Genomic DNA, 49,477 nt, shown 5'->3' with positions numbered 1-49,477 from the left:
CCCTTATTTTGCATTTTCTTTTCGTTCGCGCTTTTTTTCATCAAAACGGTGATAAATCAACTAAAACAACGGTAGAATTGATTATTTCAGCAGCAATTATCCCCCAACTCACGTAATATAATTGCTCAAGGTTATGTATTGGGACTAATTATGGAATTTAGTGAGCAGCAAACTGCTTCGCAAAAAAACATTTCTTATCTTATTGCCGAACAGCTAGGCCAAGAGATTTTGAAAGGCACTTATTTACCAAGCTCTATTCTTCCCAGTGAAATAGAGTTATCTGATAAATTCCAAGCCAGCCGCACAGCGATTAGAGAAGCGGTTAAGATGTTAGCAGCAAAAGGGATGTTACTTGCGCGTCCTCGCATTGGCACAAGAGTTATGCCTTCATCCCACTGGAATTTTTTGGATCAAGATCTGCTTAAATGGTGGATAAGCAGTGATGAACAAACGGTCGTTATTAGGCATTTTCATGTTGTAAGACTCGCGATTGAACCGCAAGCTTGCTACCTTGCCGCAAAACATGCCACAGACAAGCAAAATAATTTACTCAAAGCACTCGCCAATGAAATGCAATTATTAGAAAAGCAATTTGATAGGCAGCGTTGGATAGATGTTGATCACCGTTTTCATCTAACGATTTATGAAGCTTGTGCCAATCCATTTTTGATCTCCTTTGCCAATTTATTCCGTTCTGTCTATCAATTCTATTTTGATGCGATTACAGAAAATGACGTTATTGAAGTAGACATTCATCAGCAACTGGCAAATGCCATAATAAAAGGTAATAGCGCCAAAGCGTTTGATCTCTGCTATAAGTTATTAACTATTACTGGAAAACAGACCTAACACGATAACTTTCCATGTTTGCTTTAACTTTTTATTTAATAGGTTACCGATGTTAAAAACAGCTAAAAGCATGTCAGGCCTTCCATGGATAGCCGCAATGGCATTTTTCATGCAAGCCCTTGATGCAACCATTTTGAACACGGCGCTACCTGATATCGCCAAAAGCCTCCACCATTCACCACTCGCCATGCAATCTGCGATTGTCAGTTATACATTAACAGTTGCATTATTAATTCCTGTGAGTGGATGGTTTGCAGATAGGTTCGGCACTCGTCGCATTTTTATTATCGCTGTTTCACTGTTTTCCTTTGGTTCCCTTCTTTGTGCGCTATCACCGTCATTGACATTCTTAGTCACATCCCGCGTTATCCAAGGTATTGGTGGGGCAATGATGATGCCTGTTGCGCGCCTTGCATTGATCCGTGCCTATCCACGCAGTGAATTACTCCCAATATTAAACTTTGTTACTATCCCTGGATTAGTAGGTCCTATCTTAGGCCCTTTACTAGGCGGTGTATTAGTGACTTATGCCACATGGCATTGGATCTTTATTATCAATATTCCGATTGGTATTTTAGGGATCTTGTACGCCTTAAAATCAATGCCTGATTTTAAAATGCCAAAACGTAAGTTTGATGTTCTTGGGTTTATTCTCTTTGGCTTTGGTCTTGTCATGTTATCAGTCAGTCTGGATCTCTTTGGCGACAAGTCCTTGCCCGGTTACATTCCAGCATCCATCGTACTCGGTGGTTTTGTATGCCTATTTCTTTATGTTTTTCATGCTCGACGTATAAAACATGCCATCATTCCACTAAATTTATTTAAAACCCGTACTTTTAGTATTGGTATTAGCGGTAATATTGCCACTCGATTAGGGACAGGAAGTATTCCATTTTTGATGCCATTAATGTTGCAGGTTGGTTTTGGCTACGAAGCGGTTATCGCCGGTATGATGATGGCTCCAATGGCTATAGGGTCAATTATCGCAAAATCAGCAGTAACTCGGATACTGACTCGCTTTGGTTATCGAAAAACACTGTTTACCGTGACGGTCATTATTAGTTTTATGATAGCTCAGTTTTCTCTCCAGACCCCGACTATGTCTATCTATTTACTGGTGATACCTCTATTTGTGCTTGGTATGGTTATGTCAACGCAATTTACTGCGATGAATACGATTTGCTTAGCTGATTTAACAGATAATAATGCCAGTGCGGGGAATAGTATGTTAGCGGTGACCCAACAGCTATCGATCAGTTTTGGTATTGCAGTCAGTGCGGCAATATTGAGCTTCTATGAAGGCTTACCACATGGGAATACTGTAGATAATTTCCATTACACCTTTATAACTATCGGTGCCATTACATTACTTTCTGCATTTGTCTTCTTGTTGTTGAAGAAAAGTGATGGTCAAAACTTAATAAAAAATAAGTCTAAACCATCAGATAAGAACTAATTTCGTTTAACGGATTGGCGCTCAACCAGTTTGGGCGTCAACACCAAAACGTTAGCGTCGGCTTCAGGGTTATCCATCCGAAAAATAAGCTGGTCGACAGCCAATTTACCTAATTCATCTTTTGGTTGATGAATCGTCGTTAATGGCGGGATCATATAAGGTGATAAGTCGATATCATCGTAGCCAATGATTGAGATATCATCAGGTACTTTCAGTCCTTTACGAAATATCGCCTGATAAGCGCCAACGGCCATGGCATCATTCCCGGCAAAAATAGCTTTAGGTGGGTTAGCAAGCGCCAACAGTTTATTCATTGAATTAAAGCCACCAGCAAATTCAAAATCACTAAAAATAATATATTCATCAGGAATATTCAGCGATGCTTGCTTCATCGCCTGCATGAAACCTTGGAAACGCGCACGTGCTGGTGATTTGTCTTGGGGGCCTGCGATGCAAGCAATTTGGGTGAACCCCGCATCAATTAAATAACGTGCGGCAATCTCCCCGCCAAGAAAAGAGTTATCTTGAATAATATCGCCATCAGACTCAAAGGGAGACCAATCCATCATCACGGTAGGCACTGCGGGATAACGGGAAAGAACCTCTTTTGATGGCCCCTGAACTTCTGTACACATCATCAGTAAACCATCAACGCGTTTCTGTAATAGTGTTTCTAAACTATGATTCATCCGCTGAAGGTCGCCTTCAGTATTACAGAGGATCAAACTATAACCACGTTCATAACAACTGCGCTCAACCCCACGAACCACTTCTGCATAAAAAGGGTTATTACTGGTTGTCAGTAACATACCTATCGTATTAGTACGATTCATTTTTAAGCTACGAGCTAACGCCGATGGAGCATAATTTAGCTGCTCAATCGCATTTTTGACTCGTAATGTCACACTTTCGCTGACATAGCGATTTTGGTTGATGACATGAGAAACGGTGGATGTCGACACGCCAGCAAGGCGCGCAACATCTTTCATTGTTGCCACAAGCTATTCCTGTTGAGTTAAAAATGCATCGATTTCATTGCGCCATGGTACAGAGGGTTGTGCACCGGGTCGAGTTACCGCAATTGCAGCCGCTGCATGAGCGAAAACAATAGCCTCAGCATCACTTTTCCCTTCAAGTAAAGCGGTAACATAAGCGCCATTAAAGGTATCCCCTGCCGCAATTGTATCGACGGCTTTCACTTTAAATCCAGCGATAATTTTACCTGTTGAACCTTTTTCACTATACCAAACGCCTCTCGCCCCTAACGTAATCATGACTTTACTGATACCTTTATCATGCAATACTTGAGCTGCCGCTTGTGCGCTCTGATCATCTTTGACGGTAATTCCAGTCAAATGCTCCGCTTCTGTTTCATTTGGCGTAATAATATCGACTAAAGCAAGTAACGAGTCAGGAAGAGCTTGGGCAGGTGCAGGGTTTAAGATGACTTTTGTACTGTTTTTTTGTGCAATTTCCGCTGCTAACTGAACCGCTTCAATAGGGGATTCTAATTGCATCAGTACGGCATCTGCATCAATGATTTTTTGCTGATAGTGGTTCACTCTTTCTTTAGTTAAATGCGCATTGGCTCCAGCATGGATACCAATTACGTTTTCACCTTGTTGGTTTACAAAAATCAGTGCAACACCCGTTGTTTCATTATCAACGACATCAATACATTCAACATCAATATGATCATTTTTGAGCTGCGTTTTGATGCTTTGCCCAATGCTATCGTTACCGACGCAAGCAATAAATGTTATGTCAGCACCACTTCGTCCAGCAGCAACCGCCTGATTCGCACCTTTACCACCAAAAGCAACCTGATAGTGATTCCCTCTAACCGTTTCTCCCGGTTGCGGAAATTGCCCGATGTTTAGAATATGATCAGCATTGATACTACCTAAAACCACAAGTTTAGCTGCGCCCATAACATTTATTTCCTTTTGCCTTTTTTATTTTATTCGCAAATAGAGCAAACCGCCGTTAAGGGTAACGGCGGTTAATCTTTATTACTTTTTAACAACCAGTTCTAGTTCTACAGGTACTGTTGGCTCGACCTTTTCACCTTTCAAAACTTTATCGGCGATTTGTACACCTACAATGCCAATTTGATCAGGGCGCTGTGCAATTGTTGCGCCTAGTTTGCCCCCTTCAACCGCTTTAATACCATCATTGGTTCCATCGAACCCGACAACTAATACATCATCACGTCCTGCGGTTTGTAACGCTCTTAGCGCCCCTAATGCCATTTCATCATTTTGAGCAAATACCGCTTGCACAGTAGGATGCGCTGTCAGTAGGTTTTGCATCACGTTTAAGCCTTTTGTTCTATCGAAATCAGCAGGCTGGCTGGCTAATACATTAAATTTATGCTCTTTTGCACCGGTATTAAAACCTTCACCGCGTTCACGAGCAGCGGAAGTTCCTGTGATCCCTTCGAGTTGGATCACTTTGGCGTCGTTACCTGTTTTTTCAGCGATAAAATCTGCCGCCATCTTACCGCCCATTCGGTTATCAGAAGCGACATGACTGACTACATCACCTTTGTTAGCTGCGCGGTCTAGGGTGATAACAGGAATTTTTGCTTTATTGGCCATGATAATGGCATTCCCAACCGCATCTGAATCGGTCGGGTTAATCAACATGAGTTTAGTGCCACGAACAGTTAAATCTTGAACGTTAGCTAGCTCTTTAGCAGGGTTATCTTGAGAGTCGAGTACTATTAGTTCGTAACCTAATTTATCGGCTTCTTTTTGAGCACTATCTTTCATTGTCACAAAGAACGGGTTGTTCAGTGTGGAAATAACCAGAGCGATACTTTCTTTCGCCATCGCATTAACACTCACAGTAGCACTTAAAGCGACGGCTGATAGCAAGGTTGCGAGTTTTTTCATTTTCATAATCGTATTCCTGTAGGGTATAAGTTACTTTTTATTATCAACGAGTACGGCAAGTAAGATGACAACCGCTTTTACAATCATTTGATAGTTTGATGATATACCTAGTAAGTTTAAGCCATTATTGAGAAAACCTAAGATAAGAGCACCAATCAAAGTTCCAACAATGCGTCCTTTACCACCAGCCAGACTTGTACCGCCAAGAACAACAGCGGCAATTGCGTCAAGCTCATAACCATTACCAGCCATTGGTTGTGCTGACGACAGTCGAGCAACTTCAATAACACTCGCCAATGCCGCTAACAATCCACACAGGGCATAGACAATAATTTTAATTCTGTCGACATTAATGCCGGATAAGCGCGTCGCGGCTTCATTTCCACCCAATGCGTAGATATATCGACCCAAACGGGTGTGGTGTAATAGATACCATGCCGCGGCAAACACAATGATCATCAACCAAACAGGGGTCGGGATCCCGAAGGGACGACCAATACCAAACCAGCCGAAAAGATCCGCATTATCACTGAAACCTGTATTGATCGGGCTACCATCGGTATACACACGTGTCACCCCCCGCAATAACAACATCATGACTAATGTCGCAATAAAGGCTTGAACTTTACCTTTGGCGACAATCACCCCCGTACAAGCACCAATAGCAGCCCCAAGGGCTAATGCTCCCGCAACGGCGACGAAGGCATTCACATCAGCCCCCACCATCGATGCCGCAACAGCCCCTGTTAAAGCCAGTAATGAACCAACAGATAGGTCAATACCGGAGGTTAAGATCACCAACGTCATCCCCACAGCCATGATGGCGTTAACCGATGTCTGTTGCAGGATATTAAACAGGTTATTAAGGGTGAAAAAATTCGGGCTAAGGGATGAAACAATGGCAATTAACACTAATAATGCAATCAGTGATTTTTGCTCCATTAGCCATGCTTTACTGAACCAACGTTTTGAGGTTGTGGTATTCGATGTCATTCTGATAACTCCTGAACTGAGCCGTAGCTTTTGCCAACAGCGGCAGCCATTAAGACTTCTTGAGTGGCCTGTTTAGCTGAAAACTCACCGCTAATATGCCCTTCATGCATAACGAGAATGCGGTCACTCATCCCAATCACTTCTGGCATTTCAGAAGAAACTAAGATGATGCTCAGCCCTTCTTTTTTAAATTGGTTAATTAATTGATAGATCTCTTTTTTAGCCCCAACATCCACACCTCGAGTTGGTTCATCTAAAATCAGGACTTTAGGCCTTGTCATCAAACCACGCGCAATCGCGACTTTTTGCTGATTTCCTCCCGATAGGTTGCCAATAATCTGATCCATGGAAGGGGTTTTGATATTAAATAAGCGAATAAAGTCACCGACCGTCTGTTGTTCTTCTTTATGTTTAAGATTGCCGCCAGCACGACTAAAGTAACGAAGTGCTGTCAACGACATGTTCTCTTTGACGGACATGCCTAGTACTAAACCGTCACGTTTACGATCTTCCGAGATATAGACAATGCCGTTATTTAAACCATCTTGTGGCGTTTTTAATGAAATACTTTTGCCATCAAGGCGTACTTCACCTGATTTTTTTGTCGCAGCGCCGTAAATGATCTTCATTAATTCAGTACGCCCTGCTCCCATCAAACCAGAAACGCCTAGAATTTCACCGCTTCTCAATGAAAAGCTGGCATTATCGACACCAGGGCCTGATACATTTTCAACCTGTAAGCGAACCTCTCCCACCGGAACATGAATACGTGGGTATTGGTCTTCTAATTTACGGCCCACCATCATTTCAATCAGGGTTTCTTCTTCTAATTCTTTGACGGGTTTTTCACCGATAAATTGTCCATCACGAAACACGGTTACATCATCACAGATTTCAAAAATCTCTTTTAAGCGATGAGAGATATAAACAATTCCACGCCCTTGCGCTTTAAGCTCTTCAATAACTCGAAAGAGTGATGCTGTTTCCGTATCTGTGAGGGCATCCGTTGGTTCGTCCATGATGATGACTTGCGATTCAAAACTTAACACTTTCGCTATCTCAACCATTTGCTGTTCGCCAATAGAAAGCTCAGCGATCAATTGATGGCTGTCATAATCCAAGTTCAGGCGTTTTAGTAGCTTATCGGATTCACTGAACATGGTTTTCCAGTCGATTTTGCCGAATTTATTAACAAATTCGCGACCAAGGAAAATATTTTCAGCAATTGTCAGTTCAGGGATCAAATTAAGCTCTTGATGAATAATACCAATCCCTGCTTCTTGTGAATTTTTAGGGCCATGAAAGACCACTTCTTTCCCTAAATAACGGATAGCGCCAGCATCTTTACTATAGATACCTGTAAGCACTTTCATCATGGTGGATTTACCCGCACCATTTTCACCGACTAGCGCCATCACTTTTCCTGGGTAAACTTTAAGTGCAGCACCGTTTAGTGCTTTTACTCCGGGAAAAGACTTTTCAATGCCAATAAGCTCTAATAAAGGCTGCATACACACCTCAAAACGTCACACCAGAACAAAGGATCACATTAGCAAAAGGTGAACACTCCCCTGTTCTAATCACCGCTTTGCTGTCATGAGTCATTTTTTTAAAGCTTTCATGACTACAATATTCCACTGTTATTGGTTTTCCTTGGGTAAGCTCTAATGCCTGCAAATGTGCCAATATCGCATGTTCCATTTCAGGATTAACGGTCGTGATCTCGCCAGCCAAAATTGCCTTTTCAATCTGCATCTCTTGAGTAATGACACTCAATACCGACATCAAATCGGGCAAACCTTGTGTAATAGCTAAATCAATACGTTCAACCTGCTGTGGTATAGGTAACCCAGCATCAGCAATTGTGATATGGTCGGTATGACCTAACTTTGCTATCACGGATGTAATATTGGAATTAAGCAAAATACCTTTTTTCATTGTTCCCGCCGTTTCCTTATGAGCGAAACGTTTCGCTAAATCTAATCATAGATAAGAAAATGAACAACACAATGTTGTTGGCTAAGATTTGTGATCACCATCGAAACGTTTCGTTAACGCCCAAAAGAGAAGAAAAGATGAAAGTATTGAATTAGTTATAGCTGAATCGTTTTTGTTGATAGTGAGTCTAAATCAAAGAAAAATGACAAAATTCGTTGCAAAATTGGCACCTCGATGGATAACCTAGCAATAAATGACATAAATAATAAAAGGAACGAATATGCAGTTAGCGGAAAGAATCGCCCAACTTAGCAATTACCTTGAAAGTGGTTTGTATGAACGCCAGCAAGCAATTCGTTTATGTTTATTGGCCACATTAAGTGGTGAAAGTGTCTTTCTTTTAGGGCCTCCAGGTATCGCTAAAAGCTTAATTGCACGCCGCATGAAGTATGCGTTTCGCCACGCGAATGCGTTCGAATATTTAATGACCCGTTTTTCCACACCAGAGGAAATTTTTGGGCCATTATCCATCCAAGCTTTAAAAGATGAAGGGCGCTATCAACGACTAACAAAAGGCTATTTACCTGATGCTGAGGTGGTTTTTCTTGATGAAATTTGGAAAGCTGGCCCCGCTATCTTAAATACCCTACTCACCGCTATCAATGAACGGAAATTCCGTAATGGAGATGGTGAAAGTGCTATTCCTATGCGTTTATTAGTCACCGCATCTAACGAGCTTCCTGATGCTGACAATAGCTTGGAAGCGCTATTTGACCGAATGCTTATCCGTATTTGGCTCGATAAAGTACAAGAAAAACAAAACTTCCGAGCGTTGCTGACAGGTAAATCCCCCCAAGATGAGTCACTGGTTCCTGAACACTTAAAAATCAGTGATGATGAATATAAAGAGTGGCAACAGCAAATCCCTAAAATTACGCTTCCCGATCACTGTTTTGAACTTATTTATCAACTCCGCCAGCAACTGGATGCCACCGATAAACACCTTTATGTCTCGGATAGACGCTGGAAAAAAGCGGTCTATTTATTACAAGCCAGTGCGTTTTTTAATGGGCGAAATACCATTTCCCCCCTTGATATCATCCTATTAAAAGATTGTTTATGGCATGACATGCAATCGATGAATGCCTTACCTCAATTACTCAAGTCCATATTAGAAGAAGATGGCTGGCAACAGAGAAAACTCTCTCGTGAAATAGAAATGCTCTACCAAGAGTGGACCTCATCAACCCAAGATCAAAACAATCAAAATGCTTTTAAGGTCAATAAAAATACGCCAATGTTTGCTCGTAAGCCAACGTACACTCTTCCAGAAAATATCAAAGAGGGGCGTTTAACACTATTTTTGCATAAGCCACTACAGTTACATGATATAAAAGTAACGTTTATTACCACGGATAAAAAGTTACTGACTCATTTTCTAACGAAAGGTACTACTCTATCAGCTCACCTCAATGGTATTGGTTTTGCACAAGAAATTGCTGCTGAAATTAATAACTTAAATCAGATTCAGCTATTAGATGTGAGTCACCAAGCTTCCACTCTTTATTTACAAGAATCCACCACCACCGTCGATAAAACGGATAACACACAATGGTTAGAAAAGCTTGATAAGATCCAACAAGATATTCAATCGGCGCGTTATCAATTTGAACAACAACAGCCCAATTTATTTATTGAATCAAGCTGGCTGGCAGGAATCGAAGGAAGCTTTATGAAGTTAACTGAAAAGCTCACTCAGTTACGTAATCAAATAACAGGAAAAATGGCGGATTAACTATGCTGAGTTTAGCCACGCTAGACTTATTGCTTTCCGTTAATGAAAGCCAGCTTATAGAAGAGATTATTATCTCTCTTCTTGCCACACCTCAACTCGCCGTTTTCTTTGAAAAACACCCTCGACTTAAAAAAGCCCTGTTAAAAGATTTATCGGAATGGAAAAAAGATCTTAAACAAAAGCTGCAAGATGCCTTAGTGCCTGCTCAACTCGCTGAGGAGTTTCAACTTTATCAACAGTCTCTTGGTCAAGCGACTGAGTTATTTTTTAATCAATTACCCGAGATTATTGAAACACTAAAAGCCATAGACTCTCCTTTTTATGCCGAAGCCTGCAAATTAAGTTCAGGTAAAATAGAGAATAAAAGCGCTAGGCAAAGTTTATTTATCCAACGCTGGCGGATCAGTTTGATATTGCAGGTGACAACTTTACATAAAGAGTTATTAGAGCAAGAAAAAGAGCAGTTACTCGCTGAACTACAACAACGGCTCGCGTTAAGCGGTAATCTCGAAGAGATTTTAGGTGAAAATGAGCGGGCTGCTGGCCGATTATGGGATTTAAGTAAAGGGCTAAATACAGCATCAGCCTATAATGATAAGTTATTGAATCAATATAGTGATTTTTTACGTCAACAACCTGAATTGGAAAAGATAGCTCAATTATTAGGCCGCAGCCAATCTGCTCGCACCCTGCCTGAAGATAGCGTGCTGCTAGAGCCAATGACTATCTTCGAGAAAGTCCCTGAAACAATACCAGAGCAAGTTGATGGATTAAGCCAAAGTGATGACGTATTACGACTATTACCTACCGAATTAGCGATGTTAGGGCTTGAAGAAATTGAGTTTGAGTTCTATCGAAAACTGCTTGAAAAGCAGTTAATCACTTATCGTCTCCAAGGAGAAAGTTGGCAAGAAAGACGAGTATTGCGCCCCGTAACTCACCATCATCATGAAGAACAACCTAGAGGGCCTTTTATTGTCTGTATTGACACTTCAGGCTCTATGGGGGGAATAAATGAGCGATGTGCAAAAGCATTTTGCCTCGCATTATTAAAAATTGCGCTGGCGGATAACCGTTCATGTCACATCATGTTATTTTCTACTGAACTCGTCCATTATGATTTACTCTCCGTGGATGGTTTAGAGCAGTGTATTCGTTTTTTACACCAAACATTTCGTGGAGGAACAGATTTAGCTAACTGTTTGCAAGAAACGGTCAAAAAACTCGAAACCCCGACATGGTCAGATGCTGACGCGGTGGTGATTTCCGATTTTGTTTCTCAACGTTTGCCTGACGAATTAATCAAAAAGATAAGATCCCTTCAGCAGGTAGGGAAATACCGCTTCCATGCGGTATCTGTTTCAAATTATGGGAAACCCGGCATCATGAAGATATTTGATCATATCTGGCGCTTTGATACCGGATTAAAAAGCAGGTTATTGCGCCGCTTTAGTCGCTAACTACAGCATACCCGCAACAGATTCACGAGTTTCTGGAGACCAAACACCACATTGAACTTGGCCAATGTGCTGACGTTGGAGCAGTAACATCACTAAACGTGACTGACCAATACCGCCGCCGATAGTCTGTGGCATTTTGCCTTCGACTAATGCTTGGTGCCATTCTAGCTCCATGCGCTTTTCATCGCCTGTTAAGCTTAGCTGACGAGTCAGGCACTCAGGGCTAACACGGATCCCCATTGACGAAATTTCAAATGCGTCTTGCAGCACTGGGTTCCACACAATGATGTCACCGTTTAAGCCTTTAAAGCCATCTTCGTTTTCAGTTGTCCAGTCATCGTAGTCTGGTGCACGCACATCATGCGCTTCACCGTTTGATAGCTTCCCACCGATACCGATAAGGAAAACAGCGCCTAATTCTTTAGCAATCGCACGTTCACGGCCTTTTGCATCTAAATCAGGATAGCGCTGTAGCAGTTCTTCACTGTGGATAAAGTGAATTTGGTCTGGCAGGAACGGTGCCAGCCCAAATTCGCTGCTAATTGCGGCTTCTGTTTGTTTTATTGCCTGATAGATTTTACCCACTGTCTGCTTCAGATAAGGAAGTGTACGCTCCTCATCTGCCATCACTTTTTCCCAATCCCACTGATCAACGTAAACAGAGTGGATTGGTGTTAAGCGATCTTCGTCCGGACGTAACGCTTTCATATGAGTATAAAGGCCTTGGCCTTGTTTAAAATCGAAACGGCCTAATGTCTTACGTTTCCATTTAGCCAAGGAGTGAACCACTTCAAAGGTTGCCTCAGGAATTGATTTTACTTTTACTTGAACCGCTTTTTCATGGCCTGACAAGTTATCCTGAGTTCCATCACCTAAACGGCTTAAGATAGGACCTTGAACTTCAATTAAGCCAAGCTCTTTTTCAAGTAAACGTGAAAAATAAGATTTAACAAAGCTGATTTGCTGCTGTTGTTCGATGAATGATTTGTCCATTTTATTTACCCATAATTTGTTAGCTGCGTTAGCCGATGTGTAGATTAAGCAACAAAACAGGGGTGGAATTCAATATACTTCATTAAAAAAACACTTTCTCATTTATTTTATCTAAAAAAATGGGTATAAAAATGAGAATTCGTTAAATTAAGGAGGTAATAATGCCTGAAAATTATCAAATCGATAATCTCGATCGTGACATACTTCACGAATTAATGCGCAATGCACGTACAGCTTATGCTGAACTTGCTAAAAAATTCTCCGTTAGCCCAGGTACTATTCACGTCCGTGTAGAAAAAATGAAGCAGGCAGGGATCATTACAGGAACACGTATTGATATCAGCCCGAAACAACTCGGTTTTGATGTGTGCTGCTTTATTGGCATTATTTTGAAAAGTGCTAAAGATTATCACACCGCCCTCAAAAAATTAGACGCCCTAGAAGAAGTAGTTGAGGTCTACTATACGACTGGGCAGTACAGTATTTTTATTAAGGTGATGTGCCGATCTATTGATGCCCTCCAAGACGTACTTATCAACAAAATTCAAACTATCGATGAAATTCAATCGACAGAAACGCTGATCTCGCTACAGAACCCGATCATGAGAACAATCACCCCATAGAAAAAAATTTATATAACCACATTATCCACAGGTAGATCCCAGCTCATTCACAGCGTACAATAACGCCCTAATATTGCTATCGGGAATCACCATGACAAAAGTAACCCTAATTAGTGGCAGCACAATGGGCAGTGCTGAGTATGTTGCAGAACATATGGCTGAGATCTTAGAAGAACTTGGTTATGAAACAGAAGTGCAGCATGGGCCTGATCTTGACTCACTTCCACGTGAAGGTTTATGGCTGGTGGTGAGTTCCACTCATGGGGCAGGCGATCTTCCTGAAAATATTCAACCTCTAGCTGAACAAATTGAAAGCCAATCCCCTGATCTTAGTCAGGTGCTGTTTGGTAGTGTAGGTATCGGTAGTTCTGAATATGACACTTTCTGTGGTGCGATCCATAAATTAAGTCGCCTATTAGTCGATCATGGGGCGAAAAGGATCGGTGAGCCACTAGAAATCGATGTACAGCAACACGAAATACCGGAAGATCCGGCAGGGGAATGGGTTAAAATTTGGGCAAACGAACTCTAGTTTGTTCAAAATAACAACGATCAGATGTGGATAACTCTGGTAAGATCGCGGTATTAACCCGTAGTTATCCATAGTATAAGTTTTAAAGGGTCGGGTGCCTGTGCATAACCCCCCTTTTAGATCCCAGCTTATACGCAAAAGGATCACGGATCATTCACAGTATATGATCCTTTACACTTTTATGATCTTTAAAGTGAAAAGTCAGTTATCCACAGATATCGATGATCCTAATAAAAGATCTAATAAAGAGATCTTTAAATAAAAAGATCTTTATATAATAAGGCTCGGATCAACTTAGCTTGGTCTATCCTTAAAACTTGAGTAGAATTCTCTCCTCGAATGCAACACTCAGCATTTTTCTAACGTTAAGGTTCACACATGTTTTATCCAGAGCAATTTGACGTCATCGTAATTGGTGGTGGTCATGCCGGTACTGAAGCAGCAATGGCAGCTGCACGTATGGGGCGTCAAACCCTATTACTGACTCACAATATTGATACATTGGGCCAGATGTCTTGCAACCCAGCCATCGGTGGGATCGGTAAGGGGCATCTGGTAAAAGAAATTGATGCCCTTGGTGGCCTAATGGCTATCGCGACAGACAAAGCGGGTATTCAATTTAGAACCCTCAATGCCAGTAAAGGGCCAGCTGTTCGTGCAACTCGAGCACAAGCAGACCGCGTCCTTTATCGCCAAGCGGTAAGAACAGCTTTAGAAAATCAACCAAATCTCATGATCTTCCAACAACCCGTGGAAGACTTAATTGTGGAAAATAACACGGTTACTGGTGCGGTAACCCGTATGGGGCTGAAATTTAAAGCCAAAGCAGTTGTGTTGACAGTCGGTACTTTCCTTGATGGAAAAATCCACATTGGTTTAGAAAATTACAGTGGTGGACGAGCAGGGGATCCCCCATCTGTTTCACTGTCACAGCGCCTAAGAGAATTACCTTTACGTGTTAATCGTTTAAAAACGGGTACACCACCAAGAATTGATGCTAGAACAATAGATTTTAGCCAATTAGCTCAACAGCTTGGTGATGATCCAATGCCTGTATTCTCCTTTTTAGGATCACAGGATCAACATCCACAACAGATGCCTTGCTATATCACTCATACGAATGAAAAAACCCATGATGTGATTAGAAATAACCTTGATCGTAGCCCAATGTATGCTGGGATCATTGAAGGGATCGGTCCTCGTTATTGCCCATCGATCGAAGATAAAGTCATGCGCTTTGCCGATCGTGACGCTCACCAGATCTTTTTAGAACCTGAAGGGTTAACGAGCAATGAAATATACCCTAATGGGATCTCCACCAGCCTACCATTTGATGTACAGATGCAAATTGTCCACTCAATGAAAGGGATGGAAAATGCAAGGATCGTACGTCCGGGTTACGCCATTGAGTATGATTTCTTTGACCCTAGAGACCTAAAACAAACACTTGAAAGTAAGTTTATTAATGGTTTGTTCTTTGCTGGTCAAATTAACGGAACTACAGGTTATGAAGAAGCTGGTGCGCAAGGGTTGCTAGCTGGCTTAAATGCGGCTCAATATGCTTTTGATTTAGAAGGTTGGTTCCCTCGTCGTGACCAAGCTTACATGGGAGTGCTGGTGGATGACCTTTGCACCCTAGGAACAAAAGAGCCTTACCGTATGTTTACTTCTCGTGCAGAATATCGATTAATGTTACGTGAGGACAATGCTGACTTGCGCTTAACAGAAAAAGGCCGTGAGTTAGGATTAGTCGATGATGTCCGTTGGGCTCACTTTAACAACAAAGTTGAGTTGATTGAGAAAGAGCGTCAACGCCTAAAAGATATTTGGGTTCATCCAAAATCTGAAGGTCATGATGAAATCAATCAGATACTGTCAGTTCCGCTTTCTAAAGAAGCGAACGGGGAAGACTTATTACGTCGCCCTGAAATGGATTACCAAACATTAATTTCACTAAGCCGTTTTGCACCGGGGATCACCGATCCTCAAGCTGCGGATCAAGTTGAAATTCAAGTGAAATATGAAGGTTATATCGCTCGTCAGCAAGAAGAGATTGAGCGCCAACTACGCAATGAAAACACCTTATTGCCTGTTGATCTTGATTATAAGCAAGTCAAAGGGTTATCAAATGAAGTGATGGCTAAGCTAAATGATCATAAGCCAACTTCAATTGGTCAAGCTTCGCGTATTTCGGGAATTACTCCAGCAGCAATTTCCATCTTGCTTGTTTGGTTAAAAAAGCAAGGCATGTTGCGTAGGAGCGCTTAATAATGAGTTTATTAGCACAACTAACGCGCTTATCGGCTCTCGCGAACATTGAATTAACCGATCAACAAAAGCAGCAGCTAGTGGGATATGTCGAACTACTGGCGAAATGGAATAAGGCTTATAACCTGACCTCTGTTCGTGACCCTCAACAAATGTTAATCCGTCATATTATGGATAGCATAGTGGTGAACGGTCAGCTTAAGGGCACATCATTTATTGATGTTGGAACGGGGCCGGGGTTGCCTGGAGTACCGTTAGCGATTGTTCGACCTGATTCGCATTTTGTTTTGCTTGATAGTTTAGGGAAGCGAATTCGCTTCCTCAAACAAGTCCAACATGAGCTAGGGTTAAATAATATTGAGCCGATTCAATCACGTGTTGAAGAGTATCAGCCTGAAGCAGGGTTTGATGGCGTAATTAGCCGCGCATTTGCTTCCTTAAGTGATATGTTGAGCTGGTGCCATCATCTGCCAAATGCTTCTGGGAAGTTCTATGCATTGAAGGGAGCGGTGCGTGAAGAGGAACTGACTGACTTACCTGATAATTTTTCAATTGATACCATCGTTGAATTGAACGTGCCTGAACTTGATGAACAACGTCATTTAGTGATTTTATCTTTAAAATAAAGTTGCTTTTCATCAATAAATTTTTATCTTTTAGAGCTTTAGCAGTAGCATTTACAATGTTACTGCTATTTTTATTTTTACCTTATTCTCTCAATTCGGGTTTTACGTGATATTTACACGGTAATAACGAATAACTAGCAAAAATGAACATTAGAGATTAAAAAATATCTCTAAATGGATATTTTAGATAAATCCAGTTTGTGTCTTAGTTAATTAATAATGAAATATTTGATTTATTATGGCTTTTTTTTGTTTAAAAAATATCGCTTTTAATTATTTGATTTATGGCTCAAATCTTTTTTTTCTTAGTGAGAACGCGGGAGTCCGCTAATAATCTGAACAGTAAATATTGTGATACTCATCACAGAAAAATGTTTTTAGTTGTCGAGTCATTAACTATTTATTAATTATTATTGCCACATTTCTGCGCTATCTCGAAAAAATTAAATATTTATTCACCTTTTCGCTACTTACTGATTGAATTCATTTCGCCTGCCCGTATAATTTGCTCGTTTTTGTCTCTTGACACATTTAAGCAAAGACAGTTTTATACAACACTTAGCGTTTCTGAGGCTGAGAATAGCTGGGAGTACAAAAAGTTATGTCTGTATCCCTTTACGACAACAAATATGCTGTAAAGCAGTTGTCTTTTCAGTTAATAACTTTTGTGATCCTCAGTGGGGCTTTCTGTGCAAATAGTATAGAATGGGGGGCCTCTGCTCTTGCGGGTGGTTTAGCATGCTGGTTACCAAATATCGTATTTATGCTGCTAGTCCACTTTCAGAAAGCAAAAGAAGAGGATGAACCTGTCCGCATTGCCTGGTTCTTTGCATTAGGAGCAGGGCTAAAGGTTGTTACAACTATTATCGTACTAGTTGTTGCTTTTGGTGTGTTTAAAGCGTCATTAACACCACTGGGTTTGGCCTATTTAGCTGTGCTAATTGTTCAGATTGTTGCACCAGCCGTTTTTAAACGGTAAGTAATTTTAAACTACAAAAGGGTAAGAGGCATCATGTCTGCATCAGGAGAAGTGATGACTACAAATGAGTACATAGGTCACCATCTGAAAAACCTTCAGTTGGATCTACGTACCTTTGAGTTGGTCGATCCCCACGCTAGTCCAACATTTTGGACGTTGAACATTGACTCGCTTTTTTTCTCGATAGTTCTCGGGGCTCTGTTCCTGTGGCTATTTAGAAAAGTTGCAGTTAAAGCGACTAGTGGCGTACCCGGTAAGTTACAGACTGCAATAGAACTGATCATTGGTTTTGTTAATAATACCGTTCGTGATATGTATCACGGCAAGAGCAAAGTTATTGCTCCTTTGGCATTAACTGTGTTCGTCTGGGTATTTTTGATGAACCTTCTGGATTTACTCCCTATCGACTTTATTCCATACATTGGTGAGCACTATTTAGGTTTACCTGCTCTGCGTATTGTTCCAACAGCAGATGTCAGTATCACTATGTCTATGGCGATTGGCGTGTTTATCCTAATCCTCTTCTACAGCATTAAGATGAAAGGAATTGGTGGATTTACTAAAGAGTTAACTCTTCAGCCATTTAATCATCCAGTTTTTATTCCTATCAACTTAATTCTTGAAGGGGTAAGCCTGCTATCAAAACCTATATCACTCGGTCTGCGACTGTTTGGTAATATGTATGCGGGTGAATTGATCTTTATTCTTATCGCGGCTCTGCTTCCGTGGTGGTCACAGTGGTTGTTAAGCCTACCTTGGGCTATCTTCCACATACTGATTATTACGTTACAAGCCTTTATTTTTATGGTTCTAACGATTGTCTATCTGTCGATGGCATCTGAAGAGCATTAATTTAACTATCAATTATTGATTAAACTGAAACAAACTGGAGACTATCATGGAACTTGGTATCTTGGCTGCCGCTGTAATGATGGGATTAGCGGCAATCGGTGCTGCTATCGGTATCGGCATCCTAGGTGGTAAATTTTTAGAAGGAGCTGCTCGTCAGCCAGATTTAATCCCTCTGCTGCGTACTCAGTTCTTTATCGTAATGGGTCTAGTCGACGCTATTCCGATGATTGCAGTTGGTCTGGGCCTATATGTGATGTTTGCTAGTTAGCCCTAAACCGCTAACTATTTTGAATATCAAGTGATAATTGAATAAGAGGTATTGTCTGTGAATCTAAATGCAACAATCCTCGGCCAGGCTATCGCGTTTGTCCTGTTTGTTTGGTTCTGTATGAAGTATGTATGGCCACCGATTATGGCGGCCATTGAAAAACGTCAAAAAGAAATTGCTGACGGTTTATCTTCCGCAGAACGTGCTAAAAAGAACCTGGAACTGGCGCAAACCGACGCAACCGACCGACTGAAAAAAGCGAAAGCTGAAGCTCAGGTCATCATCGAACAAGCGAATAAACAACGCAATCAGATGATTGAAGAAGCAAAAGCAGAAGCTGAAGCAGAACGTACAAAAATCGTCGCACAAGCCCAAGCAGAAATTGATGCTGAGCGTAAACGTGCACGTGAAGAGCTACGTAAACAGGTTGCGATGCTTGCTGTCGCAGGTGCCGAGAAGATCATCGAACGTTCCGTGGATGAAGCTGCTAACAGCGACATCGTTGATAAACTAGTCGCTGAACTGTAAGGAGGGAGGGGCATGTCTGAAATCGCTACTGTAGCTCGCCCCTACGCCAAAGCAGCTTTTGACTTTGCTGTGGAAAATCAATCTGTTGAAAAATGGCAAAATATGCTGGCCTTCACCTCTGAGGTGACGCGCAATGAACAGGTTGGTGAGCTACTTTCTGGGTCTATTGCCCCTGATAGGTTAGCAAAAACGTTTATCTCTGTTTGTGGAGATGAAATTGACGAGCATGTTCAAAATCTGATTCGTATTATGGCTGAAAACGGGCGTTTGAGTACGCTACCAGAAGTGTTAGCTCAATTTATCCAATTGCGCGATACCCTGGAATCAACGATTGAAGTTGATGTTATCTCTGCTAACGAATTGAATGAACAGCAGTTAGCCAAAATTTCTGCAGCGATGGAAAAACGTCTGTCACGCAAAGTTAAGCTGAATTGCAAAATTGATAAGTCTGTTATTGCCGGAGTGATTATTCGTGCTGGAGACCTCGTTATTGACGGGAGTGTCCGCGGTCGCTTAGAGCGTTTAACTGACGTCTTGCAGTCTTAAGGGGACTGGAGCATATGCAACTGAATTCCACCGAAATCAGCGAACTGATCAAACAGCGTATTGCTCAGTTCGATGTTGTGAGTGAAGCTCACAATGAAGGTACGATTGTATCCGTTAGTGACGGTATCATTCGTATTCACGGTTTAGCCGAAGTCATGCAGGGTGAAATGATCGCTCTGCCTGGTAACCGTTACGCAATCGCATTGAACTTGGAGCGCGACTCCGTTGGTGCGGTTGTTATGGGTCCTTATGCTGACTTAGCTGAGGGCATGAAAGTTAAATGTACTGGTCGTATTCTTGAAGTTCCAGTGGGCCGTGGCCTGCTAGGACGTGTTGTGAATACACTGGGTGAACCTATTGATGGTAAAGGTCCTGTTGAGCACGATGGCTTCTCACCAGTAGAAGTGATTGCTCCAGGTGTTATCGACCGTCAATCTGTTGATCAACCTGTACAAACTGGTTATAAATCAGTCGATGCGATGATTCCAATCGGTCGTGGTCAGCGTGAGCTTATCATCGGTGACCGTCAAACAGGTAAAACTGCTTTGGCAATCGATGCAATCATCAACCAACGTGATTCTGGCATCAAATGTGTTTACGTTGCTATCGGTCAGAAAGCATCAACGATTTCTAACGTTGTTCGTAAACTGGAAGAACACGGCGCATTAGCTAACACCATCGTTGTCGTTGCAACTGCATCTGAATCAGCTGCACTGCAATACTTAGCACCATACTCTGGTTGTGCGATGGGTGAGTATTTCCGTGACCGTGGTGAAGATGCACTGATCGTTTACGATGACCTGTCTAAGCAGGCTGTCGCGTATCGTCAGATTTCACTATTGCTACGTCGTCCACCTGGACGTGAAGCTTACCCTGGTGACGTTTTCTATCTGCATTCACGTTTGCTGGAGCGTGCTGCTCGCGTTAACGCTGAATACGTTGAAAACTTCACAAAAGGTGAAGTTAAAGGTAAAACAGGTTCATTGACAGCATTGCCTATCATTGAAACTCAGGCTGGTGACGTTTCTGCATTCGTTCCGACTAACGTAATTTCGATTACAGATGGTCAGATCTTCCTAGAATCTAACCTGTTTAACTCTGGTATTCGTCCAGCGGTTAACCCGGGTATTTCTGTATCGCGTGTTGGTGGTGCTGCTCAGACGAAAATCATCAAGAAACTCTCTGGTGGTATCCGTACAGCACTTGCTCAGTATCGTGAACTGGCAGCATTCTCTCAGTTTGCTTCAGACCTTGATGATGCAACGCGTAAGCAGTTGAATCATGGTCAGAAAGTAACTGAACTGCTGAAACAGAAACAATATGCACCGATGTCAGTTGCAGAGCAGGCACTGTCTCTGTTTGCTGCAGAACGTGGATATCTGGAAGATGTTGAGTTAGCGAAAATTGGTGCGTTTGAAGCTGCATTAGTTTCTTATGCATTGCGCGAGCATGCTGACCTTATGAATGAAATCGGCCAGGCGGGTAACTATAACGATGATATCGAAGGCAAGTTGAAAAAACTGCTCGAATCATTTAAAGCAACTCAGTCCTGGTAATACTATTCGGCCCGTAAATTTAAATGGGCCGTCTGGTTAAAAGGAGAAGCAGAAATGGCCGGCGCAAAAGAGATACGTTCCAAGATCGCCAGCGTGCAAAACACGCAGAAGATCACTAAAGCGATGGAAATGGTCGCTGCGTCCAAAATGCGTAAATCGCAGGAACGCATGGCGGCCAGCCGTCCTTATGCAGAGACTATGCGCAGTGTGATTGGTCACCTTGCGTTAGGGAATCTGGAATATAAACATCCATACCTTGAAGAGCGTGAAGTTAAGCGTGTTGGGTATCTGGTTGTTTCTACAGACCGTGGTTTGTGCGGTGGCTTGAACATTAACCTGTTCAAAAAGCTGTTGTCAGACATGAAGACGTGGTCTGAAAAAGGCGTTCAAGTTGACTTGGCTTTGATCGGTTCTAAAGCAGTATCATTCTTTGGCTCTGTTGGTGGCAATGTTGTCACACAGGTGACAGGAATGGGGGATAACCCAACGCTTTCAGACTTGATTGGCCCAGTTAACACTATGCTACAAGCCTATGATGAAGGGCGTTTGGATAAACTGTATGTGGTGACCAATAAGTTCATCAATACAATGTCTCAGGAGCCAACTATTCTTCAACTTCTGCCATTACCTGAAAGTAATGACGAGTCATTGAAGAAAAAATCTTGGGATTATTTATATGAACCCGATCCTAAGGCGTTGCTGGATACCCTGCTGCGTCGTTATATCGAGTCGCAGGTTTATCAGGGCGTCGTTGAAAACCTGGCTAGTGAGCAGGCCGCACGAATGGTAGCAATGAAAGCTGCTACCGATAATGGTGGAAACCTGATCAAAGAGTTGCAGTTGGTTTACAACAAAGCTCGTCAGGCCAGCATTACTCAGGAGCTTACCGAAATTGTTTCGGGTGCTGCCGCGGTTTAACAGCTAGGTTTACGAATTACGTAGAGGATTCAAGATGGCTACTGGAAAGATTATCCAGGTAATCGGCGCCGTTGTGGACGTCGAGTTCCCTCAAGATGCAGTACCAAAAGTGTACGATGCGCTTGAGGTTGTTAACGGTAAAGAAAAACTGGTGCTGGAAGTTCAGCAACAGTTAGGCGGTGGTGTTGTCCGTTGTATCGCAATGGGTACATCAGATGGCCTAAGCCGTGGTTTAGAAGTTAAAAATTTAGAACACCCAATTGAAGTACCAGTAGGTAAAGCAACACTAGGACGTATCATGAACGTTCTGGGTGACCCTATTGATATGAAAGGTGATATCGGCGAAGAAGAGCGTTGGTCTATTCACCGCGCTGCACCAAGCTACGAAGAGCTATCGAGCTCAACTGAACTGCTAGAGACAGGTATCAAAGTCATGGACTTGATCTGTCCATTCGCGAAAGGTGGTAAAGTTGGTCTGTTCGGTGGTGCGGGTGTTGGTAAAACGGTAAACATGATGGAACTTATCCGTAACATCGCGATTGAGCACTCAGGTTACTCAGTATTCGCAGGTGTTGGTGAGCGTACCCGTGAAGGTAACGACTTCTATCATGAAATGACAGATTCAAACGTTCTTGACAAAGTATCACTGGTTTATGGTCAGATGAATGAGCCACCAGGAAACCGTCTACGCGTAGCATTGACTGGTTTGACTATGGCTGAGAAATTCCGTGACGAAGGCCGTGATGTTCTGTTGTTCGTGGATAACATCTATCGTTATACACTGGCAGGTACAGAAGTATCGGCTCTGTTAGGTCGTATGCCATCAGCAGTAGGTTATCAGCCAACATTGGCAGAAGAGATGGGTGTTCTTCAAGAACGTATCACTTCTACTAAGACAGGTTCTATCACCTCTGTACAGGCTGTTTACGTACCTGCGGATGACTTGACTGACCCATCACCAGCAACAACCTTTGCTCACTTGGACGCAACAGTGGTTCTGAGCCGTCAAATCGCTTCTCTGGGTATTTACCCTGCGGTTGACCCTCTGGATTCAACTAGCCGTCAGCTTGACCCACTCATCGTTGGTCAAGAGCACTATGATGTTGCACGTGGCGTTCAGTCTATCCTTCAGCGTTACCAAGAACTGAAAGATATCATTGCAATTCTGGGTATGGATGAATTGTCTGAAGAAGACAAACTGGTTGTTGCTCGTGCTCGTAAGATCCAGCGCTTCCTGTCTCAACCATTCTTCGTTGCAGAAGTCTTTACTGGTTCACCAGGTAAGTTCGTTTCCCTGAAAGACACTATCCGTGGCTTCAAAGGCATTCTGAACGGCGATTACGACCACCTGCCAGAACAAGCGTTCTACATGGTTGGTACCATTGAAGAAGCTGTGGAAAAAGCTAAGAAGCTTTAATCTGGCTGACGGGAGGTTGATATGGTAGCTGCAATGACATACCACCTGACTGTTGTCAGCGCTGAAAAACAGATGTTTGAAGGGCTGGTACAAAAAATTCAGGTGACAGGTAGTGAAGGTGAACTGGGAATTTATCCACAGCACACCCCACTGCTGACTGCCATAAAACCGGGCATGGTACGTATTACTAAGCAATTTGGTGAAGAAGAGCTAATTTACCTCTCTGGCGGTATTTTAGAAGTGCAACCAAATGGCGTTATCGTACTGGCTGATACAGCTATCCGTGGTAAAGATTTAGATGAAGCGCGTGCGCTGGAATCTAAACGCAGAGCGGAAGAACATGTCCGTAAAGCTCACGGTGATGTTGATTATGCTCAGGCATCGGCAGAACTTGCGAAAGCAATAGCGAAACTTCGAGTTATCGAGTTAACTAAAAAGCTGATGTAATGAAGGCAGTATAAAGAAAAGCCAGTCGGTTAATACCTGACTGGCTTTTTTATTTGTGCGAAATATGTAGTAATTTATGTAGGAAATAGGTTTACTTTTATCCCAAAGTTGGAGTTTCAGGAAATTATGACTGTGCAAAGAAAAAGTGTCGTCATTCTTGCTGCTGGAAAGGGCACTCGAATGTATTCAGAACTGCCTAAAGTCCTGCATTTATTAGCAGGTAAACCAATGGTTCAGCATGTTATTGATACAGCTAAATCTGTTGGGGCATCAGACATTCACCTTGTTTATGGACATGGTGGCGATTTACTGAAAGAAAAATTGGGTGAACAAAACCTCAATTGGGTATTACAAGCAGAGCAACTCGGTACAGGGCACGCAATGCAACAAGCTGCCCCACACTTTCAAGATGATGAAGATATCATCATGCTTTATGGTGATGTGCCATTAATTGCGAAAGATACGCTGCAACGCTTAATTGAAGCCAAGCCTGAAGGTGGTATCGGTTTATTAACGGTAATTTTAGATAACCCAACTGGTTATGGCCGTATCATCCGTGAAAACGGTGAAGTTGTCGGTATCATTGAACAAAAAGACGCAACTGAAGAGCAACGTAAGATTCAAGAAATCAATACTGGGATCATGGTTGCAAGTGGTAAAGACTTTAAACGTTGGTTATCCCAACTGGATAATAATAATGCTCAGGGTGAATACTATATCACTGACGTTATTGCATTAGCTCATAAAGAGGGGAACAAGATTGAAACTGTTCACCCTAGCCGTTTGAGTGAAATGGAAGGGGTGAATAACCGCTTACAACTTGCCGCTCTTGAACGTATTTATCAAAGAGAACAAGCAGAAAAGCTCCTGCTTGCAGGGGTAATGCTAATTGACCCTGAACGTTTTGATATTCGCGGTACATTGACACATGGGCGCGATATTATCATTGATACGAATGTGATTATTGAAGGTAATGTGACGTTAGGTAATAACGTACATATTCAATCAGGCTGTATTCTTAAAAATTGTGTTATTGGTGATAACTCGGTTATCAGCCCCTATTCTGTGATAGAAAACTCTGAATTATCTGCGGAATGTACAGTCGGTCCTTTTGCTCGTTTACGTCCTGGTGCTAAATTGGCAGCCAAAGCCCATGTAGGTAACTTTGTTGAAATGAAGAATGCCTCATTAGGTGTTGGTTCTAAGGCTGGCCATCTAACCTATTTGGGCGATGCTCAGATTGGTGAAAACGTCAATATTGGTGCAGGAACGATCACCTGTAATTATGACGGTGCGAATAAGTATAAAACCATCATTGGTGATGATGTGTTTGTTGGCTCCGACACCCAGCTAATTGCTCCTGTTTCTGTTGCAAATGGTGCAACCATTGGTGCTGGTACAACGGTAACTCGTGATGTTAATGAAGGTGAGTTAGTCGTGAGTCGTGTGAAACAAGTCCATATTAAAAACTGGCAGCGTCCAGTGAAGAAAAAATAAAATACATTTTTAGGAGAGGTGAATGTGCCTCTCCAATAGTAGCGTTAATAAGATAAAAATATAATAAACCCCATTTTCTACAAGGCTTGGGGAGCAGCAAAAGCTGTAACAACAATCAGGTAGCGACATCATAAGGGCTGGAGCCCTTTGTTTAGGAATAAATTTAATATGTGTGGAATTGTAGGTGCTGTCGCACAACGTGATATTGCAGAAATTTTGATAGAGGGGCTTCGCCGCCTTGAGTATCGTGGTTACGACTCTGCTGGTATGGCTGTCGTTGATCATGAAGGCCATCTTCAGCGTTTACGTGAAGTTGGTAAAGTACAAATGCTGGCGGAAGAAGCGGAGAAAAACCCTGTATCAGGTGGAACGGGGATCGCACATACCCGTTGGGCAACCCATGGTGTTCCGAGTGAACGTAATGCTCACCCACATACTTCTGGTTTTATTGCCGTTGTTCATAATGGGATCATTGAAAACTATTTAGAACTTAAAGAAGAGTTAAAGCAACTTGGCTATATCTTTAGTTCTGATACTGATACCGAAGTGATCGCACACCTTGTTCATCATGAACAACAAAAAGGTGGTGCTTTAGTTGAAGTGGTTCAGCGCGTTATCCCACAATTACGCGGTGCTTATGGCACGGTGATCATGGATAGTCGTACTCCTGAATTATTGGTGGCAGCCCGTTCGGGAAGCCCATTAGTGATTGGTTTAGGTGTGGGTGAAAACTTCCTCGCATCGGATCAACTTGCATTATTGCCTGTTACACGTCGTTTTATTTATCTTGAAGAAGGCGATATTGCGGAAGTCACTCGTCGCACTGTACGTATCTTTGATAAGCAAGGTCAGGCTGTTGAACGAGAGCAAATTGAATCTAATGTTCAATATGATGCAGGTGATAAAGGTGTTTATCGCCACTATATGCAAAAAGAGATCTATGAGCAGCCAATGGCGATTAAAAACACCCTTGAAGGGCGTTTTAGCAAAGACAATGGCATCGATCTGAGTGAGTTAGGCCCTAAAGCAAGTGAAATATTATCTCAAGTTGAGCATATTCAGATTGTAGCTTGTGGTACATCTTACAATGCGGGGATGGTTGCACGTTACTGGTTTGAATCTTTGGCTGGCATTCCTTGTGATGTTGAGATTGCCTCTGAATACCGCTATCGCAAGCCCGCTCATCGCAAAGGCAGCCTGATGATCACGCTATCACAGTCAGGTGAAACGGCTGATACGCTAGCAGCATTACGTTTATCGAAAGAGCTAGGCTATTTGACGTCTCTTGCGGTATGTAACGTGGCTGGCTCTTCATTGGTACGTGAATCAGACTTTGCACTAATGACTAAAGCAGGTGCAGAGATTGGCGTTGCTTCAACCAAAGCGTTCACCACGCAATTAACCGTACTGTTGATGCTGGTCGCCTATATGGGACGTATTAAAGGCGCAAGTCCTGAATTAGAAGAGAGTATTGCTAATGCTCTGCATGCACTGCCTGCACGCATTGAAAGCATGTTATCTCAAGATAAAGTGATTGAGGCGCTGGCGGAAGATTTCTCTGATAAAAATCATGCTCTATTCCTTGGTCGTGGCGAGCAGTACCCTATTGCGGTTGAAGGTGCATTAAAGCTCAAAGAGATCTCTTATATTCACGCAGAAGCGTATGCGGCGGGTGAATTGAAGCATGGTCCATTGGCTTTGATTGATGCCGATATGCCTGTCATTATCATTGCACCTAACAACGAACTGTTAGAAAAATTGAAATCTAATATCGAAGAAGTACGCGCTCGTGGTGGCTTGCTTTATGTGTTTGCAGATCAAGATGCAGGCTTTGAAGCGAGTGAGAATATGAAAATTATTCCGTTGCCACATGTTGAAGAGTTGATTGCGCCGATTTTCTATACGGTTCCTCTACAACTGCTCTCTTACCATGTTGCGTTGATCAAAGGTACTGACGTTGACCAACCACGTAACTTGGCTAAATCAGTGACGGTTGAATAAATTAGAATTATTTAAAATTTAAATACATTAAATCCGATTATGCTTTTAACTGCATAATCGGATTTTTTATTTTTATCTTAACATGCTGAGATCAATACCAATTATTGGCAATGATGGTGAAAAGTAATGACACGTTGCTTTATAAGGAAGGAGTTTGTTTTGGTGTAAAATAACATCAAAAATTGTTTGTATATTATAAGGTTGATCTGAGTTTTGATGGTGTACTTTGACTCGTTCATCTTGGTAATTTAGTAAAATACAGGGGAGAAAAGTCAGATTTAACCGCTTAGCCACTTGATAGCGGTGGTTGCCATCCATAATAATGCCGGAGTTTATTTCGCAAGGAATAGGGGTTGTCCAAATACCCTCACCAATTATTTTTTTACTTAAATAGTCGACGTGGCGTTGATCCGTTTCTTCTGATGAGCAAAGAAATTGTATTGGCTTCAGTTCAATATGATAGGTATTGATAGTCATACCCCCTCCTTCTTATCAAGATGGTTATTTATCACCTAAACTTACAAAGTAACCAGGTTCATAGCTGATCGGTAAAAATTTATCGTAAAGCGCCTTAAATGTTTCATCTGCATTTAAATCTGGAAATAATTCGGGATGGAACCAACGTGCTAATTGTTGGATTGCAATAAAATCGTATGGACTATTATAAAATTGATGCCAAATTGCATAAAATTGTTGGTTTTTGACGGCATTACTTCCGGTATAAGCAGGCTTTTTTAGGTATTTTTTTAGCTTCGCTTTTGCCGCTTCCATATTTTCATTTGGCCCTAAACCAATCCAATCACCATTAGGCATAAATGATGAAAAGTTTGCACTGGTAACAACGACTTTATCAGGATTTGCGGCAATAACTTGCTCCGGATCCATCATATAAAATGTGTTAGGCGCATTTTTTTCACCGATATTTTCACCTCCGGCGAGTGAAACAAAACGCCCAAAGTTACCATTGCCAAATGTCAGACAGCATTCATCGGTATATCCACCAATGCGCTCAATAAAAATACGTGGCTTTTTAGGATGTTGGTTACTTAATACATCACTCACTCGTTTTAATTGCTTATCTCTAAATTCAATAAACTTTTCTGCTATTTCTTCTTTACCCCATAAAGTGCCGAATAGGCGCATCGTTGGCGTCGTATTTTTTAATGGGTTATAGCGAAAATCAATATAGACAATAGGGATCCCTGCTTTCTCTAATGCTTTATCATACCCTTGTTCTTCTATTGCTGTTTTTGCCTCAATATTCATGATGATAGCATCGGGTTGTAGCGCTAATGCTTTTTCAATATTGAGTGAACGTTTTTCAGTGCCGCCAAATGTGGGAATACGGTTTAGTTGAGGAAAATAAGTACTGTATTGTCGCCATGTTGCAGGATCTGACGTTTGCATATCATTCCCCATCGCAACAATACGTTTTGCTGGATTATCTTTATCTAGCATGGCGACAAGGTAGAGCATACGCCCTTCACCTAAAATGACTTTTTTTATGGGGGTATTTACGGTGACCTTTCTACCAAGTATATCTGTAACAACGGTCGGTTTTGCTGAGATTATTGTGGAAAATAATAGCCCAAAAAGAATAAGTAAAAATTTAGCCATTTGCTGGTGTAGCCTATACTTTTTTTTCATATTGTTCCTTATTGATGATATGTTTTGTTAGTAAAATAATCGTGCTAAGGCATATTAGATAACCGACTGAAATATAATAAAAAAGCATATTGATTCCAGGGTAAATAATAAGAATACTGCCGAGAGAGATCCCCCCGATTGATGCAAATTGATTAATACTTTGCGATAAACCAAGTACATAACCTTGATGTTTTGCTGGCGATGCTGAGGAGATCAGTGCTGTTAAGATGGGAGTGGTCGCGCCTAGTAAAATTCCCCAAATAAAATAGAGTAAGGCAAACCAAATAATTGAAGCGTTTGCGAGACTGATGGCAATAGCCGCGCAGCCAAAGATAATCCATCTTAAGCGTGTCAAAGAGGCAACAATGGATTGGTGTTCAAACCATTTAGCCCATAATTGAGCCGATAGGATCACCCCCATCGCTTGTAATCCATAAATAAGCCCTATTACCCAATAGTCTGTTGAATAGGTTTTTTCGATATATAAGGAGAAACTGGGCAGGGTGATAAGCCGGATCATTAATAATAACCCTGTAAGCAACATCAATTGTTTAACGATAGTTTGAGGGGAACCGTTTTTTTTCGTTGTATGGGCTGTATTGGCGGGGGATAAAAGGGGGGAATGCTTATCTGATGGTAAAAATAGAAAAACAGCCACGGCACTTAACATACAAAGCCACCCAGCCATCATATTGATCCAAAAGAAATTGAGATAATCTAAAATTAACCCGCCAGCCAGCGCCCCTAATAGAGAGCCTATATTGGTTGATACTTGTAGTAGGGCAAAGAGATGAGTCCGTTTTCTAGGGGCTGTCACCGCCACCCCGTAAGCTTGCGCTGGCGCTATATACCCCGCACATGCTCCTTGAATAAACCTTAATAGTAAAATTAACCAAGGGTCATTACAGAATGACAGTAAAATTTGGGTAATTGATAACCCAAGCAAGGCTCGGATTATCATTGCTTTATTCCCCATCCGGTCACCAACTTTCCCCCAAAAAGTACTGGTTAGCATGATGCCAATCATGGGGGCTACATAGACCATTGTTAGGGCGAAAGGGAGTAGTGAATCTGAGCTGTTATTTTGCAAATGAATAGGCCAAAATGGCCCACTCATTTCCATTGCACCCATTGATATTATTTGAATACCGAATAAGAACCCAATAATCAGATGGTTTTTAAGCAATTTCACCGTTTAGCCACCCTATATTGAGTGAGGTCTATCTTGGTAAATATAGGGTGATGAATTTCAGGTTTTAGCCCTAAATAATCCATACACCAAGTGTAGATCTCTTGCATATAGGGAATAGGGATATTGAGCTGCTTCCCTAAATTAACGAGTAAGCACAAACCATAAATAATATCTTCCTGAAAAACGCGATGGTTTTTATTGAAGACCCAGCCACCGCCTTCAGCGTTTATAAGAGGTAATTGAATACCATGGTAGGCCTTGTTTGAACGAAGAATTGACCATAGTGTTTTGGCATCCTCGATTTGTTCGGTATAAGCTTCTCGTAATTCTTCAATTAAAGGTTTTACGGTATTAAGTGAGATTGCCAATTCTTTGGTTAAATATTGGCAAATCGCCAGTCGCTCCTCATCACAGCGCTGTAAATAATAAGCACCAAGTTCAGGGCAATCATTCCACCAGCACAGTGGAGATTCAAAATTGCGTTGATGCCATTGAGCGTAGGGGCCTATCAGCCCATAAATGACTGAGCTGTGCATAATAGGATTTGCGGGAGTGAGGGTTATTTCTAAGTAATTATCAAGAATGGTAATAGGAGCCGAGTATATTTCCGATAACCAACAATGGAGTTGGTTTTTATTTGTTTCATTTTCTCGATGATGAAACGCAATAAAGAGTTCAGATTTCTCACCACCGAAACAAACTTTTGTGCCAAGTTCTAAACCCCATGCAATATGAGGCACATCTTTCATGCCCCATATTACGACATTAGGTTTATCTTTAAAAAATTGTTCAGCAAGCCAATCAAAGCCATTTATACCGGGAATGGCGCCAATAAACACCGTGTGGGATGTCGATAAGTAGGGTGAGATAAAATTTAGCCAATTTGCTTGTTGGTGGGAAGGAACAGTAAGAATAATTATATCGGCATGAGGTATGACGATTTGCGGTAAATTAGTTATTAATTCAATTGAATAATCAATAACTTTTCCATCATGATAGTGAACTGATAATTTTTGGTTCTGCTGCTGGTGGCGTTCGACGGTTATAGGATTTTGGGTAAGTAATGATGCCTTAACATGAGCGAAATGGCTAAACAGAGCAACCGCTAAATGACCAGTTTGGCCTCCCCCACAGACAACAACCTTGAGCTGTTTGTTATCTATCATCATGGTTTCCTCTAGTTAGCTTGCTCTAGTGGAATGGTATTCGTTAGCCAACGATTGAGTTGATGCGAAATCTCCTCTGAAATCAGGTTGCGAGCGCTTAACCATTGTTCGTTGAATATTGTATTCAGGTATTTTTCACCGCCATCAACAACAATGACCACGACATTGCCGCTAAGAATATCTGTATTTATATATTCTAAGGCTTTATAGACAATGCCTCCGGTTGACCCTCCTACTAATAAACCGTATTTGTTGGCGAGAAAACGGGTTGTTTCAAAAGCTTGGCAGTCAGAAACTTGAGCATTATGGTCAATACAACTGTAATCGAGCACTAAGCCTACGGTGTCCCCTTTTGGCGTCCCTGTTCCTGATTGATAATAGGGTTTGCCTGGGTTACCAAAAATAATTGAGCCTTCAGGCTCTACAGCGACGGTAATCGTTTGTGGGTTATGAGCCTTTAACCCTTGAGAGATGCCAGTAATAGAGCCACCTGTACCGACACAACCGACATAAGCATCAATTTTACCTATTTGCTCAATAAGCTCACAGACTAAAGCTGCATAACCTCCTGAATTAGCGGCATTATCTGATTGATTCAAAAAGGTTGCATTAGGCAGTTGAGATGCTAACTCGCTGGCAAGGCGTTGCCGTTCAACAACAGCCACTTCATCCTCTTGATAATCACCTGTAACATAGCGAATATCTGCGCCTAGCGCCTTCATAATAGAAATTTTGTCGGGGGCGGCATGGTGGTCAACAACCGCGATAAAATGCAAATCAAACTCGATTGCTGCCAGCGCGAGTCCTATTCCGGTATTACCTGATGAGGATTCGATAATAGTGCTTTTAGGTTTTATTTTTCCTGATTTAAGGCCAGCAATAACCATGTTTCGAGCCATTCTGTCTTTCATACTTCCCCCTGGATTGTTCTTTTCCATTTTTAGAAATAGAGCACTTTTTTTGTGGGGAACAGCGATACGTAAAACAGGTGTATTGCCGATCAAATCAGTGACTTTGCTGCTGATCATAAATATTCCTATTTGTTATCTTTGAAAAAAATAAACTGCCCATCATGATTTTCCAGTGCATACAATCGACAAGGAATAGGGTGCCGATGAAATTGATTTTCAAGTAAGTCCATTTGATATCCGGCTGTATTTATGAAAATGAGCAAATCACCGGCTTGAGGAAGGTGAGTAAATAAAATTAAGCGATGGGTGATCACATCATTTTCTAAACAGCTATGTCCTGCTATCCATACTCGGGTGGGGCGCTGTTTATGTTGTTTTGAGTGTGGTACTAAAACATGTAGTGGATCGAGTAAAAACTCTGAGTTAAACCAAGTTTCACAGGCACTAAAGCTACTGCCTTCAACAAAAATAATAGGATGTTGGAATTGCTGATTAACGCGCACAACTCGAAATAGCGATATTGCACTTTGATCGACTAAACATCTGCCGGGCTCTATCGTTAGTGTGATATGGTTTTTCTTAAGGTATTGAGAGATGGTTTCGTTTTCTGTGTATTGGGATGATAGGAATGTAGTTAACCATTGGGTGGCTGATTGTTCCCCTCCATAAGGGTAAAAATCGGTTGGTATACGGTTATTTTGATAATATTGGCTCGTTTGATTATCTATCCATGATTGGTATTGCCTCGTTGAAACATATTGAACCGGTAGCCCGCCGCCAATATCAATGGTTTTAATTTCAAACCCCAATGACAGTGCTGATTTTATAAGTGGCTGTAATTCACGGAAAGCTTGTACGCGTGAAGCGCTTTTATAGCCACCTAAATGAAAATGGATACCTTGCCAAAGTAAGCCTGCATGCTGTTTGGCTAATTGAAGTGCCGTTATAAATGCAGCAGATTTCATGCCAAACCTAGAGCGGCTCATTTGTGGTTGATAGCGAAATAGAACCCTCGCGATGAATGATGTTCCTGATAATAGGTTGAGGATATCTTGTAATTCTTCAAGAGAATCAACGACAATCAGTGAGTTATGTAATATCAGTTTCCAAAGAAATTCATTGGTCTTCGCAGGACCAGTAGCACAAATTTTCTCTGGTGAAATCCCATAGTCATAGGCATCTTGCCATTCATGAAGGCTTGATACATCAACGCCAATACCTTCTTCAACGGCTATTTTGACTAGGATATTGGATTGGTTAACTTTCACGCCATACATAATGCGCCCTGTTACACCATGTTCTTGAAAAACAGCATTCAGTTTTAGAATATTTTGTTGCATGGTATGAGGGAAAATCACATTTAATGGGGAACCATACTGCTTAACCAGTTCTACCAGCCTTTCATTATTTTCAAAACATAGCCGTTTGACCTGCTCATCCATGAGCGGCGGTAATTCTGTTGGCGCTACAGTTTTGATAGATTGATAAGGTACCGATAAAAAATGGGTTAAGTTAGTTTGGTTCACCATGATTTCACCTCTTAGAAATCAACTGAAATAGAACCGAGTACGGTTCGCGGAGAGCCTTGAGCGAATGTGCTGTAGGAGGCTACACCAGACCAATAACGCTCATTTAAAATATTGGTGATATTTAGTCTCAACGTAACAGGCGTATTCGATATCTTAGTCTTATAGGCAGAGCCAATATCGACGGTTGTCCATGAAGGTATTGAATGAGTATTTTCTTTATTAACGTATTGACGAGTATGGTAATTGATATTGCCATTGATACTTAAACCTGAAACAGAAGGGATATCATATTCCGCACCAAAATTTGCGACCCAAGGGGAAACGCCAATCGGTTCATTTCCTTTATTTTGCCCAGATGCAGTTTTGGTGAGCTCTGCTTGAATATAAGTGACGCCGCCGGTTAAACGGAGAGAATCAAATGGCTTACCAGAGACACTTAGCTCAATACCACGATTACGTTGTTCATCGTTGGCAGAATAAATCAGGCTGTTAGGGTCTAATGACCCGCTTGGTTTACTGATTTGGAAAAGGCTCAGTGTTGTTATTGCAACGGGTTGTTCATATTTAACGCCTAACTCATATTGCTTAGAACGAAATGGCTTCATCATTTCGCCGCTATTTTTAGCATTAACCGGAGCAGTACTTCCTTTGCTGAGACCTTCAACATAATTCGCATATAGCGAGATATTATCAGTAGGTTTAAACAATAAACCGACTAATGGGGTAATAGCGGATTCATCATAAGTTGTTGAAAGAGCCCCTAAAGTAAAGCTATCAGATTTTATATTTTGATAGCGAATACCGGGGGTGACCATAAAGCTATCGTTAAAAAAGCCAATTGTATCGACCAATGAAACCCCTGAAAGTGTATTTTCGGAGCGTTTTGTTATTTCTGGGTAATCAGGGATTTGTTTATCGATATAAGTAGGGTGATATAAGTTGGTATTGTATGGTGTGCCTGCATTTGTACCGACATTATAACGATCAAAATAGCGGTTCCACTGTAATGCGAGTTGATGAGAGGTATTTCCTGTCATGAATTCACTTTTGATACCAGTGCCAACAGAGTAACGCTGGGTTTTGCTTTGAAAATTCATGATATATGTGGAGATATCCCCTTGATCATTAAGGACGGTGTAGGTTTGTTCATTAACCCGATCGATACGGGTTCGAGCACCACCAATATCCATAAATAATGAGGTATTGCTTAGCACATCATATTCCATATGTAATAAGGCGGAATCATCATTAGATTTCCACCATGTCCATGGGCTAGCTAAATTGGTTTTCCCACTAGGCGCAGGTGGAACAACCCCATTTTCCCCTAAAAAAAATGGACGATTAGTCGCATTCATATTTTGGTTTTGAGTAATGAGATCCAATGAAGCGCGAAAGCGTTCACTAGAATAATCTAGCGCGATAGCACCGACGCCGAGCCGACGGTCTTGATGGTCAACGGCAGTATTACCATTGGTGTAACTTCCATTCACGCGAATACCAAAATATTGGTTATTCCCTAGGTCATATAAACGGCCAACATCTAATTTACCACCTAACTGAGAGTCACTTAGATATTGGGCGGTTAAGCGAGTGATAGGCTGCGCACTGGCACGTTTGGTTACGACATTGATAACACCACCAACCCCCCCTTCAGGTGACATACCATATAACAGAGATGCTGGTCCTTTTAGAATATCAACACGTTCAGCGTAGTCTGCTAATAATTGAAAGTTAGGGGATACACCATAGATACCATTAAGCGCAAACTCACCGATATTACCTTCCGTTATAGGGAAGCCTCGAATATATAATGAGTCAAGTAGTCCACCTTTAGAGCTACTAATTTGTATCGAAGTATCGTGAGAAAGAATGTCTGAAATTTGTTGTGCTTGTTGTGATTCTAAATAAGCTGAATTGTAATTAGTGATATTAAAGGGAATATCCATAATATCGTTATCCCCTAATAGCCCCGCTTGCATTGATCTTGAAGAAAAAAGGTTAGGTTGTAGGTTATTATTACCCTTAGCTGATACGATGATACTATCTTTGCTGAGCTTATTATCTGATTTAGCAAAAAGGGTATTAGGATAAAAGAATGAAATTACCACACAAAATAAAGAGTGATAGGTAATTTTATGTTTTGCTATGTCTTTAAATGGTATAGTTAATAAGTTATTTTTCATATTGAATTAGTCGTTTTATTCGCTTTATTTACAAGGAAGGGAACAAACCTAGTATTACCTTCTGTTAGATAAAGTTTATTTATTGAAATAATAAAAATGGGTTCATTAAACCATGTTGTATTCGGTAATTAATATATCGTTGGATATGCATAGTGAGTAGTGAGCGAGTTTGCCAAGGTGAATTCATAAATATTTCATATTCTTGCCTCCAAAAACTTTCATCAATTCGAGGCTTAACTGATTCAAAAATATATTGAGTTATATTTTTTAATTCCCTCCAAAGCTGGTGGTTAGTTAAGCGGTAAAAACGAGTAATATGGACAGCTAGTTCATGTAAATGGCTTACAAAACAAGCGTCAATCAAAAAACTCCGTACAGGTTCTATATCCTCTTCAAAAACGGTCGGTAAAATACCGGGCCAAGAGTAGGCTTGTAATTGATAGCCTTGTTGGTGCAATAGGGGTAAAAAGGCTCGGCCATCACCATAGTCACGGATTAAACATTTTTCTGGGATACCTTCTGATGTGAAGAGTACTTGGGTATTTTGCTGATGAGCTTCAAGAGCAATGCCATATATCAAATACATAGATATAACAGGCTCTAAAATAACTTTTGTATAGCTGCGGAACCATTCACGAGGAGTTAATCCTGATTTTTCAATGAGTTCAGTGAAAATCGGTTTTTGTTGATTTGGTAAAGCAGTAAAGAGTGTTGCAACCGTGATAGGCAATAAATTGTCACTTCTTTCATAAGAATTCGTGCAACGAAATACGACAGAAAGAAAGCGCCCAGCTGAATCATCTTGTTCAATGGCATGTCGGTAGTGGATACCGAGATCTTCACGTAGAGATTCTAATTTCCCATGAAAGTTTTTCTCTTGTTTTAAGATGGTATCGATTAACTGACTAATTCTAGGCCCCATATGGATGGATTTTGCTTGCAAGCTACGCATTTCACTTGTCATCCAAACTGCGATGGGTAATTTAACAAATGCCTTATTAGTGGCATCTGTGGGGAGCATGGTCCTAAAGGACATCGTCGGTTTGGTTTCTAATTGAGGCCCATCAATAAGCAGTATTTCATCTTGAATGAGTTCTGCTGCTTGCTCTTTTACCCAATGATTTAAGTGCCAGGGATGAATGGGTAATGGAAGCCATTGTTGAGGATCCCTACCTTGTTGCCCAAGCCAATCACACCATTGTTGACCAATAAGTGGAAATTGTTGAAGAAACCAGAGGTGAATATTAGCGACATGCGGCAATGCTTCAATATAGGCCATATCTCGGCGTAGAGCTGCGACAGTAAGATTCACCGTAGCATTAAATTCAGGAGAGTAAGCCATAACATCTTTGGCTTTCATGTTTGGTCGGCTTTTCCATGTTGGATAATAGGGATGCCCTTCAAGTGAGCCCCATTGGTCGAGAAACAAAGCCGCATCGCGGATACTGTATTTATGAACGACCCAATCAGTTAAGTCATTAAAACCGTATTTAGACATTTGTTGGCTAATATCGTGTGACCAATTAATGCGGAAGTTGCGTGCATTAATGTCATTATCGACACTGTTTTTTATATCATTTTTTAATTTATTTAAATTGTTAGGGGTAAACGCTATATTTAAATCTTCTTTTAATATATCAAGCATGTCATCTATCGTTTGAATAATTTCCTTTTGATTGTTTTTATCGATTATATAAATATTTCCATAACTTAATACGGTATTGGCAGGGTATATATCTACATCGGTGAAAAGGATTTTAAATGATGATGTTATGGATTGATAAATATATCCACAATAATCAAAATCCCAATAAAATTGTTTTTTATCAATCAGTTTTTCTGCAAACAAGCAATGAATTAAACGCCTAAGGCTATTATGATGAGAAAATTCAGCATTAATATTTAAAACATTTGTTTGTTTAGGGGTATTCGTCATGATTAGCCTCTTATAGCTATGAGAACGAATTAATTAATGATGAATATCATTAACTAGAAAAATAATTTTGAATACTTGAAAGATATTGGTAATAAAGTTAGCATTGCCGAAAAAAATAGTAAATGAGAATTATTGTTTTTTTTATTCTCAATTGAGATGTAAGGGAAAATAATATGTTATTCAAATGATTGATTAGGAAGGTTCACGATGACTAATTGTTCTGTAACTTATTTATTTGTACCCGGAGATCACCCTCAATTCTTTGATAAAGCGTGTATTAGTGGCTCAGACGTGTTGATTTTAGATTTGGAGGATTCAGTTCATCCTTTACATAAATCTCTTGCTAGGCAGGAAGTTATGGATTGGTTACTCCATTATCCAAAAAAGGAGGTAACGCAAAAAATAGCCATTAGAATTAACCAGCCAAATAGTATTGAATATGATCAAGATATTGATTGGCTAAAGAAAAATAACTTATTCATCTATTTATCTCACCTTGTTATACCTAAAGTTGAATCTGTAGCGATGATCAACGATGTTAAAAAACATCTCTTTGATAATCCGCAACTATCGATGATTGCTATCATTGAAACGGCATGGGGGTTACACCGTGTTTATGATATCGCACATTCAGGTGTTGAGCGCCTTGCATTCGGCTCTTTAGACTTTTCTCTTGATATGCAGTGTGACATGTCTCGTGAATCACTGTTGTTTGCAAGAACACAAGTGGTGCTTGCTTCTCGCCTTGCAAATCTTTTAGCTCCTATCGACTGTGTCACACCAGATATTGATGATTTGGCTGCTTTAGAGCAAGAGTGTTTGCATGCTAAAGCTCTTGGTTTTACAGCAAAATTAGCTATTCATCCCAATCAAATTGCTATTATCAAGCGATCGTTTGATATAACGCAGCAGCAGCTGGCTTGGTCAAAAAAAGTATTACAACAATCTCAAGAGCAGTATGCCTTTAAAGTGGATGGCAAAATGGTAGATTTACCTTTAATTTTGCAGGCAAAGAAGTGGCTAAATACCCACAAATAAAAATACGCCTAATTTGCTTACCGTTTCTGGCATCATCCCCGTCCATTTATTTCGTCGTAATGAAAAATAGCGATTTTTTGTATCTCTGTATCGATACAACGAACGATTGTTTTTTTATAGGATAAGTTCCTAGGTTTGTCACGTTAGCCTAAAAAACGTGACATATCATGGAACATCTCTTGCCACTCGTTTTCGTCTATTTCCATCAAACCAAAATAGCGCAACATAAAGGCGCCCTCGGTAGCAAGAAACATCAGCCGAGCGCGTTTGCCATGCTCTGTTGAGGTGTCTAAATGGCGCAATCTATCACGATACCAAACACGGGTACTTTCTAAGTATTCAGGGGTTTGTAGTAAAGCTGCCATTAATGCTGCCCCCTTCGCCATCGCGACTTTGTCATGTTCATAGGTTGCAAGCCGATGGGCATTAATACGATTTTCTGGGGAGCTGTCTTTTTCAATCTCACGGTTAAATATTTGCTCATAGGTATAACCCCAGCGTTCAAACATTGCATCGATTAAGGCATCTTTGTTACCAAAACAGTATTGAACCCCTCCTTTAGAGATCCCCATAGATTTTGCGACTGCATCAATCGTCAGAGCAGCAGCACCTTGGTTAAGTACGATGTTTTCAGCGGCATCGAGCACTTTATCTCGATCGATAGTTCGTTGACGTCCCATTTAACAAAAACCTCTTTTCAATACATACGTATGGATTTATATTGTAGCACGATCATGAATAAATAGTGATTAAATAAACTTGTTGAGATGATTTTATGCTAGCAAATTATAAACGCTGGATTATTTTACTTTTAGTATCAAGTGTACTCTTTCTGATTGTCATCGATGTGACGGTGTTATATACCGCGTTACCGCGATTAACGCATGATTTAGGCGCCACATCTTCTGAAAAATTGTGGATCATGAATGCTTACCCATTAATTGTCGCTGGGCTGTTGCCTGCTGCGGGTATGCTTAGTGATCGCATTGGCCATAAGGTCATGTTTCTGTTAGGGCTACCTTTATTTGCGGTCGCTTCTTTATGTGCGGCATTTTCTCCGACGGCAATGAGCCTAATTTTATCCAGAGGCTTTTTAGCTGTGGGAGCGGCGCTGAGTATGCCTGCAACCTTATCGATTGTTAGACACGTTTTCTTAGATCCAAAAGAGCGTGCACTTGCGATAGGTATTTGGTCGGCGGTGGCATCAGGTGGTGCTGCGATAGGCCCTTTGGTTGGTGGTGCGCTGCTTAACCACTTTTGGTGGGGATCGGTCTTTTTAATTAATGTTCCTGTGGTATTGCTGGTATTACCTTTTGCCTATTTTTTAATTCCTAAATGTGGCGGAACAGGCTCACAAAAAATTGATTATCTTGGCTCTGGGTTAGTGCTAGTCGGGTTAGTTGGCATTATTTATGCTCTAAAAGAGCTGGGTAAGCCTTATACCAATTGGTGGGAGTTGACTATTGTTGGGGTTATCGGTGGGCTATTTTTATGGTTATTTAGCCGCAGACAAATAGCGTCTGAATCACCAATGATTGATTTTAAATTATTTTCTAACCCTCGTTTTAGTGCCGGTATTTTAATGGCGATATTATCGATGGTGATTATTGTGGGTGTCGAACTCCTATTGAGCCAAAGACTACAATTAGTTCAGGGGTATACGCCACTTCAAGCGGCGCTGTATATTATCCCGATCCCGATTGCTTCTGTATTAGCAGGCCCATTAACTGGAATGTTATTACATACAATGGGGGAAAGACGTTTAACCGTCATTGGCTTTGTTTGTACTTTGGCAGGGGTACTTGGTCTCATTTCTATTTATCAAACCTCAACAGGTTTCATCTTATTGTTATTCCTGTTTTTAATTGGTTTTGGTTTAGGAATTATTTTTACGACAGCTTCAACAACCGTGATGCTCAATGCGCCAGATAAAAAAGCCGGTATGGCCGCGTCTATTGAAGAAGTCGCATATGAAATTGGTAGTGTGTTGGGTGTAACCTTTATGGGGGGATTGATGAGTGCCATTTATACAATGAAATTATCATTGCCCGATAGCTTAGTCGTTGATAATAAAGCTTATGATAGCATTGATGAAGCTTTTATTGTTGCGGAGCATCTGCCGCACGAAAGTGCTAATTTATTGATAAATCAAGCGCACATAGCGTTTGATCAAGCCTTTTTTGGTGTCATGGTATCGACAGCGATTATTGTCATAATCAGCACGCTGTGTATCCCTTACTTTTTCCGTAAAAATTAACGTTAATGAATAAAGGGAAGTGAATTAAATGACACTTCCCTGCTTTTACCATGTATCCTCCACGCGGGGGTATTACTTCACTTTCCTGATCAACAGTGCGGCAAAGAATGGACAAATGGCAAATAAAATAAATAACCAAACAGAGGCTTGTTGAGCGCCTGCTATTCCACCAGGGGAAATCAACCCGCTGTTATTCACGACGACACCCACGAGCGCGGCAGAAAGCGCAGTCGCATATAGTTGAACGGTAATGACGGATGAAGACGCGAGATTTTCTTCACCACTAGGGGCGACACTGAACACTTTTAACACCAAGTGTGGCCAGCAAATACCAATACCAAGGCCAACTCCCATCATTGCGACTAAATAAATTGTAAACAGTAAGATTGAACTCACAAGCTCCGTATGAGGAGTCAAAATGGCTAACACAATTAATGAAATAAATATGATGATTGGCCCTATACGAAGTATTTTTAACACGATTGGGCCAGTTTTATTGGCACTTAATAATGCGCCAATCGTCCAACCTGCTGCCATAATCGCTGTAAGATAGCCTGCTGATAATGGCGAGAAGTGGTGGATGGTTTGTAAGAAATAAGGAACATAAATTTCCGTTGTCATACCACCCACCAACAAGCTCATCGTTAAATAAATCACACCGAGTGAATTTTTTAATGAATAAGTGCCTGTTGGTAGTAATCGCTTACCTTTTTTACCATCGATTTTTGCGATAGTGACCAATAAGATAAGGCCAACGAATAGGCCAATGGCATTGAATATCAACTGACTGGATAAGCTACCGATGGAAATCGCTAAGACGGAAATCACTAATAGTGAAATGGCGAGAACAGGCAGTTTACTGATCTGTTGGGATTGATTTGTCCTTTTAGGCAATTGATTTATCACGATTAGAACGAGTAGAAGTGCAACGGGAAGTAATGACCAAAAAGCCCAGCGCCAATGACCCGTTTGAGCGAATATTCCACCAATAGCAGGACCGCAAAGTGTCGCTATTCCCCACATACCGGAAACAATGCCCATGGCACGTGACCAAAGGTTTTCAGTAAACACAACGCGAATAAGGGCGTAGCTTAAGGCGAATAAAATTCCACCGCCTAGCCCTTGTAACGCTCGCCCGCCAAGTAACATTAACATTGATGGTGACAGTGCACACCAAATGGAGCCTAATGAGAAAATAAGCAGAGCCGTTAAATAGGCGAATTTAGGCCCTAATTGATTGAGTATTTTACTCGACAGTGTTGAACCCACAATTGAAGTAGCAACAAAAATCGTCGTATTCCACGCATAATATTCAAGACCACCGATATCATTGACGATACTAGGTAAGATAGTTGTCACAATATAAATATTGATAGCATGAAGAGCGACACCACCGGTGAGGGCAATCGTCAATAATGCGTTACGACCACTAAGTAAATCAGCCCACTTAGCTTGAGTTGTCGTGGAGGGTTCATTGCTCATAGCGAGACCTGCTAGACGAGAGAGTTAAAAAAACGTTAATATCCAAGTATTGACTTGGATATTAGAGTGACAGAATGATTAATGCAAGTGATTACTTTGATAATTTAAATATCAGCCAAGCGGTTGATAAGGTTTTGTTTTGCATAAAAACAAAAGGCCCTATCTCGACAGCTGTGATTGCAAAAGACTTGGCAATGACGGGGGAAGCGGCACGCCAGCATATTCAGAAACTGACGTCTTTAGGTTTAGTTGAAGGGGTGCAATGTACCTCTCAAACAGGAGCGGGCCGACCAAGGCAGAATTGGGTGCTCACAGCATTAGGGCATCAGCGCTTTCCTGACACACATGCTCAATTAACATTGCAGCTCATTGATTCTGTAAAAAATATTTTTGGTAATGAAGGGCTGGAAAAGCTAATTAGCCAACGAGAAGGGGAAGTTAAGGCGAAATATTTGTCGCGATGTGGCTCTTTACCTTTCGTTGAACGATTACAGGCATTAGCCGATGTTCGCAACGAAGAAGGTTATATGGCACATATTGAGCAAGATGGTAATAGCTGGTTATTTATTGAAAATCATTGCCCTATCTGTGCTGCGGCGACGGTCTGCCAAAATTTTTGTCGTTCAGAATTGCAACTGTTTCGCGATATTATGGGAAGTGATGTGACAGTTGAGCGTGAGCAATATTTGTTAAATGGCGCGGGACGTTGTGTCTATCGTGTACGGCAAATGAAATAGGGCCGAGTGTTACCTCGGCCCTGTTGAGATTGACTATTTTTCGATCTCAACCTGTTCGCTAGATTCGATGTGCGGCGTCAATTCTTCCGTTGTGAGCCATAATGGTTTCTTTTCAAATTGTTCGTAGAGTGACAATTGGTCTTGATAATGAGGTGATGGTTTGCCTTGAGGTGAAATAAAACCGCTTTGGCCTGGTGCGACGACATCCCAAGCTTTCACTTTACCATCGCTAAACACGATCAAATCATTTTCTGTGCCTCTATTATGATACTCATTTTGATGAAAACGCTCTTTTGCATTGGCTTGAGGAACGCCAAAGAAATTATTGGCTCTGAAAGTGAGTGCCGTGGCAGGGGTTTGCCAGCTTGCAAGATTATCACCATATTTTAGGGTCATCTGCTGATAAGTATTGCGTAATGCTTGGCGAATGACCTCATCTTGAGGTTTGCCTGCAAAGAGATCAATCGCTTGAGGAATTGCAGAGCGTTGTCCTAATAACGATTCATATAAGATTTTGGCCCCCGTACTAATATTCAGTGAACCTGTAGGGCCGTCTTGTGTTGTTTCATAGCCACTGGCTAAATACCATTTATCAAAGGGAGCCGGTACAGCTTGACCGAGAGTCGCTTTTAACATCTCCTTGAGCCAGATATCTAATATTGCCGAGCCTGGTTGAATATAATGCTTACCATCCTTTGTAAGATGATTAATGCCATCCCATTGGTTCAGTATATTAGCAAGTTTTACTGCATCATCATCGGCAGGTAAATCACGCGTAGCACGGATGATATAAGGGGTGAATAAGCGATGATTGAGGTCAACACGGCTGGTTTGTTTTAGGATATCCCACATATCCTCTTGGTTTAACAAAGCTTTTGATTCTATCAGTCTATTTATTTCTGTCACTCGATCAGCCGAACCCCATAAGAAAGCAAATAAATCACTAGCGGGGTAGTTTTTGGCTGGGGAATTATTCCAGTTGGCAATATAACCGGATTTCGGGTTATACACTTTTGGGTTATTGGCAAAGGGTTGCATACCTTGCCAATCCCACTCCCCGGTACCTGGCACTGGAAGGCGAGGGTCATGGTTTTCTTGGCGCTCAGGGTAATGTCCTGTATGGATATAACCAATATTGCCATCTCGATCGGCATAATACCAATTAATGGTCAGTGCTTGATTTTGTGCCTGAGCTTGCCATTGCTGCCAATTTTTGGATTGTGCCTGTTTTACCCATGCCATCAAAGAAGAGACTTCTTTTCCATCCCACGCTCGAGCCTTGCTGTATGCGATGTTAGCGCTGTTATCTTGTTTGACTATGTTGCCGTGCACCGTTCGATAAACATCTAATGTGACAGGCGAAGCATCTTTCACGTTAATGACCTCTTGGCGGCTGAGCATTTTTTTCCATTGGCCTTGATGTTGGTAATAGTTAGGACGTTTTGGGTCGAGTTTCTCTGCAAAAATATCGACACCATCACCAAAACCAGCCGTTGATCCCCATGCTATGTTGCCATTATGGCCAAATAATATTGCTGGATAAGCGAAAGGGGTGTTGCCAACCAAATCAAAACCAGCACCATGTAAACCAATGCCATAGGTATAGGCTGGGTTAAACCAGCCAAATTGTGGGCCGTTGAGCAAAATTGCGTTAGCGCCATCGGCTTTTGATTTGCCGACAACCCAGATATTACTCGTCGTTGGGTAACCTGCTAACCCGTTCGCACCGCCTTGCTCATATTGCTTGGCAATCAATTGGCTATTTTGCTGTGCTGTTAATGCGATTAATTTGCCGGAGGCATCCTTTGCAGGGCGCTCAAACATAGGGGGAATTAGACGGTAATCGTTTATTTGATTCACCTGAGATTGTTTATTTTTATTTTTTGTATCTGAATAGGTAAATTCTTGAGCATCAATAGTGGTGGGGGCATTAGGGTTGTTTAGCCAATTTATTTGGTTGAATACTGCTAACCCTGTTTGCTCACCATACTTATCTTTTAAGGCGGTTAATAAGGCTAGATTATCGATTTCACTGTTCATATCTGAGAAGCGGTTAGCCATAGTGCCCACCATAATCATGGCAACATCAAAGCTGTTCCATTGAGATGGTGTGAAGTCATAATCAATAAATTGTTTAGGCATTAATTTATCTGGCCTCGCATTCACTTGTTTGATCCAAGCGTTCATGCCGTCTGCATAGCCACGTAGGATATCCTGTTCTTCTTTAGGGAGATTTTTAATTTGTTGATGGATGGAGTCAGGCCAGTAATTACTGCGGATATCTTTATCAAAGGCAATAAAATCTTTGCCGAGCACTTCTGAAACGGTGCCTTGGGTACTGCGTTTTGCCATTTCCATCTGGAAAAGCCTGTCTTGGGCGACAGCATAGCCATAACCATAAAAAAGGCTATATACGTCATCGGCATAGATATGAGGAACGCCGTAGCTATCTCGATCGATTTTGATTTTATTCGGTTCGGCATAGCCAGTAGATGAAAGTGTTGTTAATCCAAAAATAATAACCGCAGATAATAAGTTGTTTATCTTCATCAGGTGAGTCTCCATTTTTTATTGTTTTATGAGACTAACAATCACTAATTTGTAAATGAAGAGTTAAATAATAGTTAAATTATTAATATGTGAACCAAGTAGATAAAAAAGGATACATAAAAATAAAAAAAATATTAAAAGTGAATCTGATCACGTTAGCTAAAAATTAGCTTTCTGTAGGTGAAAGGGCGCTTTTCTTGCGGCGATTAACCCACCATGCATAGAAAATACCCGATATTGCACCAGCAATATGCGATTCAGTTGAAATATATTGATGAACGGGCAGCAAGCCGGATGTCATTGCGCCAAAATAAAATAGCACCAAGACAGTGATGATAATGTCAGAAAGTTTGCGACGAAAATAACCTTGGGCGATCAGTAACCCCCAAAGCCCGAAAATCCAACCACTTGCGCCAACATGAATGGCGTAGCGACCAACTAACCAAACAGCTAATCCACCAGTAATAATAATAAAGAGCGAAGCTAATAGATATTCACGGATCTCTCTATGTAGCAGTACTGCGCTGAGGATCAGTAAAGGAGGAAGGTTACTCAGTAAATGTCCCCAACTACTATGAATAAAGGGGGAAAGGGGGATACCGATGAGGCCCTCTAAGCTTCTGGGTATGATACCAAAGCGATTTAACGAATAGCCTGCTAGGCTATTGATCACTTGGATGATGACCAATAGCCCAGCCAAAATAGCAAGTAGTTTCAGTCGTTGGTTCAACCACTGTTTCATGCTTGCTGGCTTAATGCTTGTACACTTTCAACCAGATCAGCAAGTTGTGCAACAACACGGTCACCCACATCTGCATTATCCCCACCTAGTGCTTTATTGCGCATAAAGTCCTTTTTGATTTGTTGCCAGCGTGCGGCCTGTTGCTCCGTGAGCTTACCGCGAATTTCAGCTAATTTGAGTAAATTTTCTTCTGCTCCTGTGGTGAGTAATTGTGCTTCACCGAGGTAGTGATCATCCAATAAACGTTCAAGCTCCTCTTCATTCATGACAGAGGACACTTTTTCACTCAGTTTATTCATATTTCGATAGCTACCTTGCAAACGGAAGGCTGGCTCGGTGCGGTATTTATCGGACTGTGCTGCACTGGCAATATATTGCTGATTCACTTTAAGTACGACATCGCGTAGCGTGATTAGGCGCTTAATGACAGCGACAATTTCACTGATTTCTGCATCTGAATAGGGGTAGCTCAAAGCATTAGTTGAGACTGATTTACCCATTGCTTTATCAACGAAAAGGTAGAGGTCATTGAGATCACGTAGAGCAAGCGGCGCAAGTACAGGGTTTGAGGTGAGACTGTTTTCAATGTAGCTTAATGCGAAGGCATCATCCATGCCGCCAAGCACTTCCCCTAGGTTATAGATATCAGCGCGGTTGGCGAGCATGTCCGGTATGCGGAACACTTCACCTGATTCGGTATATGGGTTACCTGCCATAACAACACAGAATTTTTTACCACGCATGTCATAGGTTTTCGTTTTTCCTTTCCAAACCCCTTCAATGCGCCTTGTTCCATCACACAGAGAAATAAATTTCTGTAAAAACTCAGGATGCGTATGCTGAATATCATCCACATAGAGCATCACGTTATTCCCCATCTCTAACGCTAAATTGAGTTTTTCTAGCTCCTGACGTGCAGTTGCATTTGGTGCTTGGTCTGGGTCGAGTGATAACACGTCATGACCTAACGCAGGCCCGTTAATTTTCATGAAAATGAGGCCTAAGCGGTCAGCAACATATTCCATCAATGTGGTTTTACCGTAACCAGGCGGGGAGATCATCAAGAGTAGCCCCATCAAATCGGTACGTTTACCTTCCCCTAATGCACCGATTTGCTTCGCCATATTGTCACCAATAATCGGTAAATAGACGTCGTTGATCAGTTTATTACGAACAAAGGAGCTAAGAGGGTGCGCTTTAAACTCATGCAGCTTCAAACGACGGCGCTCTTCAATGACAACACGTTGGCGTAACGCTTGATATTCACGGAATGCGGGAATAAACCGTTTTCTTTGAAAACGCATGCGACTGAAATAGTTATCTAAGCTCAACGAGAGGGTTTGATTTTCTATCGTTGGATGTTCGCCTAATAACCCATTAACTTTGAAGTACAGATCAGCTTCGCTATAACGTGCCGATGCGACTTTGTCTAAAATAATAATGGCGATTGCACCCGGAATATAAGGCGTAAGATGGGCAAATTCAGGCACTGAACATAGCCCTTGTAACCAGTTTTGAATCAATGCCCAACGCTGAGCATAGCGGCCTGCAAGGTTTTGTTGGGAACGGTTGAAGTCTATCCACATATGGGCGTCTTCTAACCGAGTTTGCAAGGCGGCAACAAGGTCTCTAGCATATTTACTGTAAACTAATTCAATAGGCGTTCTCGCCAGCGCAAAGCTAAGATACTCCGCGGCTTGAGTTTGTTGGTAACTTTCACAAGGTATCGGGTGCTCTTGTAAAAATAGGCTAATGTCTGCTTCGATCTCCGCCTGCAAATCGAGCAAAGCATCATCATTATGGAATAGCTGATGAATATTCATTGCGGTTCTGGCGCGCTCTGGCCATAAAGCCGGATATTCATTATTTTGTACTTGTTCCCAGAAAATCGCAGCAATTGCTCGCGATGTTGGGTTATAACGCAGTAAATCAGCACTCTCTCCGACAGGCAGGAGTTTTTTCAAAATAGCGATGGCATCGTGATCGTGAATACCTTTCTCATAGCCCTCTTTATAACGTGGGGCTGCAAAGTCGCGTACGATTTTCTCTAATTTCTCAGGCACCGATAACGCGGACTTAAGCATATTATAATCAAGGCCATCTTGGCGCTTACTTGCAGCGTAGATAATTGAATATGCAAGGTATTCAGCCCGATAAACATCGTCTGACTCGGATTCAAGTGCCGCTGACCAATAAGGTTGTAACTCAGCTAATTGAGGGTTATCAATAGGCTCTTGGAAATCGGTACCCGTCAGATATAACCAAAGTTGGTTATCTTTCGGCAAGATGGTTAAATCAAGCTCTTGGGTGTTAACACTAAAGCGATGGCGAGGCCCTAATTTAATTATATTACCGCCATCTTCGTAAATATCTGTTTTATCGCGTAGTGTGCGAATAGATTGGTCGCGCGCTGCTTTTAATCTAGCATCAATATCATCCGCTTTGACGTTATCATTGATTTCTCTTAGTTTTTCAATGATTTCACGCGTTTTTGTTGCCAATGGATCAGACGCAAAAAAGGCGTTTAATTCATCTTGAGACTGTAAACGTGCAGTACGGCGTTGCAAACTATCTAACAGGCGGTCGGCTGCTGTTTGTAAGTTTTGTGAACGGCGTTGGCGTTCATCTAATAAGGCTTGCTTGTGCGACTCAAAGGTTTCTAGCAGCT

42 protein-coding genes (1 of these 42 running past the window's edge) are annotated in these 49,477 nt (G+C 41.5%); 22 read left to right on the top strand and 20 right to left on the bottom strand.

Annotated elements, in window-relative coordinates:
- The first annotated feature begins 150 nt into the window (after window positions 1-150).
- Window positions 151-849, top strand: a complete 699-nt coding sequence (locus PR699_RS16605; RefSeq protein WP_014657137.1) for a FadR/GntR family transcriptional regulator — start codon at window positions 151-153, stop codon at window positions 847-849.
- Between the two features lie 49 nt (window positions 850-898).
- Window positions 899-2,305, top strand: a complete 1,407-nt coding sequence (gene mdtD, locus PR699_RS16600; protein ID WP_004923945.1) for a multidrug transporter subunit MdtD — start codon at window positions 899-901, stop codon at window positions 2,303-2,305.
- Here the strand turns inward: mdtD and rbsR are convergent.
- The 6 genes from rbsR to rbsD form a co-directional block, all read right to left on the bottom strand.
- Window positions 2,302-3,303, bottom strand: coding sequence for a ribose operon transcriptional repressor RbsR (gene rbsR, locus PR699_RS16595; protein WP_014657138.1), 1,002 nt, complete (start codon window positions 3,301-3,303; stop codon window positions 2,302-2,304). The genes mdtD and rbsR overlap by 4 nt on opposite strands.
- Window positions 3,304-3,306: 3 nt before the next feature.
- Window positions 3,307-4,236 carry a ribokinase gene (gene rbsK / locus PR699_RS16590; RefSeq protein WP_004923951.1) on the bottom strand — a complete coding sequence of 310 codons (930 nt, stop codon included), beginning with the start codon at window positions 4,234-4,236 and terminating at the stop codon, window positions 3,307-3,309.
- 81 nt (window positions 4,237-4,317) lie between these two features.
- Complete coding sequence (gene rbsB, locus PR699_RS16585; protein ID WP_014657139.1) at window positions 4,318-5,208, bottom strand: ribose ABC transporter substrate-binding protein RbsB; 891 nt, start codon at window positions 5,206-5,208, stop codon at window positions 4,318-4,320.
- A 24-nt stretch (window positions 5,209-5,232) separates the two neighbouring features.
- The gene (gene rbsC, locus PR699_RS16580; RefSeq protein WP_004923956.1) at window positions 5,233-6,195 is read right to left on the bottom strand and encodes a ribose ABC transporter permease; all 963 of its coding nucleotides are present in this window, start codon (window positions 6,193-6,195) and stop codon (window positions 5,233-5,235) included.
- A complete protein-coding gene (rbsA, locus tag PR699_RS16575; protein WP_004923958.1) occupies window positions 6,192-7,706 on the bottom strand; it encodes a ribose ABC transporter ATP-binding protein RbsA in 1,515 nt (504 codons plus the stop codon). Before rbsA ends, rbsC begins: the two co-directional genes overlap by 4 nt.
- A gap of 7 nt (window positions 7,707-7,713) precedes the next feature.
- A complete protein-coding gene (gene rbsD / locus PR699_RS16570; protein WP_014657140.1) occupies window positions 7,714-8,133 on the bottom strand; it encodes a D-ribose pyranase in 420 nt (139 codons plus the stop codon).
- A 280-nt stretch (window positions 8,134-8,413) separates the two neighbouring features.
- Between rbsD and ravA the strand changes: the two genes are divergently transcribed.
- Together ravA and viaA are read left to right on the top strand one after the other, a co-directional pair.
- Window positions 8,414-9,928, top strand: coding sequence for an ATPase RavA (gene ravA, locus PR699_RS16565; RefSeq protein WP_004923961.1), 1,515 nt, complete (start codon window positions 8,414-8,416; stop codon window positions 9,926-9,928).
- A 2-nt stretch (window positions 9,929-9,930) separates the two neighbouring features.
- On the top strand, window positions 9,931-11,388 hold the full coding sequence (gene viaA, locus PR699_RS16560) for an ATPase RavA stimulator ViaA (RefSeq protein WP_004923962.1): 1,458 nt from the start codon (window positions 9,931-9,933) through the stop codon (window positions 11,386-11,388).
- Here the strand turns inward: viaA and asnA are convergent, their stop codons facing one another.
- Window positions 11,389-12,381: an aspartate--ammonia ligase gene (asnA, locus tag PR699_RS16555; protein WP_014657141.1), complete on the bottom strand. Its 993-nt coding sequence runs from the start codon at window positions 12,379-12,381 to the stop codon at window positions 11,389-11,391.
- 161 nt (window positions 12,382-12,542) lie between these two features.
- Between asnA and asnC the strand changes: the two genes are divergently transcribed.
- From asnC to glmS, 15 genes are all read left to right on the top strand, one after another.
- Window positions 12,543-13,004 (top strand): transcriptional regulator AsnC, encoded by a 462-nt coding sequence (gene asnC, locus PR699_RS16550; protein WP_004923964.1) that lies wholly within the window; start codon window positions 12,543-12,545, stop codon window positions 13,002-13,004.
- A 91-nt stretch (window positions 13,005-13,095) separates the two neighbouring features.
- Entirely contained in the window at window positions 13,096-13,536 is a 441-nt protein-coding gene (gene mioC / locus PR699_RS16545) for an FMN-binding protein MioC (protein WP_004923965.1), read from the top strand.
- Between the two features lie 378 nt (window positions 13,537-13,914).
- Window positions 13,915-15,804 carry a tRNA uridine-5-carboxymethylaminomethyl(34) synthesis enzyme MnmG gene (gene mnmG / locus PR699_RS16540; protein ID WP_004923968.1) on the top strand — a complete coding sequence of 630 codons (1,890 nt, stop codon included), beginning with the start codon at window positions 13,915-13,917 and terminating at the stop codon, window positions 15,802-15,804.
- Between the two features lie 2 nt (window positions 15,805-15,806).
- Window positions 15,807-16,430 carry a 16S rRNA (guanine(527)-N(7))-methyltransferase RsmG gene (gene rsmG, locus PR699_RS16535; protein WP_014657142.1) on the top strand — a complete coding sequence of 208 codons (624 nt, stop codon included), beginning with the start codon at window positions 15,807-15,809 and terminating at the stop codon, window positions 16,428-16,430.
- A 601-nt stretch (window positions 16,431-17,031) separates the two neighbouring features.
- Entirely contained in the window at window positions 17,032-17,409 is a 378-nt protein-coding gene (gene atpI / locus PR699_RS16530; RefSeq protein ID WP_004923974.1) for a F0F1 ATP synthase subunit I, read from the top strand.
- 33 nt (window positions 17,410-17,442) lie between these two features.
- The gene (atpB, locus tag PR699_RS16525; protein WP_004923976.1) at window positions 17,443-18,261 is read left to right on the top strand and encodes a F0F1 ATP synthase subunit A; all 819 of its coding nucleotides are present in this window, start codon (window positions 17,443-17,445) and stop codon (window positions 18,259-18,261) included.
- A gap of 34 nt (window positions 18,262-18,295) precedes the next feature.
- Entirely contained in the window at window positions 18,296-18,529 is a 234-nt protein-coding gene (gene atpE, locus PR699_RS16520) for a F0F1 ATP synthase subunit C (protein WP_036942415.1), read from the top strand.
- A 57-nt stretch (window positions 18,530-18,586) separates the two neighbouring features.
- Window positions 18,587-19,057: a F0F1 ATP synthase subunit B gene (gene atpF / locus PR699_RS16515; protein ID WP_004923980.1), complete on the top strand. Its 471-nt coding sequence runs from the start codon at window positions 18,587-18,589 to the stop codon at window positions 19,055-19,057.
- Between the two features lie 12 nt (window positions 19,058-19,069).
- Window positions 19,070-19,603, top strand: a complete 534-nt coding sequence (gene atpH, locus PR699_RS16510) for a F0F1 ATP synthase subunit delta (protein ID WP_004923982.1) — start codon at window positions 19,070-19,072, stop codon at window positions 19,601-19,603.
- A gap of 14 nt (window positions 19,604-19,617) precedes the next feature.
- On the top strand, window positions 19,618-21,159 hold the full coding sequence (gene atpA / locus PR699_RS16505; RefSeq protein ID WP_004923988.1) for a F0F1 ATP synthase subunit alpha: 1,542 nt from the start codon (window positions 19,618-19,620) through the stop codon (window positions 21,157-21,159).
- 54 nt (window positions 21,160-21,213) lie between these two features.
- Window positions 21,214-22,077 carry a F0F1 ATP synthase subunit gamma gene (atpG, locus tag PR699_RS16500; protein WP_004923989.1) on the top strand — a complete coding sequence of 288 codons (864 nt, stop codon included), beginning with the start codon at window positions 21,214-21,216 and terminating at the stop codon, window positions 22,075-22,077.
- A 34-nt stretch (window positions 22,078-22,111) separates the two neighbouring features.
- Entirely contained in the window at window positions 22,112-23,494 is a 1,383-nt protein-coding gene (gene atpD, locus PR699_RS16495; protein ID WP_004923990.1) for a F0F1 ATP synthase subunit beta, read from the top strand.
- Between the two features lie 21 nt (window positions 23,495-23,515).
- Window positions 23,516-23,941, top strand: a complete 426-nt coding sequence (locus PR699_RS16490) for a F0F1 ATP synthase subunit epsilon (RefSeq protein ID WP_004923991.1) — start codon at window positions 23,516-23,518, stop codon at window positions 23,939-23,941.
- Window positions 23,942-24,067: 126 nt separating this feature from the next.
- Window positions 24,068-25,438 (top strand): bifunctional UDP-N-acetylglucosamine diphosphorylase/glucosamine-1-phosphate N-acetyltransferase GlmU, encoded by a 1,371-nt coding sequence (glmU, locus tag PR699_RS16485; protein ID WP_004923994.1) that lies wholly within the window; start codon window positions 24,068-24,070, stop codon window positions 25,436-25,438.
- A gap of 168 nt (window positions 25,439-25,606) precedes the next feature.
- A complete protein-coding gene (gene glmS, locus PR699_RS16480) occupies window positions 25,607-27,439 on the top strand; it encodes a glutamine--fructose-6-phosphate transaminase (isomerizing) (RefSeq protein ID WP_004923999.1) in 1,833 nt (610 codons plus the stop codon).
- 72 nt (window positions 27,440-27,511) lie between these two features.
- Here the strand turns inward: glmS and PR699_RS16475 are convergent, their stop codons facing one another.
- The 8 genes from PR699_RS16475 to PR699_RS16440 form a co-directional block, all read right to left on the bottom strand.
- Window positions 27,512-27,916 (bottom strand): ParB N-terminal domain-containing protein, encoded by a 405-nt coding sequence (locus PR699_RS16475; protein WP_004924000.1) that lies wholly within the window; start codon window positions 27,914-27,916, stop codon window positions 27,512-27,514.
- A 24-nt stretch (window positions 27,917-27,940) separates the two neighbouring features.
- Entirely contained in the window at window positions 27,941-29,086 is a 1,146-nt protein-coding gene (locus PR699_RS16470; protein ID WP_014657144.1) for an ABC transporter substrate-binding protein, read from the bottom strand.
- Window positions 29,070-30,278: an MFS transporter gene (locus tag PR699_RS16465; protein ID WP_014657145.1), complete on the bottom strand. Its 1,209-nt coding sequence runs from the start codon at window positions 30,276-30,278 to the stop codon at window positions 29,070-29,072. Before PR699_RS16465 ends, PR699_RS16470 begins: the two co-directional genes overlap by 17 nt.
- On the bottom strand, window positions 30,275-31,444 hold the full coding sequence (locus PR699_RS16460; RefSeq protein ID WP_014657146.1) for an NAD/NADP-dependent octopine/nopaline dehydrogenase family protein: 1,170 nt from the start codon (window positions 31,442-31,444) through the stop codon (window positions 30,275-30,277). The genes PR699_RS16465 and PR699_RS16460 overlap by 4 nt, the downstream gene beginning before the upstream one ends.
- Window positions 31,445-31,455: 11 nt before the next feature.
- Window positions 31,456-32,472 (bottom strand): PLP-dependent cysteine synthase family protein, encoded by a 1,017-nt coding sequence (locus tag PR699_RS16455; RefSeq protein ID WP_004924012.1) that lies wholly within the window; start codon window positions 32,470-32,472, stop codon window positions 31,456-31,458.
- 8 nt (window positions 32,473-32,480) lie between these two features.
- A complete protein-coding gene (locus PR699_RS16450; RefSeq protein ID WP_014657147.1) occupies window positions 32,481-33,884 on the bottom strand; it encodes a Y4yA family PLP-dependent enzyme in 1,404 nt (467 codons plus the stop codon).
- Window positions 33,885-33,895: 11 nt separating this feature from the next.
- Entirely contained in the window at window positions 33,896-35,830 is a 1,935-nt protein-coding gene (locus tag PR699_RS16445; RefSeq protein WP_237683248.1) for a TonB-dependent siderophore receptor, read from the bottom strand.
- A 316-nt stretch (window positions 35,831-36,146) separates the two neighbouring features.
- Window positions 36,147-37,712 carry an IucA/IucC family siderophore biosynthesis protein gene (locus PR699_RS16440; protein ID WP_272577863.1) on the bottom strand — a complete coding sequence of 522 codons (1,566 nt, stop codon included), beginning with the start codon at window positions 37,710-37,712 and terminating at the stop codon, window positions 36,147-36,149.
- 498 nt (window positions 37,713-38,210) lie between these two features.
- Between PR699_RS16440 and PR699_RS16435 the strand changes: the two genes are divergently transcribed.
- Complete coding sequence (locus PR699_RS16435; RefSeq protein WP_014657150.1) at window positions 38,211-39,041, top strand: CoA ester lyase; 831 nt, start codon at window positions 38,211-38,213, stop codon at window positions 39,039-39,041.
- Window positions 39,042-39,184: 143 nt separating this feature from the next.
- Here PR699_RS16435 and PR699_RS16430 read toward each other — a convergent pair whose 3' ends face one another.
- A complete protein-coding gene (locus PR699_RS16430) occupies window positions 39,185-39,721 on the bottom strand; it encodes a TetR/AcrR family transcriptional regulator (RefSeq protein ID WP_004924031.1) in 537 nt (178 codons plus the stop codon).
- A 95-nt stretch (window positions 39,722-39,816) separates the two neighbouring features.
- Between PR699_RS16430 and PR699_RS16425 the strand changes: the two genes are divergently transcribed.
- Window positions 39,817-41,298, top strand: coding sequence for an MFS transporter (locus PR699_RS16425; protein WP_004924034.1), 1,482 nt, complete (start codon window positions 39,817-39,819; stop codon window positions 41,296-41,298).
- Window positions 41,299-41,370: 72 nt separating this feature from the next.
- Here the strand turns inward: PR699_RS16425 and PR699_RS16420 are convergent, their stop codons facing one another.
- Window positions 41,371-42,780: an MFS transporter gene (locus PR699_RS16420; protein ID WP_014657151.1), complete on the bottom strand. Its 1,410-nt coding sequence runs from the start codon at window positions 42,778-42,780 to the stop codon at window positions 41,371-41,373.
- Window positions 42,781-42,854: 74 nt separating this feature from the next.
- Between PR699_RS16420 and PR699_RS16415 the strand changes: the two genes are divergently transcribed.
- Window positions 42,855-43,517 (top strand): metalloregulator ArsR/SmtB family transcription factor, encoded by a 663-nt coding sequence (locus PR699_RS16415; protein ID WP_004924040.1) that lies wholly within the window; start codon window positions 42,855-42,857, stop codon window positions 43,515-43,517.
- Between the two features lie 33 nt (window positions 43,518-43,550).
- Here the strand turns inward: PR699_RS16415 and PR699_RS16410 are convergent, their stop codons facing one another.
- From PR699_RS16410 to PR699_RS16400, 3 genes are all read right to left on the bottom strand, one after another.
- Window positions 43,551-46,067 (bottom strand): penicillin acylase family protein, encoded by a 2,517-nt coding sequence (locus PR699_RS16410; RefSeq protein ID WP_014657153.1) that lies wholly within the window; start codon window positions 46,065-46,067, stop codon window positions 43,551-43,553.
- Between the two features lie 166 nt (window positions 46,068-46,233).
- Window positions 46,234-46,809: a rhomboid family intramembrane serine protease gene (locus PR699_RS16405; RefSeq protein ID WP_014657154.1), complete on the bottom strand. Its 576-nt coding sequence runs from the start codon at window positions 46,807-46,809 to the stop codon at window positions 46,234-46,236.
- On the bottom strand, window positions 46,806-49,477 hold the 3' portion of the coding sequence (locus PR699_RS16400) for a DNA repair ATPase (RefSeq protein ID WP_014657155.1). Its footprint extends 2,269 nt past the window's final position; only the last 2,672 of its 4,941 coding nucleotides appear in the window; its start codon lies beyond the right edge, outside the window — the gene reads right to left on this strand; its stop codon occupies window positions 46,806-46,808. The genes PR699_RS16405 and PR699_RS16400 overlap by 4 nt, the downstream gene beginning before the upstream one ends.

Source organism: Providencia sp. PROV268 (assembly GCF_028477805.1).
Lineage (GTDB): Bacteria > Pseudomonadota > Gammaproteobacteria > Enterobacterales > Enterobacteriaceae > Providencia > Providencia stuartii.
This window is presented reverse-complemented; position numbering and strand designations above follow the sequence as displayed.

Coding starts and splice junctions, on each gene's coding strand:
- PR699_RS16605 (WP_014657137.1), top strand. CDS start 151: ATGGAATTTAGTGAGCAGCAAACTGCTTCGCAAAAAAACATTTCTTAT.
- mdtD (WP_004923945.1), top strand. CDS start 899: ATGTTAAAAACAGCTAAAAGCATGTCAGGCCTTCCATGGATAGCCGCA.
- rbsK (WP_004923951.1), bottom strand. CDS start 4,236: ATGGGCGCAGCTAAACTTGTGGTTTTAGGTAGTATCAATGCTGATCAT.
- rbsB (WP_014657139.1), bottom strand. CDS start 5,208: ATGAAAATGAAAAAACTCGCAACCTTGCTATCAGCCGTCGCTTTAAGT.
- rbsC (WP_004923956.1), bottom strand. CDS start 6,195: ATGACATCGAATACCACAACCTCAAAACGTTGGTTCAGTAAAGCATGG.
- rbsA (WP_004923958.1), bottom strand. CDS start 7,706: ATGCAGCCTTTATTAGAGCTTATTGGCATTGAAAAGTCTTTTCCCGGA.
- rbsD (WP_014657140.1), bottom strand. CDS start 8,133: ATGAAAAAAGGTATTTTGCTTAATTCCAATATTACATCCGTGATAGCA.
- ravA (WP_004923961.1), top strand. CDS start 8,414: ATGCAGTTAGCGGAAAGAATCGCCCAACTTAGCAATTACCTTGAAAGT.
- viaA (WP_004923962.1), top strand. CDS start 9,931: ATGCTGAGTTTAGCCACGCTAGACTTATTGCTTTCCGTTAATGAAAGC.
- asnA (WP_014657141.1), bottom strand. CDS start 12,381: ATGGACAAATCATTCATCGAACAACAGCAGCAAATCAGCTTTGTTAAA.
- asnC (WP_004923964.1), top strand. CDS start 12,543: ATGCCTGAAAATTATCAAATCGATAATCTCGATCGTGACATACTTCAC.
- mioC (WP_004923965.1), top strand. CDS start 13,096: ATGACAAAAGTAACCCTAATTAGTGGCAGCACAATGGGCAGTGCTGAG.
- mnmG (WP_004923968.1), top strand. CDS start 13,915: ATGTTTTATCCAGAGCAATTTGACGTCATCGTAATTGGTGGTGGTCAT.
- rsmG (WP_014657142.1), top strand. CDS start 15,807: ATGAGTTTATTAGCACAACTAACGCGCTTATCGGCTCTCGCGAACATT.
- atpI (WP_004923974.1), top strand. CDS start 17,032: ATGTCTGTATCCCTTTACGACAACAAATATGCTGTAAAGCAGTTGTCT.
- atpB (WP_004923976.1), top strand. CDS start 17,443: ATGTCTGCATCAGGAGAAGTGATGACTACAAATGAGTACATAGGTCAC.
- atpH (WP_004923982.1), top strand. CDS start 19,070: ATGTCTGAAATCGCTACTGTAGCTCGCCCCTACGCCAAAGCAGCTTTT.
- atpA (WP_004923988.1), top strand. CDS start 19,618: ATGCAACTGAATTCCACCGAAATCAGCGAACTGATCAAACAGCGTATT.
- atpG (WP_004923989.1), top strand. CDS start 21,214: ATGGCCGGCGCAAAAGAGATACGTTCCAAGATCGCCAGCGTGCAAAAC.
- atpD (WP_004923990.1), top strand. CDS start 22,112: ATGGCTACTGGAAAGATTATCCAGGTAATCGGCGCCGTTGTGGACGTC.
- PR699_RS16490 (WP_004923991.1), top strand. CDS start 23,516: ATGGTAGCTGCAATGACATACCACCTGACTGTTGTCAGCGCTGAAAAA.
- glmU (WP_004923994.1), top strand. CDS start 24,068: ATGACTGTGCAAAGAAAAAGTGTCGTCATTCTTGCTGCTGGAAAGGGC.
- glmS (WP_004923999.1), top strand. CDS start 25,607: ATGTGTGGAATTGTAGGTGCTGTCGCACAACGTGATATTGCAGAAATT.
- PR699_RS16475 (WP_004924000.1), bottom strand. CDS start 27,916: ATGACTATCAATACCTATCATATTGAACTGAAGCCAATACAATTTCTT.
- PR699_RS16470 (WP_014657144.1), bottom strand. CDS start 29,086: ATGAAAAAAAAGTATAGGCTACACCAGCAAATGGCTAAATTTTTACTT.
- PR699_RS16460 (WP_014657146.1), bottom strand. CDS start 31,444: ATGATAGATAACAAACAGCTCAAGGTTGTTGTCTGTGGGGGAGGCCAA.
- PR699_RS16455 (WP_004924012.1), bottom strand. CDS start 32,472: ATGATCAGCAGCAAAGTCACTGATTTGATCGGCAATACACCTGTTTTA.
- PR699_RS16450 (WP_014657147.1), bottom strand. CDS start 33,884: ATGGTGAACCAAACTAACTTAACCCATTTTTTATCGGTACCTTATCAA.
- PR699_RS16445 (WP_237683248.1), bottom strand. CDS start 35,830: ATGGATATTCCCTTTAATATCACTAATTACAATTCAGCTTATTTAGAA.
- PR699_RS16440 (WP_272577863.1), bottom strand. CDS start 37,712: ATGCTTGATATATTAAAAGAAGATTTAAATATAGCGTTTACCCCTAAC.
- PR699_RS16435 (WP_014657150.1), top strand. CDS start 38,211: ATGACTAATTGTTCTGTAACTTATTTATTTGTACCCGGAGATCACCCT.
- PR699_RS16430 (WP_004924031.1), bottom strand. CDS start 39,721: ATGGGACGTCAACGAACTATCGATCGAGATAAAGTGCTCGATGCCGCT.
- PR699_RS16425 (WP_004924034.1), top strand. CDS start 39,817: ATGCTAGCAAATTATAAACGCTGGATTATTTTACTTTTAGTATCAAGT.
- PR699_RS16420 (WP_014657151.1), bottom strand. CDS start 42,780: ATGAGCAATGAACCCTCCACGACAACTCAAGCTAAGTGGGCTGATTTA.
- PR699_RS16415 (WP_004924040.1), top strand. CDS start 42,855: ATGATTAATGCAAGTGATTACTTTGATAATTTAAATATCAGCCAAGCG.
- PR699_RS16410 (WP_014657153.1), bottom strand. CDS start 46,067: ATGAAGATAAACAACTTATTATCTGCGGTTATTATTTTTGGATTAACA.
- PR699_RS16405 (WP_014657154.1), bottom strand. CDS start 46,809: ATGAAACAGTGGTTGAACCAACGACTGAAACTACTTGCTATTTTGGCT.